This window comes from Algoriphagus sp. TR-M9 (genome assembly GCF_027594545.1).
Lineage (GTDB): Bacteria > Bacteroidota > Bacteroidia > Cytophagales > Cyclobacteriaceae > Algoriphagus > Algoriphagus halophytocola.
This window is the reverse complement of record NZ_CP115160.1, coordinates 230,686-288,356: the sequence shown is the minus strand read 5'-3', so window position 1 is coordinate 288,356 and position 57,671 is coordinate 230,686. Positions and strand designations below refer to the sequence as shown.

General features: G+C 43.9%; 51 protein-coding genes, 3 tRNA genes and 1 pseudogene (2 of these 55 only partly in view). 28 read left to right on the top strand and 27 right to left on the bottom strand.

What is annotated here, in order from left to right:
* The 5 genes from tuf to PBT90_RS01365 form a co-directional block, all read right to left on the bottom strand.
* A protein-coding gene (tuf, locus tag PBT90_RS01385; protein ID WP_264808571.1) for an elongation factor Tu crosses the window boundary here: on the bottom strand, positions 1-1,078 show its 5' portion. Its footprint begins 110 nt before the window's first position; only the first 1,078 of its 1,188 coding nucleotides appear in the window; it begins with the start codon at positions 1,076-1,078; the stop codon falls past the left edge of the window.
* A gap of 64 nt (positions 1,079-1,142) precedes the next feature.
* Positions 1,143-1,214, bottom strand: a tRNA-Thr gene (locus PBT90_RS01380).
* Between the two features lie 34 nt (positions 1,215-1,248).
* Positions 1,249-1,321: transfer RNA gene (locus tag PBT90_RS01375), tRNA-Gly, on the bottom strand.
* A gap of 142 nt (positions 1,322-1,463) precedes the next feature.
* Positions 1,464-1,546: transfer RNA gene (locus PBT90_RS01370), tRNA-Tyr, on the bottom strand.
* Positions 1,547-1,694: 148 nt separating this feature from the next.
* Positions 1,695-4,334: a M1 family metallopeptidase gene (locus tag PBT90_RS01365; protein ID WP_270131167.1), complete on the bottom strand. Its 2,640-nt coding sequence runs from the start codon at positions 4,332-4,334 to the stop codon at positions 1,695-1,697.
* 66 nt (positions 4,335-4,400) lie between these two features.
* Between PBT90_RS01365 and PBT90_RS01360 the strand changes: the two genes are divergently transcribed.
* The 3 genes from PBT90_RS01360 to frr all read left to right on the top strand — a co-directional run bounded on the left by PBT90_RS01360 (position 4,401) and on the right by frr (position 6,358).
* The gene (locus PBT90_RS01360; RefSeq protein WP_264808569.1) at positions 4,401-4,895 is read left to right on the top strand and encodes an acetyl-CoA carboxylase biotin carboxyl carrier protein subunit; all 495 of its coding nucleotides are present in this window, start codon (positions 4,401-4,403) and stop codon (positions 4,893-4,895) included.
* Positions 4,896-5,076: 181 nt separating this feature from the next.
* Positions 5,077-5,787, top strand: a complete 711-nt coding sequence (gene pyrH / locus PBT90_RS01355; protein WP_264808568.1) for a UMP kinase — start codon at positions 5,077-5,079, stop codon at positions 5,785-5,787.
* A 10-nt stretch (positions 5,788-5,797) separates the two neighbouring features.
* The gene (gene frr, locus PBT90_RS01350; RefSeq protein ID WP_264808567.1) at positions 5,798-6,358 is read left to right on the top strand and encodes a ribosome recycling factor; all 561 of its coding nucleotides are present in this window, start codon (positions 5,798-5,800) and stop codon (positions 6,356-6,358) included.
* 40 nt (positions 6,359-6,398) lie between these two features.
* On the opposite strand, the gene PBT90_RS01345 is transcribed toward frr, so the two are convergent.
* The gene (locus PBT90_RS01345; RefSeq protein ID WP_264808566.1) at positions 6,399-9,038 is read right to left on the bottom strand and encodes a DUF5686 and carboxypeptidase regulatory-like domain-containing protein; all 2,640 of its coding nucleotides are present in this window, start codon (positions 9,036-9,038) and stop codon (positions 6,399-6,401) included.
* A gap of 243 nt (positions 9,039-9,281) precedes the next feature.
* Here PBT90_RS01345 and PBT90_RS01340 point away from each other — a divergent pair, with 243 nt between their 5' ends.
* From PBT90_RS01340 to PBT90_RS01310, 7 genes are all read left to right on the top strand, one after another.
* Positions 9,282-12,578: a VCBS repeat-containing protein gene (locus PBT90_RS01340; protein WP_264808565.1), complete on the top strand. Its 3,297-nt coding sequence runs from the start codon at positions 9,282-9,284 to the stop codon at positions 12,576-12,578.
* Positions 12,579-12,794: 216 nt separating this feature from the next.
* Positions 12,795-14,135: a vanadium-dependent haloperoxidase gene (locus PBT90_RS01335; RefSeq protein WP_264808564.1), complete on the top strand. Its 1,341-nt coding sequence runs from the start codon at positions 12,795-12,797 to the stop codon at positions 14,133-14,135.
* Positions 14,136-14,309: 174 nt separating this feature from the next.
* Positions 14,310-16,484: a bifunctional alpha,alpha-trehalose-phosphate synthase (UDP-forming)/trehalose-phosphatase gene (locus PBT90_RS01330; RefSeq protein WP_264808563.1), complete on the top strand. Its 2,175-nt coding sequence runs from the start codon at positions 14,310-14,312 to the stop codon at positions 16,482-16,484.
* Between the two features lie 538 nt (positions 16,485-17,022).
* On the top strand, positions 17,023-17,307 hold the full coding sequence (locus PBT90_RS01325; protein ID WP_264808562.1) for an RNA polymerase alpha subunit C-terminal domain-containing protein: 285 nt from the start codon (positions 17,023-17,025) through the stop codon (positions 17,305-17,307).
* 46 nt (positions 17,308-17,353) lie between these two features.
* Positions 17,354-18,913 carry a hypothetical protein gene (locus PBT90_RS01320; RefSeq protein WP_264808561.1) on the top strand — a complete coding sequence of 520 codons (1,560 nt, stop codon included), beginning with the start codon at positions 17,354-17,356 and terminating at the stop codon, positions 18,911-18,913.
* Positions 18,914-18,963: 50 nt separating this feature from the next.
* On the top strand, positions 18,964-19,191 hold the full coding sequence (locus PBT90_RS01315; protein ID WP_264808560.1) for a UPF0175 family protein: 228 nt from the start codon (positions 18,964-18,966) through the stop codon (positions 19,189-19,191).
* Complete coding sequence (locus PBT90_RS01310) at positions 19,184-19,651, top strand: DUF3368 domain-containing protein (protein ID WP_264808559.1); 468 nt, start codon at positions 19,184-19,186, stop codon at positions 19,649-19,651. The genes PBT90_RS01315 and PBT90_RS01310 overlap by 8 nt, the downstream gene beginning before the upstream one ends.
* An 87-nt stretch (positions 19,652-19,738) precedes the next feature.
* Here PBT90_RS01310 and PBT90_RS01305 read toward each other — a convergent pair whose 3' ends face one another.
* The 6 genes from PBT90_RS01305 to PBT90_RS01280 all read right to left on the bottom strand — a co-directional run bounded on the left by PBT90_RS01305 (position 19,739) and on the right by PBT90_RS01280 (position 24,038).
* On the bottom strand, positions 19,739-21,208 hold the full coding sequence (locus PBT90_RS01305) for an ATP-binding cassette domain-containing protein (RefSeq protein ID WP_264808558.1): 1,470 nt from the start codon (positions 21,206-21,208) through the stop codon (positions 19,739-19,741).
* 70 nt (positions 21,209-21,278) lie between these two features.
* Positions 21,279-21,731 carry a D-aminoacyl-tRNA deacylase gene (dtd, locus tag PBT90_RS01300; RefSeq protein ID WP_264808557.1) on the bottom strand — a complete coding sequence of 151 codons (453 nt, stop codon included), beginning with the start codon at positions 21,729-21,731 and terminating at the stop codon, positions 21,279-21,281.
* Positions 21,728-22,447, bottom strand: coding sequence for an NAD-dependent epimerase/dehydratase family protein (locus PBT90_RS01295; protein WP_264808556.1), 720 nt, complete (start codon positions 22,445-22,447; stop codon positions 21,728-21,730). Before PBT90_RS01295 ends, dtd begins: the two co-directional genes overlap by 4 nt.
* A gap of 3 nt (positions 22,448-22,450) precedes the next feature.
* Positions 22,451-23,071 carry a thioredoxin family protein gene (locus PBT90_RS01290; RefSeq protein ID WP_264808555.1) on the bottom strand — a complete coding sequence of 207 codons (621 nt, stop codon included), beginning with the start codon at positions 23,069-23,071 and terminating at the stop codon, positions 22,451-22,453.
* A 31-nt stretch (positions 23,072-23,102) separates the two neighbouring features.
* Positions 23,103-23,513, bottom strand: coding sequence for a YkvA family protein (locus PBT90_RS01285; protein WP_270131159.1), 411 nt, complete (start codon positions 23,511-23,513; stop codon positions 23,103-23,105).
* A 3-nt stretch (positions 23,514-23,516) separates the two neighbouring features.
* Positions 23,517-24,038: a DUF7935 family protein gene (locus PBT90_RS01280; protein ID WP_264808553.1), complete on the bottom strand. Its 522-nt coding sequence runs from the start codon at positions 24,036-24,038 to the stop codon at positions 23,517-23,519.
* A 110-nt stretch (positions 24,039-24,148) separates the two neighbouring features.
* On the opposite strand from PBT90_RS01280, the gene PBT90_RS01275 reads away from it, so the two are divergent.
* Positions 24,149-24,463, top strand: coding sequence for a HesB/IscA family protein (locus PBT90_RS01275; RefSeq protein ID WP_264808552.1), 315 nt, complete (start codon positions 24,149-24,151; stop codon positions 24,461-24,463).
* Positions 24,464-24,639: 176 nt separating this feature from the next.
* Positions 24,640-25,134 carry a DUF6265 family protein gene (locus tag PBT90_RS01270; RefSeq protein WP_270131156.1) on the top strand — a complete coding sequence of 165 codons (495 nt, stop codon included), beginning with the start codon at positions 24,640-24,642 and terminating at the stop codon, positions 25,132-25,134.
* Positions 25,135-25,168: 34 nt separating this feature from the next.
* On the opposite strand, the gene PBT90_RS01265 is transcribed toward PBT90_RS01270, so the two are convergent.
* The 11 genes and pseudogenes from PBT90_RS01265 to PBT90_RS01215 form a co-directional block, all read right to left on the bottom strand.
* A complete protein-coding gene (locus PBT90_RS01265) occupies positions 25,169-26,065 on the bottom strand; it encodes an N-acetylmuramoyl-L-alanine amidase (RefSeq protein WP_270131154.1) in 897 nt (298 codons plus the stop codon).
* A 294-nt stretch (positions 26,066-26,359) separates the two neighbouring features.
* Complete coding sequence (locus PBT90_RS01260) at positions 26,360-28,141, bottom strand: glycoside hydrolase family 15 protein (protein WP_270131152.1); 1,782 nt, start codon at positions 28,139-28,141, stop codon at positions 26,360-26,362.
* Positions 28,142-28,337: 196 nt separating this feature from the next.
* Entirely contained in the window at positions 28,338-28,598 is a 261-nt protein-coding gene (locus tag PBT90_RS01255) for a hypothetical protein (protein WP_270131150.1), read from the bottom strand.
* A pseudogene (locus PBT90_RS01250) lies at positions 28,595-29,479 on the bottom strand (IS1595 family transposase). The gene PBT90_RS01255 and the pseudogene PBT90_RS01250 overlap by 4 nt, the downstream one beginning before the upstream one ends.
* A 121-nt stretch (positions 29,480-29,600) precedes the next feature.
* Positions 29,601-29,885: a DUF3192 domain-containing protein gene (locus PBT90_RS01245; protein WP_264808547.1), complete on the bottom strand. Its 285-nt coding sequence runs from the start codon at positions 29,883-29,885 to the stop codon at positions 29,601-29,603.
* Between the two features lie 14 nt (positions 29,886-29,899).
* Complete coding sequence (locus tag PBT90_RS01240; protein WP_264808546.1) at positions 29,900-31,255, bottom strand: hypothetical protein; 1,356 nt, start codon at positions 31,253-31,255, stop codon at positions 29,900-29,902.
* Between the two features lie 196 nt (positions 31,256-31,451).
* Entirely contained in the window at positions 31,452-32,540 is a 1,089-nt protein-coding gene (locus tag PBT90_RS01235) for a TolB-like 6-bladed beta-propeller domain-containing protein (protein WP_264808545.1), read from the bottom strand.
* Between the two features lie 454 nt (positions 32,541-32,994).
* A complete protein-coding gene (gene nadD, locus PBT90_RS01230; protein WP_264808544.1) occupies positions 32,995-33,561 on the bottom strand; it encodes a nicotinate (nicotinamide) nucleotide adenylyltransferase in 567 nt (188 codons plus the stop codon).
* A 4-nt stretch (positions 33,562-33,565) separates the two neighbouring features.
* Positions 33,566-34,138 (bottom strand): guanylate kinase, encoded by a 573-nt coding sequence (gene gmk / locus PBT90_RS01225; protein ID WP_264808543.1) that lies wholly within the window; start codon positions 34,136-34,138, stop codon positions 33,566-33,568.
* A 3-nt stretch (positions 34,139-34,141) separates the two neighbouring features.
* Positions 34,142-34,414, bottom strand: a complete 273-nt coding sequence (locus PBT90_RS01220) for an anti-sigma factor (RefSeq protein ID WP_264808542.1) — start codon at positions 34,412-34,414, stop codon at positions 34,142-34,144.
* 15 nt (positions 34,415-34,429) lie between these two features.
* A complete protein-coding gene (locus tag PBT90_RS01215; RefSeq protein ID WP_264808541.1) occupies positions 34,430-35,023 on the bottom strand; it encodes a sigma-70 family RNA polymerase sigma factor in 594 nt (197 codons plus the stop codon).
* A 124-nt stretch (positions 35,024-35,147) separates the two neighbouring features.
* On the opposite strand from PBT90_RS01215, the gene PBT90_RS01210 reads away from it, so the two are divergent.
* The 13 genes from PBT90_RS01210 to PBT90_RS01150 all read left to right on the top strand — a co-directional run bounded on the left by PBT90_RS01210 (position 35,148) and on the right by PBT90_RS01150 (position 51,187).
* Positions 35,148-35,987: a lysophospholipid acyltransferase family protein gene (locus PBT90_RS01210; protein WP_264808540.1), complete on the top strand. Its 840-nt coding sequence runs from the start codon at positions 35,148-35,150 to the stop codon at positions 35,985-35,987.
* Positions 35,988-36,374: 387 nt separating this feature from the next.
* Positions 36,375-38,642: an ATP-dependent helicase gene (locus PBT90_RS01205; RefSeq protein ID WP_264808539.1), complete on the top strand. Its 2,268-nt coding sequence runs from the start codon at positions 36,375-36,377 to the stop codon at positions 38,640-38,642.
* A 67-nt stretch (positions 38,643-38,709) separates the two neighbouring features.
* On the top strand, positions 38,710-39,375 hold the full coding sequence (locus PBT90_RS01200) for a DUF4290 domain-containing protein (protein WP_264808538.1): 666 nt from the start codon (positions 38,710-38,712) through the stop codon (positions 39,373-39,375).
* Positions 39,375-40,679 (top strand): UDP-N-acetylglucosamine 1-carboxyvinyltransferase, encoded by a 1,305-nt coding sequence (gene murA / locus PBT90_RS01195; protein WP_264808537.1) that lies wholly within the window; start codon positions 39,375-39,377, stop codon positions 40,677-40,679. The genes PBT90_RS01200 and murA overlap by 1 nt, the downstream gene beginning before the upstream one ends.
* 68 nt (positions 40,680-40,747) lie before the next feature.
* Complete coding sequence (locus PBT90_RS01190; RefSeq protein ID WP_270131145.1) at positions 40,748-41,725, top strand: glycosyltransferase family 61 protein; 978 nt, start codon at positions 40,748-40,750, stop codon at positions 41,723-41,725.
* Positions 41,726-41,805: 80 nt separating this feature from the next.
* A complete protein-coding gene (locus PBT90_RS01185; protein WP_264808535.1) occupies positions 41,806-43,524 on the top strand; it encodes an IlvD/Edd family dehydratase in 1,719 nt (572 codons plus the stop codon).
* 3 nt (positions 43,525-43,527) lie between these two features.
* On the top strand, positions 43,528-44,289 hold the full coding sequence (locus tag PBT90_RS01180; RefSeq protein ID WP_264808534.1) for an SDR family NAD(P)-dependent oxidoreductase: 762 nt from the start codon (positions 43,528-43,530) through the stop codon (positions 44,287-44,289).
* On the top strand, positions 44,282-44,956 hold the full coding sequence (locus PBT90_RS01175) for an acetoacetate decarboxylase family protein (protein ID WP_264808533.1): 675 nt from the start codon (positions 44,282-44,284) through the stop codon (positions 44,954-44,956). The genes PBT90_RS01180 and PBT90_RS01175 overlap by 8 nt, the downstream gene beginning before the upstream one ends.
* Complete coding sequence (locus tag PBT90_RS01170) at positions 44,946-45,737, top strand: SDR family NAD(P)-dependent oxidoreductase (RefSeq protein WP_264808532.1); 792 nt, start codon at positions 44,946-44,948, stop codon at positions 45,735-45,737. The genes PBT90_RS01175 and PBT90_RS01170 overlap by 11 nt, the downstream gene beginning before the upstream one ends.
* A gap of 29 nt (positions 45,738-45,766) precedes the next feature.
* Positions 45,767-46,414 carry a hypothetical protein gene (locus PBT90_RS01165; protein ID WP_264808531.1) on the top strand — a complete coding sequence of 216 codons (648 nt, stop codon included), beginning with the start codon at positions 45,767-45,769 and terminating at the stop codon, positions 46,412-46,414.
* 116 nt (positions 46,415-46,530) lie between these two features.
* Positions 46,531-46,974: a response regulator gene (locus PBT90_RS01160; RefSeq protein WP_264808530.1), complete on the top strand. Its 444-nt coding sequence runs from the start codon at positions 46,531-46,533 to the stop codon at positions 46,972-46,974.
* A 10-nt stretch (positions 46,975-46,984) separates the two neighbouring features.
* On the top strand, positions 46,985-49,417 hold the full coding sequence (locus PBT90_RS01155; RefSeq protein WP_264808529.1) for a PAS domain S-box protein: 2,433 nt from the start codon (positions 46,985-46,987) through the stop codon (positions 49,415-49,417).
* Positions 49,418-49,672: 255 nt separating this feature from the next.
* Positions 49,673-51,187 carry a sulfatase family protein gene (locus PBT90_RS01150; RefSeq protein WP_264808528.1) on the top strand — a complete coding sequence of 505 codons (1,515 nt, stop codon included), beginning with the start codon at positions 49,673-49,675 and terminating at the stop codon, positions 51,185-51,187.
* Positions 51,188-51,221: 34 nt separating this feature from the next.
* Here the strand turns inward: PBT90_RS01150 and PBT90_RS01145 are convergent, their stop codons facing one another.
* Entirely contained in the window at positions 51,222-52,856 is a 1,635-nt protein-coding gene (locus tag PBT90_RS01145) for a sulfatase family protein (protein WP_270131139.1), read from the bottom strand.
* A 204-nt stretch (positions 52,857-53,060) separates the two neighbouring features.
* On the opposite strand from PBT90_RS01145, the gene PBT90_RS01140 reads away from it, so the two are divergent.
* The 3 genes from PBT90_RS01140 (at position 53,061) to PBT90_RS01130 (ending at position 54,256) form a co-directional block, all read left to right on the top strand.
* Positions 53,061-53,447, top strand: coding sequence for a VOC family protein (locus tag PBT90_RS01140; protein WP_264808526.1), 387 nt, complete (start codon positions 53,061-53,063; stop codon positions 53,445-53,447).
* Positions 53,448-53,486: 39 nt separating this feature from the next.
* Positions 53,487-53,873 carry a VOC family protein gene (locus PBT90_RS01135; protein WP_264808525.1) on the top strand — a complete coding sequence of 129 codons (387 nt, stop codon included), beginning with the start codon at positions 53,487-53,489 and terminating at the stop codon, positions 53,871-53,873.
* A 152-nt stretch (positions 53,874-54,025) separates the two neighbouring features.
* The gene (locus tag PBT90_RS01130) at positions 54,026-54,256 is read left to right on the top strand and encodes a VF530 family protein (protein ID WP_264808524.1); all 231 of its coding nucleotides are present in this window, start codon (positions 54,026-54,028) and stop codon (positions 54,254-54,256) included.
* A gap of 255 nt (positions 54,257-54,511) precedes the next feature.
* Here PBT90_RS01130 and dnaN read toward each other — a convergent pair whose 3' ends face one another.
* The 3 genes from dnaN to gldF form a co-directional block, all read right to left on the bottom strand.
* Entirely contained in the window at positions 54,512-55,636 is a 1,125-nt protein-coding gene (dnaN, locus tag PBT90_RS01125; RefSeq protein ID WP_264808523.1) for a DNA polymerase III subunit beta, read from the bottom strand.
* Positions 55,637-55,756: 120 nt separating this feature from the next.
* Positions 55,757-57,445 (bottom strand): gliding motility-associated ABC transporter substrate-binding protein GldG, encoded by a 1,689-nt coding sequence (gene gldG, locus PBT90_RS01120; protein ID WP_270131135.1) that lies wholly within the window; start codon positions 57,443-57,445, stop codon positions 55,757-55,759.
* A protein-coding gene (gldF, locus tag PBT90_RS01115; protein ID WP_264808521.1) for a gliding motility-associated ABC transporter permease subunit GldF crosses the window boundary here: on the bottom strand, positions 57,442-57,671 show its end. The gene runs 490 nt beyond the window's last position; 230 of the gene's 720 nt are visible here — the last part of the coding sequence; its start codon lies off the right edge, out of view — the gene reads right to left on this strand; it ends in the stop codon at positions 57,442-57,444. The genes gldG and gldF overlap by 4 nt, the downstream gene beginning before the upstream one ends.

Genomic DNA, 57,671 nt, shown 5'->3' with positions numbered 1-57,671 from the left:
TAGTCACGTTATCACCTGGCATTACCATTTCTACAGATTCAGGAAGCTTGATCTCTCCGGTAACGTCTGTAGTTCTCAAGTAGAATTGTGGACGGTACTTGTTGAAGAATGGAGTGTGACGTCCACCTTCTTCTTTAGAAAGAACGTAAACTTCTGCTTTGAAATGAGCGTGAGGAGTCACAGATCCAGGCTTACAGATAATCATACCTCTCTTGATCTGAGCTTTTTCAATACCTCTTAGCAATAAACCTACGTTATCACCAGCTTCACCTCTGTCTAGGATCTTACGGAACATCTCAACACCAGTAACTGTAGACTTAAGTCCTTCAGCACCCATACCGATGATATCCACTGCTTCACCAGAGTTTACAACACCTCTTTCGATTCTACCAGTAGCAACAGTACCACGACCAGTGATCGAGAATACGTCCTCTACAGGCATCAAGAAGTCTTTGTCAACAGCTCTTTCTGGAAGTGGGATGTGCTCATCTACAGCATTCATCAATTCCATAACAGTCTCTACCCACTTCTCTTCACCGTTCAATGCACCAAGTGCAGAACCAGCGATAACTGGGATATTGTCACCGTCGAATTCATAGAAAGAAAGTAGCTCTCTAACTTCCATCTCCACAAGCTCAAGAAGCTCTGGATCGTCCACCATGTCTACTTTGTTCATGAATACTACTAGAGCAGGCACCCCTACCTGGCGAGCCAAAAGAAGGTGCTCTCTAGTTTGAGGCATTGGTCCGTCAGTAGCTGCTACCACTAGGATAGCACCGTCCATCTGGGCAGCACCTGTTACCATGTTTTTAACGTAATCGGCGTGACCTGGACAGTCTACGTGAGCGTAGTGTCTCTTTTCAGTTTGATATTCTACGTGAGAGGTATTGATAGTGATACCTCTTTCTTTTTCTTCCGGAGCGTTGTCGATAGAAGAGAAATCTCTTAATTCAGATAGACCCTTTGATGCCAATACAGTAGTAATAGCTGCTGTCAAAGTAGTCTTTCCATGGTCTACGTGTCCAATCGTACCGATATTAACGTGCGGCTTGGAACGGTCGAATTGTGCTTTTGCCATGCGTGAAAATCCTCAGTTTAAGTTTAAAGATATATTTAAGTTTTTTTTCTTATAAGCCGAAATGAGCCAACGACGGGATTTGAACCCGTGACCCCTTCCTTACCAAGGAAGTACTCTACCCCTGAGCTACGTCGGCTTAGACTCTTGTACTTTGTTTTCAAAAGTAAAAGAGCGGGAGACGAGGCTCGAACCCGCGACCTGCAGCTTGGAAGGCTGCCGCTCTACCAACTGAGCTACTCCCGCTTGTAATCTTTGTGGCCACTCTGCCCCTAGCATTACGATACTTTACAATACTATGGAGAGTTACTTCCATTTGGTCTGAACTGTATCAGACCTGTTTCGCCCAGCAAAATTAGAAAAAAATTTCGCATTCCGGCAATGGTTGTGGGGGAAACAGGATTCGAACCTGTGAAGACATAAGTCAACGGATTTACAGTCCGTCCCAGTTGGCCGCTTTGGTATTCCCCCAACTAGCGTTACTTTTGATTCCTTTTCTCCGGCTTCTCTATCGTAACGGATGGCAAAATTATAGGCTTTTATTAAAGATTCAAAACATGGATTTCAAATTTGATGAGTTTTTGCGAAATAATTCAGCAACAAATTAAAAATCAGGAGATTAATTTTCATCATTCAAGGCTTCTAAAAAATAGTTATAGTAGCTGGCAAGCTCTTCATCACTTTCTTCTCCTGCAATTCTATTTAAACGCGCCAGGTTTTCGGCCGGCTCAGTAAAGCCCAGCAATGCCTGAAATGCTCCCAATCTCACATAACTTCTGCTGTCATATTGAAACTTCTGAAATAAAAATTCAACAGCCTCCTCTTCCCCTTCTTCCGGAAATCTTAAAAAATACTCACTCAAGTAGCCTAAAAAATAATACAGCCCCTCGCCTTTGATGGTCTCCGCCTGACGCAAAAACCAATTGCCTTTACCAGATATGTAATTAGAGATGTAATATTCTGCCACTGGGATAACCATCCTATAATTGGTCTCCCCGGAATACCGTTCAATGGTCGCTTCATCCACAGGCGGTTCCACCGCACTCACCAAGCCCATCAATGCTGACCCTGCCACCAGATAAGAGGAATCCGACGCCAACTCTAAGAAAAGCGCCTGATACTGGTCCGGATCAAAGGCACTTAGCACATCTAAAGCGCCCGACCTCACGGAATTTCTACCAGCCCCTAAAGCTATACTTTGCACCGCTTGCTCTAGCTCAGGAGAAGCTTCCAGCCATTCTGTGTGACTTTGCAGTATTGACAGAGCGTTTTCCTGTACAGCCCAAAACTCATCCATCACGGCCTCTAGCATCATGGACTCCAGTTCCAAATGGGCTTCCCAGGCTGCCAGACTATCTAATGCTTCATATCGGGCAATGCCTAATTCTGAAATCCTAAACTGACTCCGCATTTGCTCAGGACTGGAGCTTTGAATTCTTTTTGCCAAAAGATTTTTCCCTTCATCTATAAACACTAAGTCCACAGGGGTCTTATTTTCCAGCGCAAACTGCTGAAAAGCCTGGTTCATAAACAACTGCTTACTTTTTCTTTCACCGCCTTCATACCAACTCACCACTATGGGCAGCTGATAAAGTGGTGCCTCATTCAAATCCTGCAGTTGAGTCACTGAAATCAAAATGTTTTCGGGAATGGAATAATCTACCTCAAACAAGAGCTCAGGGTGCCCCTTGTCCAAAAACCACTGATTGAAAAACCAGCTCAAATCCTCCCCAGATATTTTCTCAAAGGCCATCCTCAGGTCGTTCACTTCAACATTGCCAAAGGCATGCTTTTCTAAGTAATCCTGAAGTGCCCTATAAAAAACGGTCTCGCCAAGGTAGGTTCTCAACATGTGAATGATCATCCCTCCCTTACTATAGCTATGAGAGTCAAACAAATCTTCCGCATTTGAATATGCATACCTAATCAGGTCCACTTGCTTGTTCTCAGCTTCTGCATAATAGTTTTCAGTCTCAGCTATCAATTTGAGTTTGGCCTCATCAGCTCCATATTTGTACTCATTCCACAGAAATTCACTGTAATTGGCAAAACCTTCATTCAGAGTGAGGTTTGCCCAGGACTCTACAGATACATAGTCCCCAAACCACTGGTGAAAAAGCTCATGGGCAATGATGTAGTCCCATTCTGAATCTATGGCTTCGTGCTCATCTAAGCGCAACTCCTCCATAAAAATCGATGCCGTAGTATTTTCCATCGCACCAGACACAAAATCCCTGACTACAATCTGATCGTACTTTGGCCATGGGTATCTCACTCCCAACTTCCCAGAGAAAAACCCCATCATCTCAGGAGTGTTTTTAAACACCCGCTCAGCTCCTTTTTCAAATCCCTTTTCCACATAATACCCCAAAGGAATGCCATCCCATTCTGCCTCGACTTTTCCAAAGTCTCCAATGGCAAAAGCAGCCAAATATGGGGAATGGGGCAGATTCATCTCCCAGTGATCCTTTCGTAGTCCATTGCCTAGCTCTTCTTGCCGGACCAATTCCCCATTGCCTATGGTCACCAGTGAATCTGCAACTGTCAATTTGATCAGCTGCGTAAACTTCTCATTCGGTGTATCCAAAGTTGGAAACCACTTAGAGTTATGATCCGTCTCACCTTGCGTCCAAATCATCCTAGGTTTACTTGGCACCGTATCCAGAGGGTCGATAAAGTACAAACCTTTGGTATCGGAAATCGCAGCACTTCCCGGTCCGGAATTTCGCTCCGGAAACGCAGTATATTTCATGGAAAGCTTGAAAGTATCTGCTCTGGTAACCTCCTCTGGCAAGTATATCCGAACCTGCTGCCCATCATACCTATACCCTGTGGACTGGGGTTCACCTCCATTTTCATAATATATCCTTCCGAGCTCAAAATCCTGAGCGTCTAACACCAATTCCTGCTGAGGATGAAAAAAAGGCCTAATCGTCAATTCTGCCGTACCAGTCACCGTCTGATTTTGATAATCAAATGCTAAATCTAATTCGGTGTGGAGAATATCAAAAAGCTTGGTAGCCGCAGGCTTATACAAAGCAATGGCTTGTTCCTTTTCCTGTACCAGCCTATCATATCCCGGAGTAGCCGCTTGGCTGAGCGTATCAGAAGGCTCTAATCCTCCATGTGATTCAATCTCCTGGGTAGTGGGAATAGACTGACTCGACTTACAGCCTACTGCAAGCACTGCCAGTATCAAAAACAAGTTAAAAGATCTGGGACCAAAAATTATTCGCAAAACGATTGACAATGAGTTCATAGATTAAAGCTGGCGAAAGTGCCGAGGTTGTGAGGAAATTGTATATTCGGATTCAAATTAGCAGGAATGTTTACAGTTACCATCCAAAATAAGACCTATTCGGTAGAAAAAACCCAAGAAGGCCTACAAGTGAACGGCAAAAGTATCTATTGGGATCTGAAGTGGATATCAGACCGGAAAATCCACCTCATAGCAGGCAGTCGGTCCCTGGAAGCCGAATTGATTGCACTGGACAAAGAAACCAAAACCTTGAAAATCCGCCTGGGCAACAAGGTCTCCGAACTACAAGTAAAAGACCGCTTCGATCTACTACTGGAGCAACTGGGGATGGACACCAAAGCCAGCTCAGCGCTGAAAGAAATCAAAGCACCAATGCCAGGGCTGATTTTGGATCTGAGGGTAAAAGCAGGTGATGAAGTCAAAAAGGGAGATGTGATTTTAGTGCTGGAAGCGATGAAGATGGAGAATATCATCAAATCACCGGGGGATGGACTGGTGAAAAATGTAAAAGTCTCGCTCAACCAAAGCGTGGAAAAAAACCAGATCCTTATCCAATTTTAACCAAGATGCCTAGCATTATGCCCTGAAGAAATTATATTTGTCGGATTATTTTGCACAATCCTGAAGCTCTGTAGACCTCACTTGGTTTCTCACAAGTATTTTAATGGGTCAATGCATGGGGTCATAACCGAAATAATCGCCTAAAAACGATAACTCGATCGCTGAAAACAATCAACATCAAATGAAATACAAGAGAATACTGCTCAAACTAAGTGGCGAAGCGCTAATGGGAGATAAGAGCTACGGAATCGACCCTGTAAGACTTCAGCAATACACCCAGGAAATCAAGAAGGTGAAGGATATGGGAGTTGAAATCGCTATCGTAATCGGCGGAGGCAATATTTTCAGAGGAGTGCAAGCAGAAAAATCCGGTATCGACCGAGTGCAGGGAGACTACATGGGCATGCTCGCCACGCTGATCAATGCCATGGCATTGCAGAGTGCTTTGGAGCAAGGAGGAATGTACACCCGCCTGATGTCAGGAATAAAAATCGAAAGTGTGTGTGAGCCCTTCATCAGAAGGAGAGCCATCAGACACCTGGAAAAAGGACGCATAGTGATTTTCGGTGCAGGTATAGGCAATCCTTATTTTACCACGGATTCCACGGCCAGCCTTCGAGCCATAGAAGTGGAAGCAGATGTAGTACTGAAAGGAACCCGAGTGGACGGCGTGTATACTTCTGACCCGGAAAAAGACACCACAGCTACCAAATACCAAACCATCTCATTTCATGAGGTATATGAGAAAAACCTCAATGTCATGGATATGACTGCATTCACCCTTTGCCAGGAAAACAACCTTCCCATCATCGTATTCGATATGAATAAGGCAGGAAATTTGAGCAAACTGGTGGAAGGCGAAAAAATCGGAACTTTGATCACTTCATTATAAGCATACAATCATGGAAGAAATCGAATTATACCTTGACGAAGCAAAGGAATTGATGCAGAAAGCAGTGGATCACACTGCCTCTGAGCTACTGAAAATCCGTGCAGGCAAGGCCATGCCAAACCTTTTGGACGGCATCTTGGTCTCCTACTATGGAGCCCCTACTCCTATGAACCAGGTAGCCTCAGTATCTACACCTGATGGAAGGACCTTGGCGATCAAGCCTTTTGAGAAATCCCTTATCCCTGAAATAGAAAAAGCCATCATCAACTCAGATCTAGGTCTGGCTCCGCAAAATAATGGAGAGATGATCATTTTGACCATTCCAGCCCTTACCGAGGAAAGAAGAATCGCCTTGGTAAAGCAAGCTAAAAACGAATGCGAAAACGGTAAAATCTCCATCAGAAACGTACGAAAGGACACGAATGATGAGTTGAAAAAGCTTCAAAAAGAAGGTGCATCCGAAGACGAAATCAAACGAGCTGAGGATAAGGTCCAAAAACTAACTGACCAATATTCAGTAAAACTGGACGAGCTTCTGGACAAAAAAGAGGCAGATATCATGAAAGTTTAATCGCATTAAAAAAACCCGGCTAGGCCGGGTTTTTTAATGCCTAGTCATTCACACTCACATTGATAAAAGTGGCTATCCCCAATCGCACTCCTCCCCGCAAATAGTCCTGGTTTTCAAAACCTGCACCGATTTCCAAACGAAAGATCCGAAATAAATTATCCAAGGAATAGCCTACCTCATAGTAATGCGGTGAATGATCAGTTTTCAGGTAATTGAAAAAGATATTTTCCCTCACGCCGGAAAATCTCAGCATGGGCAACTGGGTTAACAAAAATTTTCTGAACTGATAATGTACAATCCCTGAGAAATACTTGGACTGAGTACTGTACTTGTAATAGTCCATAAACCTGTAATTCGATGCGGGGCCAAAATTTGAAAAGATGGTTCGGTTACCTCCGAAATGCTGAAAATCCGGGAAGTAAACCTGATCTTGGTTTAGAAAAGCTCCCGCTGACAGATTAAAATCCAGTTTTCCGCTCACCCCAAAGCTGTAATCATGTTCAATCCCAAGCTCTACCTGATCAAATTTTGCCGAAGGCCCTTCCCCTATTCCACCAAAGGCTTTGTTATAGGCTACTTTTACAAGTGGAGAGCGATCTCTAAGGGCATATTTTCTTCCATTGCGTATGCCATATTTAATCCCTGGCCTCCAGTCCAGCGAAGCGCTCAGCTTTAAAATATCATGATCTACAAAAGAGGCCACTCCGGTTTCTACATTTTCGGGTCGATTGGCACTGTACTCCCGCTCAGGCTTGTTATAGATGCTGTAATTGTTTGTATTGAAAAGCTCCCCACGCTGGGCATACGTCATATTCACTCTATAAGTGAAACCTCCATTGACACGGTGCGCCCAGTAGGCCTGTACAAAATCCTGCTCGTAGAGCTTCATGTAATTTTGCCGTAGAAACAAGGAATAAAATGCATTGACCTGCTCATTGATCGGCTCTCCTCCATTAAACTGGTAGATGTACCTCCCTCCCTTCACACCGAAAGTAGTACCCGAAAGTGTTTGGGTCTGAGACCACCTGAAATCAACTTTTCCGTAAAATCTATTGCTGGAAAAGCCATACCGGAATTCCGGTTCTATGTTAAAGCTTTTGCGAAGCAAACTCACACTATCAGCTGCTAGCCTTGATGATTCTTTGCGGTAGAAAAGCCCTAGACCTAGCTTTGCCCCTTCCACTGTATTAAAAGAAATCTTGGTCCAGTTTTGCCTAAAGCCAATAGAAACCCCACTTCCCATACTGTAACTTGCACCGTTCATAAAGTCCAAAGGTTTAAATTTCCGTTTGGCTTTCTTGGCCACGGAGTCCACATCACTCATCTTGGCAGCTTCCACAGTAGCCAGACTATCGTCCCTTTGATAGCCTTTTATTTCGCTCTCAGTCAGCGGAACCGGACGTATACTATCCCAGTAAGCCTGATCATATTTCTTAGCCATAGAGTCCACTTCATAGTAGCTCTCTTCGATCACATCCGGCTCCTCTCGCTCCTTTAAGGACTCTTTTTCATACTCGTTTAGCAGCTTCCTGTACTCCTTACGGGTAGTAGGCTTTTCTGCTGCCAGCTGCTCCAAGGTGGACACTGACTTGTCAAATTCAGCAGCCACCTCAGGCACTTCCTGTACCTTTTCATCTATGATTTCCGGCACTTGCACCAGGTCCGGGTTCAGCTCTATCTCATATTCCCGTGTGGATGCCAGGTAGTTGAACTCCCCTTCAAAGCCAAATATTTTACCTCCAAAAGCATAAGTATGTGTGAGGGGCATCCAGACATTCTCGGCCACTGGCGCATATTGCTGTTTGGCTTGGATCTCAAAACCTAAAAGGGAAGTTTTCAGATTTAAGCTATGAATCGCCCATAGATCTTCTATGATGTAAATGTAGCCCTCAAAGACCTTCTCACCTCTGGACCTCGGCGTGACCCTGATCTTGCTTACCAGCACATCCTGATCAAAGAAACTACCTTCGTAATGGAATTTATAATAATTAAATGCAGAGCGCGATAGCGGAGATATGATGCCATTGATCTGCTCCTGATAAAAGGTGGTCTGGATATAGGGTGCAGGGGAAGTGGACTGATTGTCTCCATTGGTACGGATGGAAATGACTCTTTCTTCCACTTTATTGGGCTGGGTAAATGTAATCCTGGAAACCGACTCTGAGGTGTATGCCTCATTCAGATTCAGACCTTCTTTTTCCAGCGTTTTTTTCATGAAAAATGGGGCATCGGTCAGCTTCCCAGTCCCTTTTAGATACACAGTCATGCTATACTTCTGAATCTGCAATCTATGGTATTTTGCTTTGGCAATGGCCTTTCGCATGATAGTAAGCGCCGGGTCTTCAGCACCTGCCTTCACCTCCACTTCAGCCAAAGTATAATCCTGAGGCTCCAGTACAAAATCCCTCACTGTCCAGTCTTCGCCTACAATTATGGTTTCCAATTGGGACTTATAGCCCAGGTACTGGATCAGCACGTCATAGATACCCTTGGGCAATTTGTACTCGTATTTTCCCTCTTCATTAGTGGGCACTCCATCTCCTAGATTTCTGACATAGACCGATGCATACGGCAAAGGTTCACCTTCGCTAGTAGTGACTTGTCCGCGTATACCCTGTGCATGAACTGAAGTGGACAAAAAACTAATCCATACGACTAAAAAGATATAAAATTGCTTCATATACAGAATTCTAGCTTCTAAGATACAATAGGTTTTCAGGATAAACGGGGTAGGCTTGGAGCTTTTAAGATGATTTTAGAAAGTAAGTTCATGCAGCGCTTTTTACTTCAACAGAAAAACTCGCATTCCCTTTAACCGGGATTTGCTTTCTTTACTGACCATTCTCAGATAAGTTTGATTTCTCTTTGCTGGAGTAAATTATATATTGGCAGCATCAAAAAGACCGTAGGTAGGACTAAAAGTATGAGGCAAAAACTATTTCAGACATTAGCTATACTAGCTGTATTCTCTTGCCAGAGCCAAGTAGATCCGGTGACTTTGTTTGAAGAAATTCCTCCCAGTGCTTCAGGGATAACTTTCGCAAACAGCCTGACCTTTGATGAAGAGTTTAACATCTTCACTTACAGAAATTTTTATAATGGCGGAGGTGTGGCTTTGGGCGATGTGAATAAGGACGGCCTGCTAGACATCTACCTCACTTCAAATCTGGGTGAAAATAAATTATACCTCAATAAGGGTGACTTTCAGTTTGAAGATGTGACCAGCAAAGCCGGAGTTGCCGGCACCAGAGCCTGGAGTACAGGAGTAGCTATGGCCGATGTAAATGGGGACGGCCTGCTGGATATTTATGTCTGCAACTCTGGGGACATTTCGGGAGACAACAAGCAAAACGAACTTTTTATCAACCAAGGTGACGGCACCTTTTCCGAAGAAGCAGAAATTTACGGACTGGCAGACCAGGGCTTTTCCACCCATGCTGTATTTTTTGATTATGACAAAGACGGAGATTTAGACGTCTACCTGCTCAACAACAGCTACCAAGCGATCGGGAGCTTTAACAAAATGCAGAATGAAAGGCTCAAGCGGGATTCAGTAGGAGGAGACAAACTTTTTAGAAATGATGCTGGCAAATTCACAGATGTAAGTGAAGAAGCTGGAATCTACGGCTCTATCATCGGTTTTGGTCTGGGAATTACAGTGGGAGATTTAAACCAAGATACCTGGCCAGACATTTTCATATCGAACGATTTCTTCGAAAAAGACTACCTCTACATCAACAATCAAGACGGTACATTCACAGAATCACTGGAGCAATCCATGCGCTCCATCTCCACATCCTCAATGGGCGCGGATATCGCAGATATCAATGGAGACGGCTTACTTGATGTATTCGTAACTGACATGCTTCCCGAGCAGCAAGAGAGATTAAAGCAGGTGACCACCTTTGAAAACTGGGACAATTTCCTATTCAACAAGACCCATGGCTATCACTATCAATTCTCTAGAAACATGCTTCACATCAACAATGGAGACGGAACCTTCAGCGAGATGGGCAGACTCGCCAATCTTGAGGCAACAGACTGGAGCTGGGGAGCTTTGATTTTCGACATGGATAATGACGGTAGGCGGGACCTATTCGTAGCCAATGGTATCTATCAGGACATTACAGATTTAGATTACCTGAACTTCATCGATGACGACGAAACCAAAATCAAAATCATCTCCCAACAGGATATAAATTACAAAGCCTTAGTCGATCCCATCCCCAGCACACCTGTCTCTAACTATGCTTATAAAAACCTCGGGGACCTAAAATTTGAAAATCTGGCAGAATCCTGGGGACTCGGGGAGGCCATGCATTCCAATGGCGCAGCATATGGAGACCTGAATAATGACGGCGCTCTTGACCTGGTGGTCAACAATGTAAACAGGCCTGTTTCCATATTCAAAAATCAGAGTAAGACACTCAATCCGGCAAACCATTACATCCAATTAGAATTGATAGGAAAAGGCATGAATACCGAGGCTATAGGAGCGCAGGTAAAAGTAGCCACCAACGATCAACTATTCTATGCCGAGCAAATGCCCAACCGCGGCTTCGAATCCTCTGTGGACCCGAAACTCACCATTGGTCTGGGTAATCAAAAATCCATCACTGAGATCACCGTGCTTTGGCCAGATGGCAAGTACACCAAAACCGGCCCGACTCAAGTGGATCAACTCCTGACCTTATCCTGGGAAAATGCCACGCTAATGGATTCTTCAGTCAACTTTTTTGAGCGGCCTGAAACCTCATTCTTCCAGCCAGCACCCGCAGCACAAATCGACTTTGCCCATGAGGAAAACCCCATGGTGGACTTTGACCGAGATCGATTGACCTTTCATATGTATTCTACAGAGGGCCCAGCTTTTGCCCAAGGGGATGTAAACGGAGATGGCATAGAAGATCTCTTTTTTGGCGGAGCCAGAGGCTTTGAAGGAAAACTATATCTCGGAGATGCCAATGGAAGTTTTCATTTCTCAGCACAGAAAACATTCAGCGCAGATGCTCTTTCTGAAGATACTGATGCCTTGTTTTTTGATGCCAATGCTGATGGTTTTTTGGATTTGATAGTAGCTTCTGGGGGAAACGAATCCAGCTTAGGCGCTCCTGAGCTCATCAACCGACTCTACCTGAATGACGGTGCAGGAAACTTCAGTAAGAGCAAACAGCCCGGGTTTGAAACCAATAGAGGAAGTACAGCCGTGATACGGGTCATAGACCTGAATGCCGATGGAGCTCCGGACTTATTTGTGGGGGGAAGACTGGTACCATTTGATTACGGAGCTGCTGCGAGCAGTGGTATTTTCATGAATGACGGAAATGGGAATTTTATTGAGCAAACCACTGCCCTAGCGCCTGCTCTGTCCGAAATCGGGATGATCACAGACGCTCAACCCGTAGATTGGGATCAGGATGGCTATGTGGATTTAGTTCTGGTCGGAGAGTGGAGCGCTCCTGTTTTTTTCAAAAACACTGGGGAAAAGCTTGAGAAAATAGAAATGCCTGAGCTGGACAAGCTGAAGGGCTGGTATAGAACGCTAGCAGTAGCTGACCTGGACGAAAATGGTTTCCCTGATTTGATTTTGGGAAATAACGGGTTGAACTCGCGCTTCAAAACCTCTCCCGAAAACCCCATCAAGATGTACCTCAATGATTTTGACCAGAACGGTTCTATTGAACACATATTTGTCAGAGAAAACAATGGAGTACAGATACCATATACCCTAAAGCACGAGCTAGAACGGCAGATTCCTTCCATCAAAAAGAAGTACATGCGCTATAGCAACTATAACAATCAGACACTCACGGATATTTTCCCCTCAGAAGTACTGGACAGATCCATCGTGAATGAAATCAACAACCTGGAGTCGGGCGTACTAATGAATGCAGGTAAGGGGGACTTTTCATGGAAACCATTTCCTCGGATGGCTCAGCGCTCGTATGTATTTGCAGTCTCTATAGTTGACCTCAACGAAGACGGGAACCTAGATCTGATTTTGGGTGGAAATTTATTTCAGGCCAAACCTGAATTCGGAAAGTATGATGCAAGCTACGGAGATGTGTTGCTAGGAAACGGAGATGGAACTTTTGAGTACTGGCGAAACGCTGAGCATGGCTTAAAAATCAATGGAGATGTACGCGCCATAGCTCAATTGGGAGATGGAAGAATTCTAATTGTGAAAAATAGCGCAGCAGCGGAAATTTGGGAATACTGAGTCTCTTGCCTTTGGGACTATGCACAACACCAAGCTGAACGCCTGGGACTTCACCCCCTATCCGCATCCGCTTTTTCGGGCTAAACTTGATTGTTTTTTTTTGATACTTACTTAAATTCCAATAGCTTTAACGTCCCAAACAAGAGAACCCGAAATCCCTCAATTGCTTGAGAATTCCCGATTTCGGAAAATTCAAGCCCAATAAAGCCTTTCATTATGCGATTAAAAAAACTTCTGCTTTTCTCAGGAATAATTCTGCTTGCTGTTTCCTGCGCCAAGAAAGTGGATTATACCCATACCATCACAGATGGACATTACCTGAGCGAAGCCCAGGATAAAATCACAGAAGTGATCATTCATGACATCTTCTCTCCCCCAGTAGCTGCTCGTATTTACAGCTATGCCTCCTTGGCAGCTTATGAGGTGGCCGCCGCTACTGACCCTAGTTACGTCTCACTATTGGGGCAACTGAACGGGTCTGAAAAAGTAGAATTCAGCCCTTCAGACAAGGTCTACCCACCTTTGGCTTCTTTGGCAGCATATTATCATGTGGGTACAGGTTTGATCTTTTCGGAAGATTTAATGCATCAGCATAGAGACTCTACGTATGCAGTTTTGCAAGAAAAAGGAATACCAGATGATGTAATGGAAGCCTCCATCGCCTTTGGGCAGGAGGTAGGAGATGTCATCAAGGCCTATTCTTCGAAAGACAACTACCACCAAAGTCGTTCTTTCCCTAAGTTTACCGTGACCGGGGAAGAAGGCACCTGGGAGCCTACCCCTCCAGCTTACATGGAGGCGATAGAGCCCCATTGGAACAAGATCAGAACTTTCGTGCTGGATTCTGCTTCTCAATTTAAACCACTTCCTCCCCCGCCTTTTTCTACAGATCCGGACAGTGAGTTTTTCAAGGTAGCCAAAGAGGTCTATGATATAGACAAAATGGCCACCCAGGAGCAAAAGGACATCGCTTTGTTTTGGGACTGTAACCCTTACAAAATGAATGTGAAAGGCCATGTGATGTTTGCTGAGAAAAAAATCACCCCAGGCGGCCACTGGATGAGTATAGCCGCTATTGCTTCCAAAGCTGCTCAAAAGGACTGGAAAGGAACTGCAGAAGCGTTGGCCATGACCAGTATTTCACTGAATGAAGCATTTATCTCCTGCTGGGATGAAAAATACAGAAGTAACCTTATACGCCCGGAAACCTATATCAATCAACATATAGACGAAACCTGGGTTCCCATCCTCCAAACTCCGCCATTCCCCGAACATACCAGTGGACATAGCGTGGCCTCAGCTGCATCAGCATACACTTTGGCGCAGTTATTTGGTGATGAGTTTCACATTGTGGACAGTTCAGAAGTAGCATACGGGCTACCTATCCGGGAATTCGATTCCTTTTCACAAGCCGCTGAAGAAGCGGCGTTGAGCCGGTTTTATGGAGGGATCCACTACCGACCGGCCATTGAGTATGGAATCACAGAAGGCCGGGATTTAGCCGAATTCATTTGGTCAAAAGTAGACACCAAAGCCAAAAACATAGCCAGCAATTAAGCTAAAGAGCACCTCCACGCAGGTGCTTTTTTTATACCCAAAAACAGAATTTTGTATGAACATTTCATGAATTCGTCCCGTTGGACTTTTAAAACAGAATTTTAATCTGTACCTTCTTTAATCACCTTTTTGGGCAGAAATGTTACTGTCCATTTTAACAAACCACACCTTTTTATGTCTAAAACCATAATTGTTTCAAACCGCCTACCTATCAGTTTACGCCATAGAAATGGCAGATTCGAATTCAAGCCTAGCGCAGGCGGACTAGCCACAGGATTAGGATCCATCTACAAACAGGGCGAAAACATCTGGATAGGCTGGCCAGGAAATACCGTCGACGATCCCGAGCAAAGAGCCGAGATCATTCTTGAACTCCACGACCTCAAAATGGCCCCGGTCTTTCTTTCCAAGGAAGATGTGGAGGAATTTTACGAGGGGTTCAGTAATGAAACACTTTGGCCGGCATTTCACTATTTCACCCAGTACATGGTCTATAACCCTGAGCACTGGGAAGCATACGTGCGGGTGAATCAAAAATTTTGCGAAGCTATCCTGAAGAAAGCAGGGCCTGATGACACCATTTGGGTACATGATTATCAATTGCTCCTGCTACCCCAAATGCTGCGGGATGTACTGCCTAATGCTACCATTGCCTTTTTTCAGCACATCCCATTCCCTTCCTATGAGATCCTGCGAATGATCCCCTGGAGAAAGGAACTGCTGGAGGGCATCTGTGGAGCTGACCTAATCGGCTTCCATACCTATGATGATATGCGTCACTTTCTCAGTGCCGTGGGGAGGATTACGGGACTTTCCAGTGAGAGTGGCTACATCCAAGCGGAAAACCGCATCATCAATGTGGACTCTTTCCCTATGGGAATTGATTACGATAAGTTTGCGAAGCAAGCCAAAAGTAAAAAAACGCTGCGCTATGTGCAGCAGTTTAGTCAGCTCGTAGAAGGGCAAAAAATGCTTCTCACCATAGACAGACTGGATTATTCCAAAGGAATTCCTCAGCGTATCCAGGCTTTCAACCAACTCCTGGAGCAGCACAAGGAACTCCACGGTAAGGTATCCATGATCATGATCGTGGTTCCTAGCCGGGACAAAGTCCAATCCTACAAAGAACTCAAGGAGGAAATTGACCTGTTGGTAGGTAGAATCAATAGTGAATACTCTACCCTGAACTGGGTGCCCGTACATTATTTCTACAGAAGTTTTCCATTTGAAGAGCTCAGTGCCTTTTACAACATGTCGGATATCGCGCTGGTGACGCCGCTGCGAGATGGAATGAATCTAGTCTGCAAGGAATTCGTCGCCAGTAAAACCGATCAAAGTGGAGTCCTGATCCTTTCTGAAATGGCCGGTGCTTCCAAGGAACTGCAAGATGCGATTTTGGTCAATCCCAATGACCGTCAAGGGGTAGTCGACGCCATTTATAGTGCCCTCTCCATGAAACCTGACGAGCAGCAAGCCAGAATGGCAAGCATGCAGGAAAGCCTGAAGAAATATGATGTATTCCAGTGGGTAAAGGTATTCATGGACCGAGTGGAACATGTAAAAGGCAAACAGGCCGAACTTACTTCCAAAGATGTGGATGCTAAGGTCATGAATGAGATAGAAACGAGCTTCAAAAAGGCCAAAAAACCAATCTTATTTTTGGATTACGATGGCACGCTCACAGGCTTCACCTCCGATCCACAAAAAGCAAACCCTGATACTGAACTGAAGGGCATAATCAAATCCCTGAGCAAGAAAGCCCAAGTGGTAATCATCTCAGGAAGGGACAAAGACACCCTTGGAAAATGGTTTGAAGGACAGCATATCGATATGATAGCAGAGCATGGAGTCTGGGTGAAAAAGAAAGAGGACAAAGGTGACTGGGAGCTTTATGCAGAGATTGAGGACAACTGGAAAGATGACATCCGCAAAGTGATGGAATACTACGTACTGCGAACTCCTGGGGCATTTATCGAAGAGAAGCACCATTCTCTGGTCTGGCATTACCGAAAGGTAGAAAGCGGGCTCGGTGACCTCAGGATGAGAGAACTCTTCAGCCATCTCAAATACATGGCAAGAGGCTATAACCTGCAAGTCTTAGAGGGAAATATGGTATTGGAAATCAAGCGACCAGACATCAACAAGGGACGGGCAGCATCGGCGATTATGAAAGGTGAGGAATTTGATTTCATCCTTGCCATAGGAGATGACTGGACTGATGAGGATACGTTCAAAGCCATGCCGAAAAACGCTTACTCCATCCGGGTAGGCTATGCCTATACCCAGGCCAATTATAACATCAAGTCCTTCCGACAGGTGAGGCAATTACTGCATAAGTTGACTCAGTAATGAAACGTAATAATAGGTGGCCTGCAAGTGTGTAGGTCACCATTTTACTTTTGGAATATACTGCAGATCAGCACTGATAAAACCCAACTTTTCAGTCCCCCGCCTCGAAAATCAACCCAGGCTGATCCAAAATCCGTTGTGGGCGATAAAAACCTTGGATCAAACTAAATTCTCTAGGACACTTTGCTCCTTGCACCCACTCATCTTCAATTAATACATTGACTTTCAAGATTTTAAAGATTGTCATCAATAACACGAAAGACTATCCTACACTGTTTATTTTACCATAGATTTTCCTAATTCACCTTATCACCTTTACGAAGTTTTAATGGGATCACTTAGACAGAGAGTTGTTTTTATCTGATTAACCGAAATGATGCCAGTAGTTAAAGAATGTGGCTGGATAGTAGCGGATAATCGTCCACCGACAACAGTCCAATGCCCACAGCACGTAGAAAGAAAGCTTAACCCATAGCTTCCCTCGCTACTGGTAAGAAAGCGGATATCCATATATTTTTGTAAACAAAAACTCATTAATATGCCTCTCAAAACCTGCAAAAAAGGACATCAATTCTTTAAAAGTAGCGATTGTCCAACCTGCCCGATCTGCGAAAACGAGCGAAAACCTACCACAGGATTTATGGCTAAACTTTCCGCTCCGGCACGAAGGGCTCTTGAATCAAAGCAAATTGACAGTGTAGATAAACTATCCACATTTTCCGAAAAGGAGATCCTTGCACTTCACGGTATGGGAAAAAGCTCCATTCCTAAATTGAAAGCTGCATTGGAAGAAAAGGGATTAGCTTTCAAAAACGTGGATTAAATTGCATCTTAGTCACTCATTGCAATTAATTACTCCAGTAAAAAACATGTTCCATTTAATTCTAGCACTACTTTTTATCTCAGCACCTGAAGACTCGCTTCTAAAATTTCAAAATGAGATAACAAACCAAAATCCAGTTAGAAAAGAAGTCAAATACAGTGATTTTGGTGCCAAAGGAGATGGCAAAACCGACGACATAGAGGCTATCGTGGCAGCTCATAAATTTGCCAATGAACATCAATTACCGGTAAAAGCTGAAGATGGTGCTACTTACTACATCAGTGGAAAAGACCTTTCAGCGATTATCCAGACCGATACCGACTTTGGCACTGCAATTTTCATCATCGATGACAGAGCCGTAGAAAACCGAAACTCACCCGTATTTCTAGTCCGATCAGGCTTAGCATCTTACCCGGTAAAAGGTGTAAACTCTCTGAAAAGAAATCAAAAGAAAATCGATCTTCAATTGCCCAGCCCAGCATTAATTAAGGTGACAGACTCCACCACAAAGCGATACATCCGCATGGGATTAAACCAAAACAATGGCGCCTCCCAGACCGATATTTTCTTGGTGGACAAATCCGGAAATGTAGATGAAAATGCACCTATCATCTGGGATTTTGAGCAGATTACAGAAATCACCGCCTTACCTATTGATGAAATTCCACTAAAAATCACTGGTGGCAGATTTACGACCATTGCGAATCAGGAAGACGCCACCTATAAGTACTATCAGCGAAATATCGCCATCAAGCGATCAAATGTAATTGTCGATGGATTGGAACATCGCATTACAGGCGAGGGTGAATTTGGCTCTCCCTACGGAGGGTTTCTGGCCATAAGTACCTGTACCAATGTGACTGTACAGAACACCATACTGACGGGACATAGAATTTATAAAAAGATAGGCAATGCAGGAAAGCCCGTCTCCATGGGCACTTATGACATCATCGTGAATCGCGCCTTGAATGTGTCCTTTATCAATTGCAGCCAAACCAATGACATCAACGATAGCTCCTTTTGGGGAATTATGGGATCGAATTTCAGCAAGAATCTGCTCTTTGATAAGTGCTCTTTTTCCCGATTTGATGCCCACATGGGCGTGGCCAATGCAACCATCCGAAATTCCACACTTGGACACATGGGAATCAATGCGATTGGTACTGGAACATTCATCGTGGAAAATTCAGAAATCAGAGGAAGAAGCCTAATCAACCTTCGCTCAGATTATGGTAGTACCTGGGAAGGAAAACTCATTATCAGAAACTGCACATTTGTTCCCAATGGTGGAAAAACCTACAGCGCCTCCTTGATCAATGGCTTCAATTCCGGTCAGCACGACTTTGGCTACACCTGCTATATGCCTGAACAGATCATTATCGAAAATCTGAAAATCGATGACTCCAATCATCCTGAAGATTATCAAGGACCGGCAATCTTTGGGAATTTCAATCCTGCTAGAACAGATGATTCTTACAAAGAAAAATACCCTTATGTACTGACCAAAGAAGTGACTCTGAAGAATGTAACTACTTCGAGCGGAAAAGAATTGGGAATTAGTGAGAATGAGGTGATGTTTGAGGGGGTGAAGGTGGAAGTAAATTAGGTCTCAAAATCTTCTTGAAACTTTTCAGTACATTTTATGTAAATTCAAACATGAAGACGATAACTCTGAGAGTACCAGACAGCGTTGAACTATCTGAACATGATTACTTAATGGCTTTGGCATCAAAGCTATATGAGGACGGGAAATTTTCTGCTGGACAGGCTGCAGAACTGGCGGGGGTATCCAAGCAAACTTTCATCGAAACGCTGGGCAAATACAATGTCTCTCTTTTTGGTGAATCGATAGACGAATTAAATGAGGATATAGCAAATGCCTAGTAGCATTGTGATATCAGATACAAGCAGTCTAATTGTCCTCACCAAAATTGGTCAAATAGACCTTCTCCCAAAATTATACGCTCAAATAATCACGACGCCCGAAATAATTATTGAATTTGGCAATCCTTTGCCTGATTGGATTCAGGTTATCAATGTCCAAAATCTAGATCTGAAAAAGTCGCTTGAACTTCAGTTAGATCTAGGTGAAGCTAGCGCAATTGCGTCAGCTCATGAAATACCTAATTCAACTTTAATTCTGGATGATTTAAAAGGGAGGAAAGTAGCCAAACTGCTAAAAATGAAATTCACAGGAACTCTTGGAGTACTAGCAAGAGCCAAAAGTGAAGGCCTTATTCCATGGTTAAAACCAGTTATTGATAGATTACTAGAAACAAATTTTAGAATCTCGGATCAACTAATTGAAGAGCTTTTAAAGAAATATGGTGAATTTCACAATTGACAATTAACGACATAATTATAACAATCTTTTTAATTCACTCTTATAGTTTCTCGATTAGTCCACCACACTGGTCCATTTCACAGATCATTACCTCAGCTCAATCACCTTCCCTACCGCCTCAGGCACGTCCTCAGCATAATGACTAACATAAACCAACGTCATGCTGCTTCGCTCACAGATTTGCTGCACGGTATCTTTAAAAAGTCTGCGCTGAAACTCATCCATGCCCTGAGAAGCCTCATCTAGGATCAACAGTTTAGGTTCCTTGATCAGTGCTCGGGTTAGCAAAGTCCAGCGTTGGTTTTCCAGTGAAAGTCGGTTGATGGGAATATTCTCTACAGCCTCTAGATGAAACAATGTCATCCATTTCCAAGCTAAATTCTCTTGTTCCGCACTCACCTTTTTGAATAAGCCCATAGTATCAAAAAGTCCCGAAAGAATCACTTTCCTACAAGTTTGGTTCGCAGGAAAAAATCGGCTAAGCTCAGGAGCTACAAAACCAGTCGGCCGCTTCACATCCCAGATACTTTCCCCAGTTCCCCGCTTTCGTCCAAAGAGCCAAAGATTCTGAGAATAGGCTTGGGGATTTTCCCCAATCAGCAAACTGATCAACGTAGATTTCCCAGACCCATTTGCACCTTTCAGCAGCCAGCGCTCACCCGATCTCACTTCCCAGTTCAGGTTGTTTAGAATTTGCTTTTCCCCATATTTGATTGATAAGTTTTCAAGGCGAATTACCTCTTCATTGGCATTTGGCCTTTTTGGCAAAAGAGAATCTAGTAACTCCCAATCGTAGGAAAGCTTCTGTTCATGCTTGGCAGTCAAATGAAAGTCGGCCACCTCCCAACTCTTCTCGATTCCTTTTCCACTTAACTTGGCAACATGTGTGATTCCTTCCGGAATTTCATTTGCCGAAGTGGTCAATAGGACTTGCACTCCCTTCGAAATTATAACCTTCAAAATCTCCCCAAATTCCGCCCTGCTTTTCACATCCAATCCTGTCATTGGCTGATCCATCAGGTAAATTCTCGGCTGTCTCATCAGCCCCAAGCCCAATGCAAGCCTACGGGTTTCCCCATTCGAAAGCAAAAGAACAGACTTGTCCAGCAAGTACTCCAACCTGAGCAAATGAGCCACCTTTTCCAAGGTCCAAGGACCAGAGACCTTCGCCTCAACTTGACTCAGGTACTCACGCACAGTCAGCGTATCCTCATTTTCCGAAGCATTGAATCGCTGCTGGAAATAAAAGTTTTGTTGGTTGGATTTGTTCCGTATTTCGTAGCGCTGAGAAACATAAGCGATCAGATCACGAAAAGAATTGATCTCGCCGGCTAGTGTTTTCATTTCGGTGTATTCCTTAGCAAAAGGCCGGACCAACTTGCCTTTTGGCAGCACGGCATTGCCACGGATGGTTTCTATAAAAGTAGTGAGCTCTGCCCCTGAGCTACCGATTATTGCCCACTGCTCACCTTCCTGCCAATCGAAGTCCAATGATTCGAAAACCTGTTTTCCTTTAGTGAGAACTTGGGCAGAAGTGATTTTTAATAGTGATTGCACTTTTTTTGATTGAAAGATTTCAAACTTGAAATTACTTGTCCACGACGGCAGATTAAAAATCTATTTGCTATTATACCTTGTTTTTGCTGTCCATGACTATAGTGACTGGCCCGTCGTTCACTAAAGCCACTTTCATATCAGCACCAAATTCACCGGTCCCGATGGGCCTCCCAAGTTCTGATTCTAAAGTATGGATCATCTTTTCATACAAGGGAATCGCAATATCAGGCTTGGCTGCTTTGATGTATGATGGCCGATTTCCCTTCTTTGTACTGGCATGAAGGGTAAACTGCGAGATCAACAAAATCTCTCCTGCTATATCCAACAGGCTCTTGTTCATTACTTGATTTTCGTCGGGAAATATCCTCAGATTGATAATTTTCTTCGAAAGCCAGGTGATGTCCTCTTCCGTGTCAGCCTCTTCTATTCCCAGCAAAATCATCAAGCCGGTTCCAATTTCGGCTTTGACTTGTCCATCAATTTTTACAGAGGCTTCGGATGCCCGTTGGATAACTACTATCATTTGCTTAGGTCTTGCATTTCTCCAGAGGAGATTACTTCTACAGAATTTGATTTTTGCGCCAGCGCAGTTTTTACTAGCGCTTTGGCGACTTGGTAATCATAGATAGGTCGGATGTTTTTAAACAATTTCAACCATACGAGAGGCTTCATGAGGATGGTCGCCACCTGCTCACCCAAGCGGAATTCATGTCTGTTCCCCAATAATAGGGATGGCCTGAATAACCCCAGATAATCAAATCCAACTGATTTCAAGTCACTTTCTGTTTTGCCTTTAGTCTGGCTGTAGAAAATTGAAGAGTTCGCATCTGCACCAGAAGCCGAGACATAAAGAAATTTCGAAGCATTCAGGGATTTAGCCCATTTGGCAAATTCGATGACCAGATCATGGTCAATCGCATAAAACTTCTCCTTAGATCCAGCCTGCTTAATGGTAGTCCCTAGCGCTGAAAAGGCATGAACTTCGGCAGTCTTTTCTGCTAAAGCTTCCAGAAGTGAATTATGCTCACCTCCCAAACTCTGTGCTCGAACCTTTTCCTCCCAATCCCAATTCAACAACTTAGCCATATCGCCCTCTATCTGTACTAGCTTCTGCTGCTTAATGGCCAACTTCCTTCGACCAACGCTCAATACATAATCGTAGTCTTCATTTTTAAAAAGCTGGTGAAGAATAGCCTTGCCTACAAGACCGGAACCTCCGGATATCAGTGCGATTCGCATAATTTATATAGTTGAAGCAATCAAAGGAGTGAGTTCCTCCGCGATCGCCTTATTTTTATCCCTTGCGTACCACAGATGCGTGCCGTCAGCAAACTCCTTTGGGGTAATATTCTGCGGATCGAGTTTATACGCTTTCAATCTATCTTGGAGAAATTTTGGCCTAGGCCCCCATACAAAAAGCTCCTTGCTCAAATCCGCACTTAATGCTATCAAAATGGGTATGGATCTGGCCCCTTCTGTCAAGTAGGCATCCATGAGTTCTGGATTTTCATCCCGCAGTACAAACTTCAGCTCAATCAAGGGATTCATGCCTGCGAGTTTGGCCACAAAGGGCATACTCTGTGCGGCATCTCCACACCAAGCCTCCGTGATCACCAGCCATACCTGCGGAGATGAAATGGAGCTGACTATTTTCTCCAGTTCGGGGGCTACCTTCACTGTTTTGTCCCAACGTTTCATGCGCTGCATGCTCATTTTGGTATAGTTCAGGTAGCTTTCTGACTGATTAGCCCCGGTGGTTTTATTTTCCTCCAAGAGGGCAGCGATCATGTTTTTATACTCGGAATAGTTCATAGCTGAAGCTATCAATTCCGGGGTAATCAGTTGCACTTGTTGGTCTAGCATAATAATGGATTTTGGTGGCTAACAGGTGGTGCTATCCTTGAGTTCTCTCCCAGTCCAAAAAATCGCTGACTTCGTCCTTGAGCTTGGCATAAATAGCCAAAATTACAGAAAGGTCGTCAGCAAATCCAAACACTCCCAGAAAGTCCGGGATCATATCAATAGGCGAAACAAAGTACACCAAACCCAGCAGGAGCAGTCCCAAAGTACTCATTGAAAGCTTATGCGTTCCGTTGAAATGGGCTTTGATCATCCGGATAAAAACCGTGATAGGTTCTACCAGTTTCTTGACCCGGGAGTTATCCCCTGCCTCCACCAGTCTGTTTTTCACACCGGCCACAAGCTCTTTCACCTTTTCTTCCTGTTCGGCTAGATTTTCTGCTTGCTTCCCAAAAAGTACTTTGGCTCGGGCTAGGGTTTCATTTGCTTTATCCTTCAGGCTCATGGCTTAGAAATAAATATTCACTTCGGACTTCACTTGCTTCAACGCATATGCCACGGCATCGTTTTTTTGCTCCAGTGCCTGCGCAAAAATCGCTTTGGCCATATCTATACCGGTAGCCTCTTCATGCAGTCTTTGGCGACTTTGGTTCAAAATGGTATTCACTTCTTCCACAGCCCGCTTGACAGCCTCCCAGGTTTCTTCCGAAAAATAGACCTGCTGGGAAAAGTTATGGTTAAACTCCTCTCGCACCTCTGCCAGTAGGATGGTGTGCAATTCCCCCGCAGAGAGCCCGCCAGGGTTGGAGCGGCGAACCAGATTATTCGGGGTGATCCTTTCCAGAAACAAAGCCAGGCGTTCAGCTGCCTGAAGCCTGATCGGAAGAATTTGCTCCGTGTTTTTGGTTTTCAACTCCACCAGCATTTTTTCTCTTTCCTTAGCAAGAAAAGAAACCACCACCAGATACATGCCATACAATACAATACCTGCAGGCAGTAGAATTTTCAATAAATCGACAACGTAGTCCATATTTGGAGATTAAAGCTTGAATTTGCACAAATAATCCCTGTGACAAAATCAAAGGGCATGTAAATTTGCAGGCAAGCGAACCAATTCCCTGCCAAAATCATTTCCCTGACATGATAATCCCAGTGAAGATCACCGAAAAGGCTGAAGCCGAGATCAAAAACATAATGACCACCAAAAATATTCCGGAGGACTACTTCCTACGGGTAGGTGTGAAAGGTGGGGGATGTGGCGGAATGGCATATGCTCTGGGTTTTGACAAGCCCAAAGAAGATGATCAGCAGGTAGAAATCGCAGGAATACCCGTGCTGATTGAGAAAAAACATTTTATGTTTCTGATGGGAATGGTCATTGACTTTTTTGATGGGGAAGAAGCCAGGGGATTTACTTTTGTAAACCCAGACATCCCAAAGCGTCACGATCAATAAGTATTGGAGGTATTTCGGAAAGACTTTTATTCCGGTTGATCTACTCCCAAAAGAGTTGCAGATTAACAAAAATGGCATTCAAGGGCGAAATTGCTTTCATCCGCGGTTTGGAGGTCAGCTCCCGAATGATTTTCTTTTATTTTTACCTATTATTAGGAAGAAAAAATTCCTCCCTGATGAAAACCACTATACTTGCTACCCTCCTGATTCTTATTAGCTTCACAGCTTTTCCTCAAGTCAAACACCTAGTAGAAGGACAAGCCCCCGGAAAGGGCAATGTTTCCGACTTGGGCTGGATTCAAGGCTACTGGACAGGTCCGGGACTCGGAGGCCAATGTGAGGAAGTCTGGATGCCGGCATTGGACGGGCACATGATCGGAACCTTTAGATTTTGGAATGATGGGAAGCTGGTGTTTTCAGAATTTATGCACCTCATTCAGGAAGGTGAAACCTTATACCTGAAGCTGAAGCACTTTGGAGCAGATCTTAAACCTTGGGAGGAAAAGGAAGAATGGACGGTTTTCCAATTGATTGAAATGGGCGAAAATGTAGTTTACTTTGACGGACTGACCATGATGCGTAGATCCGATGAGCTGGTCATTCAGCTTACGCTCAACGATGAGGAAAATCAGCATGCCGAGGAATTCCGCTATCAAAGAGGCGAACTTTAGGCAATACTCATTACCACAAAAATCCACTTCACGCTTAGAGGTATTTCAAAAAGAGATTTTTCAGTACAGCCAGATCGTATTTATTCAGTTCTGATTCCGTATCATTTTGGATAAAATGAATCTTAAAAGCCCTAATGGCAGCTTTAGGATCACTTACATCATAACCTATGACCCGAAGGGCAATTATAGGGTCAAAGGAATCTTGGGGCAAGGAATCCGAGCTCTCCAAAGCAACTGAAGTAGTACTCCCATCACTCATCAGAGCTTCATTTACTTTATCCTCATCATACCAAAGCCCAAATCCCTCTTCGGCAAGCTTTTTCCAAGGGAAATAGCTACTGGGGTCTACTTTCCTGGTCGGAGCGATATCCGAATGCCCGATAAAGTTTGCGGCCGGTATGTTAAACTTCCACTTGAGCCGCTTGAGAAGCACCAACAAACTCTCTATCTGAGCCGCTGTGAAGGGCTCATTGCCATTGTTGTCCAGCTCAATACCTATGGATGAAGAGTTGAGGTCGGTATCATTCCCCCATTTCCCCCTACCTGCATGCCAGGAGCGCAGGTAATCATTCAACATCTGGACGATCTCCCCGCCTCTGCCCACTACATAGTGCGAACTCACCTGAGTTCTGGGCATAGTAAAAGTGCTAATGGTCTGAGCCAGGGAATCCTGAGCGGTATGGTGGATGATGACAAAATTGGGCTTTCTGATGCTGAAGTTCGTGGTCCCCACCCATTCATCAGTGATGCTGAGCGTATCGTAATCCAGTTCTGCCTTTGTTTTTGGGATTTCTTGGATGAAAGCTGTGGCTTCTTTGACCGCTTTTTTATGGGCTTTGTTGTTGGCTTTGTAAATGTCTTTGGAGCAAGAAACAAAAGCGAGCGAAATACAGAGGGATAGTAAAGCGGAAGTAATTCTAGTAAAACTCATGAGCGGTACAGTTAATGAGAAATCGAAACTACAAGTATTGTACTAAGCCTGAAAACCAGCTATAGAAAAGTTCTGGAAGTGGATAATAACCTTTGAGGTTTTTTTGAACCTCGAAGGTTTTAAAAATGTATTTTGCAAAAAAACCTTCGAGGAGATCCCGAAGTTTGGCGACATTCGGGATTACACCTCAAAGGTTAAAAAAAGTCCTGCTTCCGAAAAAGCAGGACAATATGTGGAGAATCTAAATCCCCGAAAATCTGGGCTATTTATCTGCGGAACTCTGAGGGGAATTTATTACAAGAAATTAGGCCTATCCAGCTTTTTACCTATCCGGAAAGCGGCATTCATCAAGCCCACATGCGAATATGCCTGTGGAAAATTGCCCCATTGAGAACCAGTCTTCTGATCCACATCTTCTGAGAAAAGATTGAGGTGATTACAGTATTTGACCAGGGTCTCAAAACCCTCCACAGCCTCATCCAGTCGTCCCACACAGGCTAGCGCTTCGATGTACCAGAATGCGCAAATGAGAAATGTAGTCTCTGGCACACCAAAATCATCCATGTGCTTATAACGATAGAACAGGAAGTCCTTTGCCAGCAATTCATCCTCCAGGGCTTTCAGGTGATCATTTGCACGTTCCAAGTCGTCACCAAAATACCCCATGGTAATCAATTGAAGTGTGGAAGCATCCATGTAGGTAGAACCCAAAGCCTGACCGTAGGCTTTTCGCTCAGGCAGGTAGCATTGCTCTATTTTATCTACTGCCAAATCCCGGAGCATGATGGCCTTTTGATACATATCATCATCCTTTAGCCGTATACCTATTTTTGCGGCAGCACAGGCTCCTGCCCAGTGAAACAGAAAAGTATAACAGTGCTCCTGAGCGAGGTTTCTAAACTCCCAGAGTCCTGCATCTTTTTCATTCATAGTGGCTTCAATTTTATTGAGCAGGTTCATAATCATGGGTCTGGAGCTACTTCGCTCTTCTTCCGTAAATCGCTGATCTGAATACAAGGGAAGAAGTGAAACCAAGACCTGCCCATATAGATCATTTTGGATGTGGGTATAAGCCTGATTACCAAAGCGAACGGGTTTATTTCCCAGATACCCGTCCAGATCGGAGATTTCCTCAGTGAGCAGGGAGTCACCTGTGATGGAGTACAAGGGCTGGTAGCGTCCATCCTCTCCAGGTCGGAGATTATGGATGAATTCAAAGTATTTCTCCAGCTCCTCGAAGTGCCCCAAACTATTAAAACAGGTCAAAGTGTAATAACTGTCCCTGATCCAGCAGTACCTATAATCCCAGTTTCGGGTGCTATTAGGAGATTCAGGTAGACTAGTGGTCGAAGCGGCTATGATCGCTCCTGTATCCTCATACTGGTGAATCTTCAGGATCAAGGCAGAGCGAAGGACCAGCTTTTGGTGAAAATTTGAAATGCTAGTGGATTTCACCCATTCCTGCCAATAGGTGGTGGTAGCTTGAAGGAAACGCTCACAGGTAGTCTCTATAGGCGCTTCCAAGGGCCTCCCATAGGTCAGTACCAGGTATATGGGCTTATTGAGCGCAAAGGCTTTCCCATCCATAATATAGCTTAGGGGAGCATTGGTAGAGAGTCGAAGCTCCTGATCGGTATCCATAAACCGGATATGGTTACTCCCCATGCTTGACTTCAGCAGCCTGGCTCCGTGCTCTGCTGAAGGTTGGCATTTGATCAGAATTTTGGGAGATCCCTCCAGAGCTTCGATCTTACGGATCAGCATCAGGGGCTTGTAGTAGCGATCAAAATTTTTAAATCTCGGGGCAAAATCCGTGACAGCATACTTATCCTCACCTGATGTTACGGTGGTTTTCAATACATTGGTATTTTCCAGGTATTCCTGAGAAGTATTCAAATCACCTGATTCTGGATGAATGGTGAATTCTCCACCTTTTTCCCGGTCGAGCATTCCCCCAAAAATAAAATCAGAATCGAATCTGGGCAGGCAAAGCCAGCTGATATTGGTGTCCAGTTCCACATGGGCGATGTAGGCACAGTTACCGATCACCCCACTTCCATAGGTATGTTTTTGCATTAAGGTCAGGTTTGAAGTTGAAAAGTCTGGCTTTTGGGTCAGGATTCAAGAAAGCAAAAAAGGGGATAGCATGCAAAAATCCTGTACTCTATTCCGCCTACTACCTCAGTAAATCCATAATTGAAGTAGTACAAATCAAATTCATGAGACCACCATCATGATGCTCTATATGCTGACAGTAAAAAATTATCCCGCTTTAAAAATCAAATTCGACCAAAAAAAGCACTGGGTTTCCCTCTTTTTCCAACTTATTACCAAGATTTCTTAATCTATCAAACTGAGGTGAATTACCTTTATAACTTTCTATACCTGCTAAAATCCTGTCGGGTGTTGCCTTAAAAACAAATTTATCTCCAATAACTCCGACAGGAAATGCTTTTGGGTCGAATGTAATTTCATCTACTAAATTTGACTGGCGGAATAATATAGATTTATAGAGGTGACCAGTTAATATCATATCAAGTCAGCAATGTAGATTTTCTCCTTACTGACCATTCTGGTGATCAAATTGTGGAAGATGGTAGCTTTATTCTGTGCGATTAATCCGGTAGGAAAACTCACTTAGGTAGCGGTTAATGTGTCTTTTGCTTACCCAGGAAAACGTCGTCCTTAACCATGATTTTATCTGATGGATCATGGTGTGAATTGCTTTGAAATTTAAGCCCAATTCACTGGGGGTCTGTTTGATGGTAAAGTCTTTTTTGATAGGACGATACCCTTTCCACTCGTCTGTTTGAACTTGGGCTTACTTGTCGATGTAGCTCTCAAAGATGGGACGTAGTGATTTGGCCGAGAAATCCTTGATCTGTAATGCATACAACCGTTTGCTTTTCCTGCATCAGTAAGTTCTACAGCACATACCACCTTCTCTTTCTTTCCTCCATAGCTCCTTCCAGTATGCCCGGCCTCTTGGCCTCCTACGACGAATTCGTCAACATGAACTTCCCCTTTCATGGGATGATTTCCGCTCGATTTCATGGCCTCACGTACTTTATGCATGAAACTCATGGCTGTTTTACGGTTAATGCCATACCGCTTGGCCATATACATCGCAGAGAGACTTTTGGTACTTGTGCTCATCTCAAAGCAGATATAAAATGCCTTTACAAGACCAAATTTGACTTTATGGAAAAGGGTGCCTGCACCGGCACTTTCAGTATCGCTACATTTGTTGCAGGTACGAGCATAATCTTTCCGGATTTGACTGCCATGGTGGCCACACTTCCGGCACGTAAACCCGGCTTTCCACTTGATTTCTGCCAAGTACTTTTTACAGTCTAGTTCGCTTTGGAACCTTTTACTGAACTCTATAAGCTCTTGCCCTTTGAAAATATCCATTATCTGCTTGTTTGAAAGCATAAATATATGAAATTAAGCGGACACCTCTATACATAAAACATAAATAATTAAGCCCAAGATTTCAATACTTGGGCTTAATTTCAAGATACAATAAATTTTATTATTTTATTTTAGATGCTTGATCATGGGTATTGAAACTTACTTCAAACCCTTCAGACGATAAAGGTGGCGCATCGTAATAATACACAGAATCACTTTTCAAATTTAAATATTTAAAATCTGGCTCACCCATTACATTTAAAACTTGCTGTTTGGACATACCATTTTCAACCAGTTTAAAATTTGATTTGTTTTTCACTTTAGTAAATATGTCTTTCGACAAAAAGAAACAAACAAGAATCAAAAAACTTCCAAATATAATACTAACTTTTTTCCAAAATTTCATATATTTTTAATTTATCAATACCAATCACATTGTTCTGGAGTAGTAATATCATTCCTTTTTGAAGCATCATATATGAATTGCCTTAAAAAATCAGTGGTATACTCAGGAGTAGAATGGATTGCCCCTCCAAACTGCTTGAAGAAAGAATAACCTAATTCATTAGAGAAAAAATCCTGTGAATCAAAAGCACTTTCTTCGGAAGACAACCATTGTAATATTTCAACACTTTCACCTACTGCTCTGCCATATCTTCCAATTACCAACATATGTCGCATATCAATAATAAGATTTGGATTTAAAGGATCTATTACATACCTGTATGATGTTAATGGACCTCCTGGCTGGGAACCAAAACCCGAGATACTCAAATCAGGGTTATCTGTAACAATGTCTTCATAATCAACACCATTATAATAATCCTCAAATTGTTCAAAAGTTACAGCACCTCCATGAATATTCCCCATCTCAGTACAATTTCCAAATTTAACTCCCCAATCAAAACAGGGCATACCTTCAAAACAGTTCTCAGCAATTAAATATCCACAAAGAACCCATAGATTAGGTATTGTCGGATGCAATTCATAGCAATGCTCTTCTTCTTCAGGTGGATTCGGCCCTCCATCACCTGGAAGACTACCTCCTCCTCCAATTGGAGGACCAGTCGGATAATTTTCATCCTCAACATATGTAAATTCACAAGAAATTGTATAATCAGTACCTAAATACAAATCTGGTCCTGCTTGTTCTTGCCACCAAGTAATTGTCTCATACTCACAAGTAAAATAAATTGTCCCATCTACTCTTTTATTCGAAGAATTTCTATCGGACGATTGTCTTATAGTTCGAGATACCTTACCATCTTTATAAGCCCATCCTCCGAGAAATTTATTATCTGAATCGAAAAATATTCTCTCACCATTAAAATCTTCAGATGTTTGAAGATAATTTAATTCATCCAAAGTTTCTTTTGAACTTGAATTTTGATTTTGAATTGTTAACAATGAGTAAATTTCGTAGTCGTCATTGGCAACAGGAAAGAATAAAATTGAATTTTGAATCATTTTAAATTTATCTTCCTTGCTTCCTACTGATCTAAAGATATCTTTATTCTTTGTATTTAAAACTTCAACTACTTCTCTACCATCTTCTAATTTATGAATTTTGAATTCCTTCCAATTGGGATTCATAACTATCATTTCATTAATTCGAGAGTTTGGCTTTGAAAAGACCCTGCTTTCATTAAACCAAGTTCTTACTTTTTCGACTTTACTGTTCTTAATATTATCAAAACCATCACTGTGTTCAATTACATTACACCCTTGAAAAAAGATTAAGATTGATACTAAAAAAAGATAAGATTTACATTTCATTTGATAAAATTTAAATTTAAAATAACTAGAATATTATTTGCAAAGCAGAAATCATAATCCCAAATTCATTTTATTGATTATAAGGATTTTGAATTTTTACAAATACAACTTCTTATCCCGGATGTAATCCCTCAGCTCAGGAAATAATTTTCGTCTTGGCAAAAATCCTGTCCTCTAATGAAGCTTAGAAAAGAAGTTAATAATCAAACCGGACCAGATTCGGCTCACGGTCTACAGTTACGCTATAGATTGCCTTATTCTCCTCATCCACTGCTATGCCATATACTGGATAGTCTAGCTGATATTGGTTTAAAATATTTCCATTATAATCAAATTCAAAAACCCGGTTGAGGCTTTCCGGACTTCCTAACTCACGATAAGGCTTGCCGAAAAAGAGAGCAAAAAAAGATTTTTCCCCAGGGTAAACATCTAAATATCGTTCTGTTGAATTGCTTGCAAGATCAGGTACTTGAAATCCATCCCAATGCCCTATTCTAAAATCCTGAATTTCTTGGCTTGGCCCATATATAGTTAAAATAGAATTGTCATTTAAATCAACAACATCAATATAATCAATGCTTATCCCTGCCATAACCGCTTTCTTTCCATCTTTTGATGTCTTTAGTACCCCTTGAAATAAACTACTTACAAAATTAGCATCCAACTCATCTGGCTTTATCCCTCTAGGTAATTCTCTATTTGCAATCATATCTTGCCAACTGCCAAAGAGAGCCAAAGTATCACCATCAATATTCAAATGAAGGTATTTAGTCCAACCGTCTACAGAATTCCCTAAAATACTTTTGGTTCCTGTCCATGTTGTGCTTGTTAGAAAGTAACTTGTTTCAGGGGACTTTATTTGATCTACGGCCAATAAAGAAGAGTCAGAAAGATCAAATTTGGAAAAAATCCTCATTTCTGGATCATAAGTCCAAACCATGCCTTCTTCTCCGACATCTTCTATTTGGGTAATGACAGTTACTTCACCAGGCCCCATTCCATCTTTGCCTTTGGATCTGAGATATTTCCCAGTTTTTAAGTCTATCACATGAATTTTATTGCTCTCAATACTTTTTCTTTCAAATACAACTGCATACTGATCTTTTAGCATTAAACCGCGCGGGTTAATAATTTCAGGGATATTATATTTTTTACCTTGAAGTTGTATAGGGTTGGGAAGATCTTCTTCAGTAAAATAAACATCTGTTCTAAAGTCTTCATTAGAAGAGCATGCAAAAGATGAAGAGAGTAGGAATAAGGAAAGTAGTGACTTAAAGAAATTCATATAGGTTTTTAAAGGAGAAAAAGTAGGAGAGGTAGTCTCCTACTTTTAAAAATTAAGAGCAAGTCGATACACAGCTGGTCCATGAAGACGCTGCAATTAGTCCAGCATAAGGATGTGGACATGATCTGGATGAGGCACAACAAACCCCTCCATAAGAATTAGTAGGACTGCCAGGTGGACATGGTTCTTCTTCTACTTGTGCCACAACACCTAAACTGCTGAACATCATATCCCCCATAAAGACCATTCCAAATAATAATTTTTTCATAATAGAAAATAGTTAATGATTGTTTAAAAAATCCCGGCCGGAATCAGGTCTCACTTAAGACTTCGGTATAAGTTTATTATTTTTTTTTTAATCGCAAGGATTAGTTTGAAAATAACTTAAAAATAGTTTACACAACGTAAAAGTAGATGTAAAATACAAATAGCTTGAATTCAAATGATTACCGACTTACAAATACAACTTCTTGTCCCGAATATAATCCGATACCCCTTCAGGAAGTAGGTATTTGACAGATTTGCCAGCCAAGATAGACTTGCGAATAAAGGTCGCTGAGATATCCAGAAGTGGAGCGTCGATCAGTTTGATATTCGGATGCTCAAAAGTCTTGGCCTCACCCGGACGCGGATAGACGAAAATCTCATAGTCATCCAAGATAGTTTGATAATTCTTCCAGCGCTTTAGCTGGCTGAGATTGTCAGAACCTAAAAATAAGCAGAATTGGTGCTGTGGGTATTGGTCAGTCAGATAGGCGAGGGTATCGATGGTGTAGCTGGGCTTAGGCATGGCAAACTCCACATCACAGGCCCGGAAATGAAAATTGTCCTCAATCGCCAGCTCCACCATACGCAAACGGTCAAACTCGTGGATTAAAGACTGACGTTTTTTCAGCGGATTTTGCGGACTGACCACAAACCACACCTCATCGAGATCGGTTCGGTCGTGCAGGGTATCGGCGATGATCAGATGGCCGATATGGATGGGATTGAAGGAACCGAAGTATAAGCCTACTTTCACAATCCTATCGTGCTATAAATTCCCGGACCAGGTATTCTGCCTCGGCACTGGACTTCGCAAACTCATCATTCACCACTGTCACATCAAACTGTGGCTCAAACTTGGCCTCAAACTCTGCTTTAAATATTCTACGGGAGAGGGATTCCTCCGTCTCTGTGCCCCGGTCGTTCAGTCGGGTCTTGAGTACTTCTAAGCTCGGTACTTTCACAAATATGGCCAGCGCTTGCTCACCAAAATACTTTTTCAGCGCTAGCCCGCCTTTCACGTCTACATCAAAGATCACTGCTTTGCCGGAATCCCAGATTCTTTGGATCTCCTCTTTCAGTGTGCCGTAGAAGTTGCCCGCATAGACTTCTTCCCATTCGATGAAGTCATCGTTGTCAATGTGTTTTTTGAATTGTTCCTGGGTCAAAAAGTAGTAATCCTTGCCGTGGACTTCGTGCCTGCCCCGCTTATCACGGGTGCATGCAGATATGGAAAATCCCAGATTTGGGATATTTTGGATCAGATGCTTCACCAGTGAAGTCTTCCCTGATCCAGAAGGGGCTGAAAAAATAATGGCTTTACCTTGTGTCATGCTTTACTTTATCTCCTGGATCTGCTGGCGGATTTTATCAGCCAGTTCAGTAGGAACGGCGTGTTTGGTACACTTTGTTTTCAATACATCCCGGATAGCCTGCTCCAGGTGATAATGCTCAAAGCATGGCTGACACTTGGCTAACTTTTCCTTGAGGACTTCCTTGCCGGAATCCTGCAGTTCTCCGTCTAAAATGCTTTCCAGCAACTCAAAACATCTGTTTTCGTCGCTGCACTGCATCTTTCGCTCTCCGGATGGGTTGTCATTCATTTCCATGGGTAATATTTTTAATTATTCCTCTTCGTCCGTGTTATAGCCCATATTCTGGGCATATCCTTGAAGTTTTTCTTTCAAAAGATTCCTCGCTCGGTGCAGTCTGGATCTTACTGTCCCAATAGGGATATCCAGAATCTTCGCCATTTCTTCATAAGTAAAACCTTCCAGGTCGCAAAGGATAATCACTGTCCTAAAATCCACCGCAAGGCTATTGAGCGCATTTGAGATCTCATCTCCTAGCATATCCTTTACGGACTCGGCCCGCAGATCGCTAGTGCTTTGGTAGTGAACATCATCCGAGTTGTAATAAGTTTCAACTTCCTGATAATCCACCTTTGCGGGCTGCTTGGATTTCTTGCGGTACTCATTGATAAAGCTGTTTTTCAGAATCCTGAAAAGCCAAGCTTTGGCATTGGTACCCTGCTCAAATGAGTTGATAAAACGATAGGCCTTCAGGTAAGTATCCTGCACAAGGTCTTTGGCATCATCCTCATCAAAGGTGAGCCTGTAGCCAAAATTGTACATGGAGTCTATGTGAGGCATAAACTCTCCATCGAAGATGGCATTTTTCTCTTCCTGAGAATATTTTCTGCGCTGAACTTCCGACATAAGTTTCAAAAGTAACAATTGGGTCAATTTATAACTAGGAATCGGAAAGAATTCGTTCGATTTCGTTTATTTTGTTCCATGGTTTGGCTGTTCCCGGCCTTAGATTCCACCCTGACATAGGCGTATGTTTTTCTTCAGAATGCTTTCCAGGCTTCCTCTGCCTGTATTATATCTATTTTCGGATCTGCTATATCTGATCGCCAGGTATGTGATCAGCTATCGCAAAAAGGTCATTGATGAGAATCTGAAATTTGCTTTTCCGGAGAAATCTGCGGAAGAGCGAAAAAAAATCCGAAACAAATTCTACCGGAATTTCACCGATGCATTCTTTGCCGAAACCATCAAAATGCTGACCATTTCGGAAGAAGAACTGCGGCGAAGGTTTCAGGTAGTAAACCAGGAAATCGTAGATGCTCCGGTGAAAGCCGGTACAAGTTCCCTGATGATGGCAGGGCATATCTTTAATTGGGAAATGGCCATACTCGGAGTGGCACTTCACACAGAAGTGGATGCGGAGACGGTGTACCTCAAGCTGAACAATGACTTCTTTGACCAGTTGATGTTAAAAATCCGGACACATTTTGGCGGAATCATGACGGAGAAGAAGGCTTTTCGAAGAAGTATGATTACTATGCGCAGCCAACCTAGAATTGTACATTTGGCAGCTGATCAGCGACCTCCGGTTTCGGACAGCAGGTACACCCGTGAGTTCATGAACCGTCCTGCTTTGTTTTTCGAAGGTGGGGAAGTATTGGCAAAGAAGATGAAGCTACCGGTTTTCTTTGGCACCATCACCAAGGTGAAGCGCGGACATTATCGTTTTGAGTTTGAAAAGCTGGCGGAGCCTCCCTACACGGAGCATGCTGCACACAGCATCACCGATGAATTTTGCCGAAGGCTGGAAGAAAACATCAGAAACCAGCCGGATCTATACCTTTGGAGTCACAAGCGCTGGAAAATATAAGTTTAAAATTAAAAGTGTGAATGTTTAAAGTGATAAGCGCCAGACAGCCCCTCTATCTCCCTGTCTCCTGATTCGCGATTCTTGGCTCTTAGATCTACATTGGACTGGATATATAATTTAAATGATGATCCGCAATGATGCCAGTCACCTTAGATCCTTCGCTTATCTGGCCGGAAGACCGAAGACTCTCTCAGGAGCACGACAGGCTGAAGTGGCCTCAATTCTAAAGTTTAACAGTGCTATATTGCTATGGCCTCCTTACTGGCAGAAAAGCGGATATATAATAATTAAAACTGGATATTTGACAATAAAGTCCTGACACCTAAATCTTGATACTAGCTACTTGAATCTTGATTCTTTGATCTTGGTTCTTGAATCAAATAAAAAATGGATTACCTCGAAGGCTTAAACCCTCCTCAGCGAGAAGCTGTAGAACATACAGACGGACCCGTGATGATCATCGCAGGTGCAGGATCTGGCAAAACCAGAGTACTGACCTACAGGATCGCGCATCTGATTTACTCTAAAAATGTAGACCCTTTCAGTATACTGTCACTGACCTTTACCAACAAGGCTGCTGCCGAAATGCGGCACCGGATAGAATCCCTGGTGGGGCTGGATGCACGCAATACCTGGATGGGGACTTTTCACTCTGTCTTTGCCAAAATACTGCGGGTGGAAGCGGAGAAAATCGGCTACCCTTCTAATTTCACGATTTACGATGCAGATGATTCCAAATCCCTGATCCGAACCATTGTGAAAGAAATGCGGCTGGATGATAAAGTCTATAAAGCCAATGCTGTACTCTCCAGAATCTCCGGAGCCAAAAACCGCCTGATCACCTGGAAAGCTTATCAGGATGACCCTTACGTCAAAGCAGACGATGAGGCAGCTATGAAGCCAAAAATGGGTGAAATCTACCAGCGGTACCAGGACCGGCTATTCAAGGCCGGCGCCATGGACTTCGATGATTTGCTGTTCAATACCAACGTGCTGTTTCGTGACCACCTGGACGTATTGAATAAGTATCAGCAACGCTTCCGCTATGTCATGGTGGATGAGTTTCAGGATACGAACCTTTCCCAATACCTGATTACTAAAAAGCTTGCGGCCGTCCATCAAAACATCTGTGTAGTCGGCGACGATGCACAGAGTATTTACGCCTTCCGGGGTGCGGATATTCAGAATATCCTGAATTTCGAGAAGGACTACCCGGATCTGTTTGTGGTCAAGCTGGAGCAAAACTACCGATCCACCAAAAATATAGTGGAAGCGGCTAATTCCATCATTGACAAGAATAAAGCGCAGCTGAAAAAATTAGTCTGGACTTCCAATGATGATGGCGACCTGATCGAACTGGTCAAAGCTTCCTCTGATAATGAAGAAGGGAAAATCGTGGCTCAGACTATTTTCGAAGAGAAAAACACCAAAAAACTGAGCAATAGTGACTTTGCGATTTTATATAGAACCAACTCACAGTCCAGAGCCATAGAGGAAGCCCTACGCAAATTAAACCTGACCTATAAAATCGTAGGTGGGCTTTCCTTTTACCAAAGAAAGGAAATAAAAGACCTCATGGCTTACATGCGCTTCACGGTCAATCCCTCCGATGAGGAAGCCTTTAAGCGAATAGTCAATTATCCCAAGCGGGGTATCGGCAACACCTCGGTAGATAAGCTTTTGATCGCTGCCTTTGATCACGATATGCCGCTCTGGGAGGTGGTACAAAATTCGCACAGTTTTCTGGGAGGGCGAGCTGCCAGCCAGCTGGCGGACTTTGCCACTATGATCCAGGCATTCCAAATCGAAGTGGAACGCAAAGATGCTTTCGAAGCGGCCAATAGTATAGCCAAGCAAAGTGGGCTATTGCGGGAGCTGTATGAAGACAAAACCATAGAAGGCCTCAACCGCTACGAAAACGTACAGGAACTCCTAAATGCCATCAAAGAATACGTGGACAATGAAGAGAATGAAGATAAAAGTTTGGGTGCATTTCTTCAGGAAATCGCCTTATTGACGGATAATGACCGAGACAAAGACACGACTGACGCCATCACGCTGATGACCATTCACTCGTCGAAGGGATTGGAATTTAAGCAGGTCTTTGTGGTGGGAATGGAAGAGGATCTTTTCCCTTCTCAGATGATGATGCAAAGCAGAGAAGATCTGGAGGAAGAGCGCAGGCTGTTTTATGTAGCTACTACGCGTGCCATGGACAAATTATACTTTAGCTATGCCCTGACACGTTATCGATACGGCAGGTTACTCAACTGTGAGCCGAGCAGATTTCTGGAGGAAGTCAATCCGGATTGCATCAAGGTAAACAAAAAAGTGGCTGCTAAAGATATGCCCGGGGCCTTTAGACGGGAAGGTTTGCCAGGCAGCAGCGAATCTACTGGGTTTATAGGCATAAAGAAAAAACCTGCCTCCAGGATGCCGACTCAGATGAAGGTACATACACCTAGCCCGGATTTCAAACCTTCCAATACCAACAATCTGCAGGCGGAGCAATTGGTGGAGCATCCGAAATTTGGCTTTGGAAAAGTACAAAAAATTGAAACAGAAGGACTTAACAGAAAAGCAACGATTCAGTTTGAGCATTTTGGTGAAAAGACATTATTACTTAGCTTTGCGAAGCTCAGAATTATAGACTAGTCACCTGCTCCCCTGCCTTTTGGTAAATTTTTCCTTACCTTATACAGTGCTAACTGTGGGATGCAATATGGAGCAAATTGAATTAGACAAACCAGAACTCATTTTGAAAGAATACGGCAAAAATGTTCAACGACTCGTTGATCACATCACGGGTATTGAAGACCGTGAGAAGCGCACACAAAGTGCCTACACTGCGATAGAAATCATCAAGCAGCTGAATCCTTCCCTCAAGCAGGAAAACGATCAGAAACTTTGGGATGACCTGTTTATCATGTCAGACTTCAAACTTGACGTAGACTCCCCCTTCCCCATGCCGGAAAAAGAACTCCTGGGCAAGAAGCCCTTGCCGATAGGCTATCCTAGCAGCGAGATCAAATTCAAGCATTACGGTAGGAATATAGAAAAACTCATCGAAGGAGCCATTCAGATCGAAGATGATGAAGAGCAGGAAGCTGCGATTATTTTCATCGGGCAATTGATGCGAAGTTTTCATTCGACCTGGAACAGGGACAATTTTGACGACGCCATCATTCTGGATGATATCAAGACACTCTCTAAAGGTAAACTCCACATCGACCTGGAGAAAGTAAAGGAAAACGGGCTATTTGAATCCAACACCCGAAGAGACTTTAAGCTACCTTTACAAAACGATCGCAAAACCACCAAAAACAAGCGGTCAAGCCACAGTAATAAACGCCGGGGAAACGGCCACAACAAAAAACGTAGAAATTAATGGGATCTTTTCGGGTCAATGGGGGAATCAAACTCAAAGGCGAGATCATTCCCCAGGGAGCTAAAAACGAAGCACTTCAGATACTCTGCGCCGTACTCCTCACGCCAGAGAAAGTAACAATCGAAAAAATCCCAAATATCGTAGACGTCAACAAGCTCATCGAGCTGCTGTCAGATATGGGAGTGAAAGTCACCAAAGAAGGCCCTGAAACCTATAGCTTTCAAGCCGATGAGGTAAATCTAGCGTACATGGAGACCGAAGATTACCTGAAAAAGGCTTCATCGCTCCGCGGCTCGGTCATGTTACTTGGGCCGTTGTTGGCCAGATTTGGCAAAGGCAAACTTTCCAAACCCGGAGGCGATAAAATAGGCAGGAGAAGAATGGACACCCATTTTACAGGCTTCCAAAAACTCGGTGCCAAATTCCACTACGATTCCAAAAACGAGATTTTTCATATAGATGGACAGGACCTAAAAGGTAGCTACATGCTGCTGGACGAAGCCTCTGTCACCGGCACCGCCAATATCGTAATGGCTGCCAGCATGGCCGAAGGAGAAACCACTATCTACAATGCAGCCTGCGAACCTTACCTGCAGCAGCTCTGTGATATGCTTAACCGCATGGGGGCAAAAATCACTGGAGTAGGCTCAAACCTGCTGAAAATCCAAGGTGTAAAAAAGCTTGGGGGCACTACACATAAGATGCTTCCAGACATGATTGAGATCGGTTCATTCATAGGGTTGGCGGCCATGACCCAATCTGAAATCACCATCAAAGATTGCCAAATACCTCGTCTGGGCATAATCCCGGACACCTTCAGACGAATGGGGATCAAGCTGGAGTTCAGGGGAGATGACATCTTTGTACCTGCGCAGAAGCATTACGAAATCGAAACTTTCATTGACGGGTCCATCCTTACGGTGGCTGATGCCATCTGGCCAGGATTTACACCGGACCTCTTGAGTATAGTCTTGGTGACAGCTACCCAAGCCAAAGGAACTGTTTTGGTACATCAGAAGATGTTTGAGTCCAGGTTATTCTTCGTGGATAAACTGATCGATATGGGAGCGCAGATCATCCTCTGTGATCCGCACCGAGCTACGGTAATCGGTTTGGACCGGAAAACTGAGCTTAGAGGAATACGAATGACTTCCCCTGACATACGAGCTGGAGTAGCATTGCTGATCGCAGCGCTTTCTGCCAGTGGCACTTCTATCATAGACAATGTGGAGCAAATCGATAGAGGTTACCAAAATATAGACGAGCGATTGAAAGCCCTGGGTGCCGATATCGAGCGATTGTAACATTTCTAATTTCCCCGAGGCATAACAGATGTCTCAGGGGCACCTTTTTAAAATAAATCAACTTACTCTTGGCACAGGAGATTAGCGTAAAAAGGGATTTACCTGAAAACCTCAGTTCGCAGGACAGGGAGTTGTTTGAAGACTCACTACAGACCAATTTTTTGGTTCTGCCCCTGCTCCATCTGAAAAAAGTAGCCATCCTGCAGGATACGGTTTTTTGTCCTAAAAAACTGAAATTCTATGCCACACACACCCATGTGAACTCTCTGGGATTTCTGCCGCTGGCAAAGCGAGTGGTCCATTGCTTTCCAAAGAAATGGAGAAAAATAGACCATGGAATCTGGATAAAAGATGAATGGAGTGCCAATTACTTCCATTGGATGACTGATTGCTTGCCGAGACTTTGGATGGGACTGGAACAAGGGATCTCTGACCGCGTGATCCTCCACGATTCCTTCCAGCATATCCCCTACGTTACTCAGAGCCTAAAACTCCTACAGATCAACCCACTTTATTATCATTCCAAAGAAAACCTTTGGGTGGAAAACCTGATTTTAACGCCACGCACAGCCACCTTCCCTAATTTTAACATCAAGTACACCCGTAAAACCAGAGCCGTATTTTCCCCCAAAGCAAGTAAGCCCCCGCATAAAAAAATATATGTGAGCCGTAAACTTGCCCCCAAGCGCAAAGCTCATAATGAACTGGATGTTGAGCTTCTGGTGAGGAAAAAAGGGTATGAAATAATCTATGCCGAAAAACTCAGTGTAAAGCAGCAAATAGATCTAATGGCTGAAACCAAGACCTTGGTGGCCTTACATGGCGCTGCACTCACCAACATGTTATTTATGCAGGAAGGCCAAAATGTAATAGAACTGCGAAACATAGGTGACAGTGAAACACAATGCTACTTCAATCTCGCTAATGCCCTGAAGCTGAATTATTTCTACACACTGAACCAAGGAGACTTCCACGACACGATCATGACTGACTTTACCATAGACCTTCAGGCATTGGAAGAAGTTCTAGACCTCTTAGAAAAATAATACCCCAACCTTTCTTCTTTGACTCCGCTCCTTTTCGTATTTTTTGGTAAATTCTAGCTCAAATTGCCAAAATAACCTATATGTCTAAGAAGAAATTACGAAGTCAAGATTGGTACGGACGTACCGGAAAAGACGGATTTATCTATCGCTCCTGGATGAAAAACCAGGGATTCCCACACCATTTATTTGAAGGAGACAAGCCTGTGATCGGTATCTGTAATACCTGGTCGGAGCTCACTCCCTGCAATGCACATTTTAGAGACCTGGCCGAAGCACTCAAGCGAGGCATCTGGGAAGCTGGTGGATTCCCGCTGGAGTTTCCCGTAATGTCTCTGGGAGAATGTTCGGTAAAACCTACCGCCATGCTCTTCCGAAACCTGGCCAGCATGGATGTGGAAGAAAGCATACGTGCCAATCCTATGGACGGCGTGGTTCTGATGTGCGGATGCGACAAAACCACCCCTTCCCTGGTGATGGGAGCAGCATCTGTAGATATTCCTACCATGGTACTCTCCGGAGGACCTATGCTAGTGGGTAGATTTAAGGGAAAAAAAATTGGAACCTCAGATGTCTGGAGATTTGCAGAGGACTTCAAGCTGGGCAAAATCTCCCAAGAAGAGTTTATAGAAGCAGAAGCAGCCATGTCTCGCTCTGCAGGCCACTGTGCCCCTATGGGCACGGCCTCCACGATGGCAGCCATGGTAGAATCCCTGGGCCTATCACTTCCCGACAATGCCACCATTCCGGCAGCAGATTCTAGGAGAAAAGTACTGGCACATATGACAGGAATGCGCATAGTGGAAATGGTCAACGAAGACCTGAAAATGAGCAAAATACTGACCCGTAAAGCCTTTGAAAACTCCATCATGGTCAATGCCGCTCTGGGTGGCTCTACCAACTTTATCCTTCACTTGACGGCTATTGCCAAGCGGATAGGAGTGGACTTAGATCTCACGGATTTTGACAAGTTCTCCTCTTTAATCCCGCTGATCGCCAATGTACAGCCCTCTGGGGAACACTGGGTGGAGGATCTTTTTTACGCAGGAGGACTCCCAGCCGTAATGAATGAAATCAAAGACCACCTACACCGGGACGCCATCACAGCAAACGGTAAAACCATTTTAGAAAATATTGAGAAGGCTGAGTGCTATGACAGAAATCTAATCGGAACCTTTGAAAAACCCATCAAACCTGACTCAGGAATAGCAGTACTGAAAGGCAATCTCTGCCCCAATGGGGCTGTAATCAAGCCATCAGCTGCATCCCCTCATTTGTTGACGCACACAGGACCGGCTGTGGTTTTTGAAGACATAGATGATTATAAAGCCAGAATTGATTCCCCGGATTTAGAAATAAATGAGAATTCAGTGATGGTCATGAAAAATGTGGGACCAAAGGGCTACCCAGGAATGCCGGAAGTAGGAAATATGGGCTTGCCGCAAAAGCTGCTGGCCAAAGGCATCAAAGACATGGTTCGGATTTCTGACGGGAGAATGAGTGGAACTGGCTATGGTACGGTAATCCTTCACGTATCCCCGGAATCTGCCATTGGAGGGCCTTTAGCTTTGGTACAAAACGGAGATATGGTAGCGTTGAATGTACCTGAAAGAAGCCTTAATCTGTTGATTTCCGAGGAGGAGTTTGAGAAAAGAAGAGCAGCTTTTAAGCCCTTGAATCTACCTTACGAGCGGGGGTATGTCAATCTGTTCCTAGATAAAGTTAATCAAGCCCATGAAGGTGTGGATTTTGATTTTCTGAAGGGAAGTTCTGGATCTGAAGTTAAAAGAGACTCTCATTAATCTATGAAGCCCCAAAGAACAGCAATTATTACCGGCGCGGGTCAGGGAATAGGCCTGGCCATCGCCGAGAAACTTGCCGCACAAAGTGTCAATTTGATTTTAAATGACTTGGAAGAGGCTTTGATCACAGATGCTTGTCAGAGAATTTCGCATTTACATGGAGTCGCCACCGTCCCAGTGGCTGGCGACTCCAGTTCTGAATCAGTTATTGAAAGCCTCTGCCGGGCAGCCACCTCCAATTTTGGAAGTTTGGATATACTCGTAGCCAATTCCGGGATTACACTTTTTGGGAACTTTCTGGACTATACCCGAGAGGACTTCAGGGCCGTTACCCGGGTCAATCAGGAGGGTAGTTTTTTTCTTTGTCAGGCGGCTGCCAAAATCATGAAAGACCAGCCGGAAGGCGGTGCGGTTCTTTTTACCTCCTCTGTCACAGGGCATCAAAGTCATAAAAACCTAGCTGCCTATGCCATGAGCAAAGCTGCGCTGGAGATGCTGGCCAAAAACCTGGTTTTAGAACTTGCCCCCTTTAAAATCCGAGTCAACACGGTAGCTCCTGGGGCCACTTTGACCAATCGAACAGCCATGGATCCAGCCTATGAAAATACCTGGTCTAGAATTACTCCGCTGGGCCGACCTGCTTCAGCTCAGGACATTGCCAATGCCGCTGCCTTTCTAGTCTCTGAAGAGGCCAAACACATCACCGGACAAACCTTAATCATCGATGGTGGCTGGACCAGCGTCAGCCCTTCCCCATATGCCTGAGAACCACCAAATCGCCAAAAAAAACCTCAAGGTTTACCGAAGATCCCCAGCTCCGTGGAAATTGATGGGTGAGGGGATCATTTTGATTTACAGGTTCAAAAAGGACTGGATTGAGGAAAATGGACAACTCCCGCTCCATCTGAAAGGTCAATTCAGAGGTGGGCTAGGTTATGTGATGTTAGTGAATTATGCATTTTCACCCGTAGGGCCTTACAATGAATTGCTGTTCATCCCCGGCAAGTTTGGTAAAAACAAAAAGCAAGCAATCACCAAAATCTATGTAGACAAGGATGTCAGCACATATAACGGGCGTGCCAACTGGGGAATCCCCAAGGAAACCTTACCCATAGCCTGGGAAAAAGCTGTGGGAAAGGACATTATCAACATCTCAGATCAGGACAAGCAGGTCTTTTCTTGTGAAGTGAAATCCGGAGGAATACCTTTCCCTGCCAGCACCAGTTTTCTGCCCATAGATCTGCATCAGGTATGGAACAAAGTAGACTATTACACCAAACCTTCCGGTTTTGGAACCGGCAGACTGGCCAAAATCCAGAACCTCAGTGTGGATCCCGCCTATTTCCCAGACATCAGTAGCCAAAAACCACTTTTGGTCATAAAGATCTCCCCATTTAGAATCAAATTTCCACTAGCCAAATATGCACTATAAGCCTTTCACAGAAGCGACAGTCATCATCACGGGAGCAGCTTCTGGGATAGGTAGAGAATTAGTAGTGCAGCTACTTCCCTCCTGCCCCAAAATACTGGCAGTAGATCTAGACCTTCTGGGCCTGAAACAGCTGAAAACCCAATACCCAGAAATACATATACTACAGGCAGATCTAAGCGAAAAGTCAGGTAATGAGAAGATTTTAGATTGGGTACAAACAAATTGGGAACGAGTAGATTTTTGCTTTGCAAATGCCGGGAAAGCTGAATTTGGTCCAGCTGAATCCCAAAATTGGAAAGAAATGGACAGGCTTTTTCAACTGAATGTCCATAGCCCCATCCAGGTAGGATATGCCCTAAGGGAAGCCTTTCCGGGAAAGAAATTCAGGCTTGTCATCACTGCTTCAGCCATGAGCTTTTGGACCATTCCGGGGTATAGCCTATATGCATCCACCAAATCGGCCCTGCTACAGTGGGCTCGTACGGTTTGGCTGGAGAAATCAGGTAACTGGCTTACCTTAGTTTTTCCTATTGCGACTGCGACTCAGTTTTTTCACCGAGCCGGAAAGAAAATCCCGAAAGCATTTCCGGTTCAGTCTGCTTCCCTTGTCGCCTCTACTATTTTGCATGGAGTGGCTCAAGGCAGAAAGAAAATCTTTCCTTCTCCACTGTTTTTGAGTATGTTAGTACTCAATCGCTTCTTTAGATTTATCAGAAGACTCTACCAGACCATAGAATACCAGAAATATAAAAAATGGCAAAGAGAGCAAGCTGACACCTAAGTACTTCCACTCCACCAAACTACAAAACCATGAAAAGCTTATCACTAATCATTCTTCTGGCCTCCTTACTCATCGCCTGCCAACCCAAAGAAAGCACCCCTGACACCCTGCCGATGAAAGTCGCCATGGCATATGGTTTTGATCAATTTGACAAAGTCAATTCCATCGCATATACCTGGAACGTACAGGTAGATTCGGCTAGAGTGGTCACCAGAGATTGGAAATGGAACATCAAAGACCGAACCGTATATTACGCCACTCCAGATACCAGCTACACCTACAGCCTGGATACCCCAAAGGAAGAAATGCCAGATGCGGACAAGGGATTTATCAATGATAAATACTGGCTCATGTACCCATTTCAACTGGCATGGGACAGCGGGTATGAATACGAAACTGAGGAAAATGTGCCTTCCCCTATCTCCGGTGAACCATCCACTAAGCTGACCATAGTCTATAATAGTGAAGATGGATATACCCCTGGAGATGCCTATGATTTGTATTTAGATGAAAACAACATGATTCTTGAATGGGTTTTTCGCCGAGGCAATGGAGCTGAAGGCAGACCTTTCACCTGGGATAATGTAGAACAGTTTGGCCCCATAAAAATGGCTACAACACATGAAAATGCATCGGGTCAAAAATTCATTTGGTTCACCAATATATCCGTAAACTAAAAACAAAGTATAAAACACCTCCGGTATGCTAGTGAAATGGGAGAAAATCCAGCGCTAACCACAATTGGGCTGAATAGTGGTATATTTAACCAAATTGAAACTGGGCACCTCTAAATATGAATGTAGAACCTATCAAATTATTTTTAGCTGATGACGACGTGGACGATAGATTTTTCTTTCAGGATTCCTTGAGGAAACTTCCTTTGAAAACCTGTCTGACTATGGTAAATAATGGAGTAGAACTCATGACTTTGCTGAACCAGGACAACCAGGAATTGCCCGATGTGATCTTCTTGGATTTGAATATGCCACTGAAATCCGGATTTGAATGCCTGGCAGAAATCATGGAGCACGAGCAATTCAAAAAACTACCCATTATCATCTATTCTACCTCTATGGATGAACCCTTAGTCAGCGCGCTTTATGAAAAAGGTGCCTTTCATTTTATCCGAAAACCATCCGAATACTCCAAGCTAAAGGATGTGATTTTTAAAGGGCTGAGTAGTCTGGATAATACTCCAAAAAAGCCCTCTAAAGAAAATTTTGTGATACAATCGTAGTAAAACTTATATGACAGAGCAGCAGTCAACCTCTACCACTTTTCCCTCTGGAGGGGGAGAGATGGGAAAATTGATTCGAAATAAAAACTGGGCAGAAACCTCCCTCGGTCACCAGGACACCTGGCCGCAAAGTCTGAGAACCACCCTAGACATTCTACTCAGCTCCAAGTTCCCAAAGTTCTTATGGTGGGGACCAGAGTTGATTTGTTTTTACAATGATGCCTATCGTCCCAGCTTAGGCTCAGAAGGCAAGCATCCCCACATCCTGGGCATGAATGGCAGAGAGGCCTGGCCAGAAATCTGGGACACCATAGGTCCGCTGATAGAGCAAGTCATGCAAAGTGGTGAGTCCGTTTGGTTTGAAGACTCACTGATACCAATTTTCCGAAATGGAAAAATAGAAGACGTGTACTGGACATTCAGTTATAGCCCCGCAAAAAATGATGAAGGCATTATTTCCGGCGTTTTAGTCACTTGCACAGAGACCACACAGAAAGTTTTGCTCAACCAAAAACTGGAGCGAAAGGAAAGAAAGCTAAGTCTGATCATTAAGCAAGCGCCAGCAGCTATTGCTACCTTCAGGGGGAAAGAATTTGTCACTGAGATCGTCAATGAAAAAGCACTGGAGCTCTGGGGAAGAACTGAACATGAGGTAGCTGGTAGACCCATCCTTGAAGCGATGCCTGAGTTAGTAAACCAGGGATTTCGGACGCTTTTGGAAGATGTATACCTGACAGGAAATCGCTTCTCCGCTTCAGAACTTCCCGTACAGATCTTCCGGGATGGCGAGCTGGACACCCTTTATATCAATTTCAGTTTTGAAGCACTCTATAATGCTGATGGCGAAATCGACGGCATCATTACCATAGGTCACGATGTAACCCAACAAGTGCTTTCCCATAAGGAAATAAAAGCCAGTGAGGAAAAGTTAAATCTAGCCCTGGATGCGAGTGAACTGGGGACTTTTGAATTTTACATTGAAGAAAAGAAACTGGTAGCCTCCCGCAGATTGCACGAAATCTATGAACTCCCCTTTGATGAGCAAATCACGCATCAGGATTTCTTGGCCGCCATTCATCCAGACGACCTCCCTCTACGCAACAAAGCTCACGAAATTGCACTGAAAACCGGAAAATTATCCTACCGAGCACGCCTGATCATGCCAGACAACCGGATTAAATGGAAGGAACTGCAGGGGAAGATATTTTACAACGACCAAGGCATCCCTGAAAAAATCCTAGGTACAGTACGGGACATCACTGAGGAAAAGACCAATCAACAAAAACTGGAAGCCAGTGAGCAAAAGTTCAGGTTACTGGCTAATACGCTGCCTCAACATATCTGGACTGCGGATAGTGAAGGAAAATTGAACTATTTCAATCAATCTGTCTATGAGTATACAGGCTATTCACCTGCCGAACTAGACTCCAAAGGATGGCTGGATGTGGTACACCCCGATGATAGAGCCGAAAACCTGGAGGCATGGATTCACTCGGTCACCACGGGCAAAGACTTTCTGTTTGAGCATAGGTTCAGAAAGCATGATGGAAGCTATCGATGGCAACTCAGCAGAGCCATTCCTCAGCATGATGAAGATGGGAATATCCAAATGTGGGTCGGATCTAGCACAGATATCCATGACCAAAAGAAGTTCACAGACGAACTAGAAAGACTGGTTATCGAGCGAACCAATGAACTTGCAGCCAATGTAAAAGAACTGGCTTATATGAACAAGGAGCTTCAGAGCTTCGCTTATATTTCTAGCCATGACCTGCAGGAGCCGCTACGCAAAATCCAGGCATTTTCCAGCTTATTGGTCGAGACCGAATATGAAAACCTCAGCGATCATGGCAAGCAACTATTTGACCGGATGAACAATGCCGCCAAAAGGATGAAAACACTCATAGATGACCTTTTGGCCTATTCCAGATCAACGATTTCTGAACGCAAGTATGAAGCTACAGACTTAAATCAATTGATAGAAGAAGTGCAGTCCGAGCTCAAAGAAGAATTGACTCAGGCTAAAGCTGAAATTATTTCCGACAAGCTCTGTACCCTGCCGGTCATCCCATTTCAGTTTCGCCAGCTTTTGCAAAACCTCTTCAGTAACTCCCTCAAGTTTTCTGCTGAGGGTAGGCCTACCCAAATCATAATTTCTTCAGAAAAGAAAATGGGAGATGAGTTTAACCTCACCAGACTGTCACCCCGTAAGCAATATTGCCACATCCAGATTAAGGACAACGGCATAGGTTTTGAAAATGAATACAGCGAACGGATATTTGAACTTTTCCAGCGTCTTCATGGCAAGGAAAAATTTAAAGGCACAGGAATAGGCTTAGCCATTGTCAAAAAGATAGTGGACAATCACAATGGCTATATCACAGCCAAAGGGGAACCAGGTGAAGGAGCTACCTTTGACATATATTTACCGGAAAACAAATAAAGCACACCACAACTATTTATTCCCTAAGCACTTGCCTCCTCACCAGAAGAGTTTTAACTTATTATGCCTATCCGCTTTTCTGCCAGTAAGGAGACTAAAGCAATATAGCACATGTTTAACTTAAGAATTGAGGCCACTTCAGCCTGTATCTCTACTGTGGGAGTCATCGGGCTGCTGTCCAGGTGGGCAAAGAGCTATAGGCTCCTAACTTCACTCCGTATATCCAGGTAACTTATTTTGATAAACCCTATACCCATGCTTGCATCACCTTTTCTAGTTGTATTGCTTTCACTTTTTCATATCCTTCATGGACCAGCTCCTAAAGCTGACCAACCCAATGTGCTCTTTTTAATTGCCGATGATTGGTCCTTTCCTCATGCCGGGGTATATGGGGATCCCGTAGTTCGTACGCCTACATTTGATCGTTTGGCAGCCGAAGGAGCTTTGTTTACCAATGCCTACACCGCCTCCCCCTCCTGCTCGCCTTCTAGGGCAGCCGTTTTATTGGGAAGGTACCCGCATCAAAATAAAGATGGAGGCAATCTCTGGTCGGAATTCCCAGCTCAGTACCCCACCTATGTGAGTTTACTGGAAAAAGCAGGTTACTTCACAGGTTCTACCCGCAAAGGCTGGGGACCTGGAGATTTCAAAATAAGCGGAATGGAACATAATCCAGCTGGCAAAAGCTATGAGGATTTCAAGACTTTCCTTGCAGAAAAACCCGCCGAGCAAGCCTTCACATTCTGGTTTGGCAGCACAGATCCTCATAGGGTTTATGTGCCAAATACCGGAATTCAGGCTGGAATGCCGCTAACCGGGGTGCGTGTTCCTGGTTTTTTCCCAGACAATGACTGCGTCAGAAATGACATCCTGGATTACTATTTCGAAGTAGAACGCTTCGACAGAGAATGCGGACAGCTGATCAAAATGCTGGAAGAAGCCGGCGAGCTGGATAATACGATCATCGTAATGACCAGTGACAATGGAATGCCCTTTCCACGGGCAAAAGCAAACTTGTACGATTACGGCACACGCATGCCCTTAGTCATCCGCTGGCCTGAAAAGGTGAAAGCTGGAACCGTAATCGATGATTTTGTGAATTTCGTGGATTTCGCACCTAGCTTTTTGGAGGCTGCTGGCTTATCACCGGAAAATATGAGTGGACAGTCGCTATGGCCATTGCTAGCTGGGGAAAAGCAGGACAGAGATCAGGTTTACCTAGAACGAGAACGCCATGCCAATGTGCGCAAAGGTGACCTCTCCTACCCTATGCGAGCAGTCAGAGATCATCAATTCCTATACATCAGAAATATGATGCCTGAGCGAAACCCAGCCGGAGATCCCAGTGTGCACCAGTCGGTAGGTCAATTTGGTGACGTGGATAATTCCATTACCAAATTTCTGATCATGAACCTGCAAGGTAAAGCTGAAGCAGGAGGTACGGATTACTTTGAGTTGGCATTTGGGTCAAGGCCTGCCGAGGAGCTTTACGATGTAGTAGCTGATCCCTACCAATTGAATAATCTGGCTGAGGATAAATCCTACGCCAGCGTAAAAGCAGAAATGAAAGAAAAGCTTCAGAAGTGGATGGAAGAGACCCATGACCTCAGAGCAACTGATCCGAGATCTACATATTGGGACGAGGTACGATATACCCCTGAGTACCAATTGAAGAATTTTGACTTTCAAAAAGGGATAGAAGAATATACTATCAAACCTCCTTTTGGGAAATATGCCAAAGCCGGAATTCCCTGCCTAGATGCAGAGTAAGCCGGCTGCTGGCACTAGATCAACCACTTTATTTTTAATCCTCTAATACCATTCCTGCCTCGCTAGGTTGGTATCCAATTCTATGTGCAAGTATGTAGAGTGAATCACCTGCATCCATCTCAAAGGCAAACTGATATACTGACCAGGCATCTGATGCTCTTTTCTTAAAACCAATAGATGCACCTTCTGTCGCAGAGCTGAGTGATACCTTTCCTTCCTCGTACCTTACCTCCGCAGGATCGGTCATTGGTGCTTGTTCTTGATTCCCCCACCATTCATAGACCATTTCCATTTCAGGCACTGCCCCCAGATCTCCGTATTCTTCCAGCCATTTCTGATGGGCATTCCGAAGCTCAGTCAGCTTTTCTGTGTATTCAGGATTTTCGGCAAGATTATTAAACTCAAATGGATCGGATTGGGTATCGTAGAGTTCCTCATCAGGCTTGCTCTCGTCAAACCAACGCTCTTGATTTGCATCCAAATCGCCCTGCTCATGCAGCTCCAGCAGGTGTACCATCAATGGATTACTCAGCCTATAGCGGATATTCTGATAATTTGGCTTCTCTGGCATGTAGTTTTTGATGTATTTATATCTTCCATCACTTACTGCTCTCACCCGATCCACCTCGGAATCCATCCGGTCTCGAGCTGCATAGATGTATTTTCTTGGCTCGGTTTTTTGGTTGCCCAAAAATGCCCTCCCCTGCATGTTGTTGGGGATTTTCACTCCTGCCAAAGAAAGAACTGTAGGTCCAAAATCCACAAAACTCACCAGCTGCTCATTGACAGTTCCTGGCTCAAGAAATGGGGCTTTCACAAAAAGAGGCACTCTAAGCCCTCTATCATATAGCTCCCGCTTGTAATAGGGCATGCCGTCCCCATGATCTGAATAGTAGAAAATAATGGTGTTTTCATAAAGCCCATCATCTTTCAATTGCTGAAGCAACTCTCCCACTTGCTGGTCAAAGCGCATCACATTGGTAATAAAGCGTGCTAAAGTCCTCCGTGTAATAGAATCATCTGGATACACCGGCGGCACTGTCACGTCAGCGGGATCTACTAGCAGCTCTTCATTTTCCCTAGCCCAAACTTGGGATTCATGAGTAGTTGTATAATTGAAAATAGAGAAGAACGGCTGATCCAGATCCTCTCTATTTCTCCAATGAGCAGTACGGCTGCTTTCGTCCCACAGGGTACCCGGAGCTTCAAACTGATAATCTTGCTTGACATTGTTGCTGGTATAATATCCCGCCATCCGAAGATATTCCGGAAATCCTTTCATACCTGCAGGGATCACTGCGGAGTAGGACTTATGGTCCGAAGGATAATTCTCAGATGCAGCCGCAGAAAAAGAAAGTGTCCTCATATGCATCGCTCCTATAGAAGTTTGATAGGCCCCGGTAATCAAGGCCGCCCGACTTGGCGCGCATACCCCTGCCGTGGAAAATGCATTGGTAAAAACCATCCCTGCTTTTGCCAGTGAATCTAGAACCGGTGTCTTACCTCCAGTCCCACCATAAGCTCCCAGGTGCTCAGGAGACATGTCTTCATTTACGATCCAAACTATATTTGGACGCTCAGGGTAATTGATTTCTATGGCCTTTTGACCGCCCTCTTGGCATGACAGCAAACTAATTAGAAGAAATACAAAGAGCAGGGAATATTTCATGGATACGATATTATCAGTCAGAATTATAAGTTATTCCTTTTCTCACAAAAACTAAAACTATCTGCTGATTACCGCGACAAAATCAAAATAATCACTATCCTTTATAACAATGATTAGCTTTGCTATTTGGAAAATCCCAGGGCTTTGGTAAATTATTCTTTATCCTTTAGAGCTATTTCATACATCCACCTTAACCAAAAGATTTTGAAAACAACATTCATTGGCGCTGTGCCTGTATTGCCTTCCCAGGATATCTCCAGAGATCTAAAGTGGTATGAGGATAAGTTTGGGTTTGTCAGGACATTTGGTGACCACATGTATGCTGGCATGAGGCTTGAAGAAGTGGAAGTCCACCTTCAGTGGCATGCAGACACTCCGGATGATCCCTTATTGGGCGGATCAGTAGTGCGTATTTTTGTAAAAAACATTGAACCCTACTTTGAATCTCTGGTGATCAAGGGAATCTTAAAACCCGAAAAACTCAGAAAAAACACGCCTTGGGGCACTCATGAATTTGGACTGTATGATCTGAACAACAACTCCATTTTTATTGTAGAAGACATTGATTCCTCCGCTGAAAAAACTTCCTAATCAAGAGCATTAGAAGTACAGGAAGTCTTATTTTCGCCTATGAACCAACAGCTCGGACAAATTGCCCTGCTCGTCCCGGATTATGACGAGGCAATCGAATATTACACCAACACCTTAGGATTCCACCTGATTGAGGATACGGTACTCAGCGATGTCAAGCGATGGGTGAGGGTAGCACCTCCCGGCTCCACCTGCCATTTACTTCTGGCCAAAGCTGCCGATGAATTGCAGCGAAACCAAATCGGCTTTCAAGCTGGTGGGAGAGTTTTCCTGTTTTTATACACTGATAATTTCTACCGGGATTACCATAACTATAGGGCAAAGGGAGTAGAGTTTATCAGAGAACCTTCTGAAGAGGCCTTTGGTACAGTTTCTGTCTTTAAGGATTTGTATGGCAATCTTTGGGATTTTATCGAAAGGAAATAAAAAAATGCTAGATGACCCATGCTAGAAGACCGATGTAGCTTTTCCTTAAATTTTAAGCAACTTCTAAGAAGTTCATCCTTCACTTTCATACCTCCTGACCGAGTTATTCAAAACAATTCATAATTTTAAATTCACCCATTTTAAATTACCCATTGGAAACCCAACCCAACAACCCCCTTCACGGAGTAAAGCTTGCCGACATGGTCGAGCATCTCGTCACGTTCTACGGATGGGAAGAACTGGGTGAGCGCATTACCATACGCTGCTTCACGCACGATCCTTCCGTGAAGTCAAGTTTAAAATTCCTCCGAAAAACCCCTTGGGCCAGGGAAAGGGTGGAAGGCTTGTATCTGAAGTCGTTGAGGGATGCGAAGAAAAAGTGATTTTTATTATCGGAGCGGCGACGCAGCAAAAAAAGTTGTTCATGACTTTACAGGTCTGAAGAAATTCTCAAGATCCGTCTTAATTGATCGTTAAATTGCATTTTTACTCTCGGCGAAAACCTCCGTATTCTGCGGTTGAAACAATCAAGACCTTCGAGGAGATTCCTCTTACTTTGTAGTCAGAATGACACCTCAAAGGTCACAAAAAAAGCCCGAAGTAAACTCCGGGCTTTTCGTTTTATGGTTCGTGGTTGTTTATACGTAGTTATTCAGCATCACTGGCATCACTAGCATCAGGATGTCTTCATTTTCGTCTTGCTCGGCAGGTAAAATCAATCCCGCTCGGTTTGGTGCAGAAAACTTCAGGCTCACCTCCTTGCAAGCGAGGTTATTCAGCATTTCTACCAAAAACTTAGCATTGAATCCGATTTCAATATCCTCCCCATCGTGATCACAGGAAAGTCTCTCATTGGCTTCATTGGAGAAGTCTAAGTCCTCTGCAGAAATCATCAACTCACTTCCGGTCAGCTTCAGCCTCACCTGATGGGTAGTTTTATTGGCATAAATCGCGATACGGCGTAGAGAGCTAAGCAACTCAGCTCTATCAATAGTCATCTTATTGGGATTCTCTGCTGGAATCACATTCTCATAATCAGGGAATCGCTCGTCAATCAGACGGCAGATCATTTTGATATTATTGAACTTGAAATAGGCATTGGACTGATTGAACTCTACAGTCACAGGTAGATTTTCAGAAGGCAAAGTTGACTTCAGAAGATTCAAAGCCTTGCGGGGAATGATCAAGCTGGCGGCATCCTGAGAAGCGATATCCACCCTTCTATATCTCACCAATCTATGACCATCTGTAGCTACAAAGGTAGTATTGGTGGAGCTCAGGTTGATGTACACCCCGGTCATTGCAGGGCGAAGTTCATCTGAACTGGTAGCAAAAATGGTATTGGAAACCGCAGAAGAAAGCACTTCTGTGGACATATCTACCGAGGTCGCATTACTTACCGTCGGGATTTTCGGAAAATCAGTAGCATTTTCTCCAGCCAGTCTATATCGGCCATTATCGGAGCTGATTTCCACCGCGTAGGTATCGTGATCTATACTGAAGGTCACTGGTTGCTCAGGGAGATTCTTCAGTGTATCGATCAAAATTTTAGCCGGCACTGCGATATTTCCATCTTCCTTGGCTTCCACGCTTATTTCTGTGATCATGGAGGTCTGCAAATCAGACGCCGTGATGGTCAGCGTACTTTCTTTGATCTCAAAAAGAAAGTTTTCCAAAATTGGCACCACTGGATTGGTAGTCACCACACCGTTGATTGCCGAAAGCTGCTTTAACAAAGCAGAAGAGGAAACAATAAATTTCATATCGAAGGGCTTATTTAATTTTTACTTTTGAATGGGGGTAAATTTATAAATAAAATCTAATTCGAACCCCCGGATAATTGAATCTTCGCAAAATTCTTCAAGACTTCAGCGAATTCTACCCTAGTTTGCTTTCCCAGTATATTTTTTCCTGCGAATCCACCAGCTAATTCCACCCAGAATCATAAGCAGCCCTACAGGAGCCAGTACATTGAGCACCTGCCAGTATACGCGCTGCTGAGCCACTTTTACCTTGTCAAGTGGGCGGATTTTGAAAGTCCGGGTTCTGGAAGCTATGATACCTTCAGGATCTGCCAAATACTGAGTCAGGTTTTTTAGGAAAAGTTTATTTGCAAAGGTAGTCTGACTGAAAGGATCCTCTCCCAACACCAATGGCGACCCATCCTGCAGATTTCTCTCCACTTGAAAAACATCACCATCACCTATCACTACTACCTTGCCTTTACCACTTTCTTTAAACTCTTCCTGGGCAAAATCTTCCGGCAAAAACCTGTTTTTGTAAAGCGAAGTAAACTCCCCTTCCAATAAATAAACCAGAGGTAAATTCTTAGTGCCAAACAAATCCACATCCGGCTCCTGCTCCATATCACTGAATGCCACGCGCACCGGTGCTGCCAATATCCTGCTATAATCTGAAGTAAAGATGAGAGGGGTTTTACGAACCCCATCTGCTTTCACCGTGTCCAGGCTACTAGCAAACCTGAAATTCACCACATCCAATCCTTTGGTGATGGGGTGCGCTTGCATCCTGCCTGCGTGGATGAAGAAAGGCCAAGGCAAAGGCACCATCTGTTCTTGGTTTCCAAAATTACCCGCCATTACCGGGAAATAGCCAAAATTCAAGTCTTGAATCAAATCCTTGTTGACTCGGATGCCATAGCGGAAAAGCAGGTTATCCAAACCCAACTCTAGGGGCATTGCCAATGTACCCTCCCCGCCTGCCTGCGTAATGTCCACAGCCACTCCATCCAAAAGCACCACCAGATTTCCTCCGTTCATTACATATTGATCCAGCAAGTATATCTCCCGCTCGGTATAACTCTCTCTGGGTCCTTGGATAAAAACTATGTTAAAATGAGCCAGATCTGCCGGAGTTTTCGCTTGTTCTAAAGGCACTTTGAACAGTTCAAAATCACCGTCTAGCGCTTCTACCAAGCCAAATCCCTCATCGTCACTCATCTCGCCATGTCCCATGATCATGGCTATGGCATTAGACTCTGGTGCAATAAGTTTCCGGATGGCATTACTCAGCTCAAACTCCAGGTTTTCTATGGATTGATTCAAAATCTGATCTGGACTCATCCCCCGCTCCCCTTTGAGCACCAGGGCTCCTGTTTCATAGGTTGCATTACTCACCAAAATTCCCGGAAAAATCAACTTGGTCTGAAGCCCGGTCTGCTGATTGACGGACAAGTTGGTAGGATTGATTCCGTAATCAGCCAGAGAAAGGATGAACTCTTCACGCTCACTTTCCTCCACTGTCAGCGGGTCAAAATAGGAAAAGGTGATTTTTTCGGAGCTGTAAGCATTAAAAGTCCTCACAGTTTCTTCTATAGCCTTTTGTAGCCGCCGAAATCCTCCAGGAAGATTATCATTTACCAATAGTATATCCACATGCAGCGGCTCCTTTAATTCAGACAAAATGTCCTCTGTCGCAGGATGCAGGGAAAAACGCTTTTCCTCAGTGAGATCAATCCGGAAATGCAGAAACTGCCCCAACAGCACAAATAGCAACCCCCCTCCCAAAAGAACTAACCAAGGCCTGACGGTATGTAAACTGGATTTTATCATTTATTCTTCAACACCAATACTGACCCGCCTAAAAACAGCCAAATCATACCCAACATGAAAAATACATCTCCAGAGTTCACCACTCCTCTACTCAAACTAATGTAATGATAGCTCAAACTCAGCTCCTCTACCCAGTAGCTAAATGCCCCGCTTTGCATATCTGCCAAAGCTGAAAACCCAAAGTATAGCACAAAACATAAAAACACCCCTAGCACAAATGCTACCA

Bases quoted from the DNA above. Each gene is read 5' to 3' on its own strand.
- PBT90_RS01240 (WP_264808546.1), bottom strand. From the start codon at position 31,255: ATGAAATGTAAATCTTATCTTTTTTTAGTATCAATCTTAATCTTTTTT.
- PBT90_RS01175 (WP_264808533.1), top strand. From the start codon at position 44,282: ATGCCTGAGAACCACCAAATCGCCAAAAAAAACCTCAAGGTTTACCGA.
- PBT90_RS01205 (WP_264808539.1), top strand. From the start codon at position 36,375: ATGGATTACCTCGAAGGCTTAAACCCTCCTCAGCGAGAAGCTGTAGAA.
- PBT90_RS01360 (WP_264808569.1), top strand. From the start codon at position 4,401: ATGTTTACAGTTACCATCCAAAATAAGACCTATTCGGTAGAAAAAACC.
- PBT90_RS01365 (WP_270131167.1), bottom strand. From the start codon at position 4,334: ATGAACTCATTGTCAATCGTTTTGCGAATAATTTTTGGTCCCAGATCT.
- PBT90_RS01290 (WP_264808555.1), bottom strand. From the start codon at position 23,071: ATGCTAGACCAACAAGTGCAACTGATTACCCCGGAATTGATAGCTTCA.
- PBT90_RS01265 (WP_270131154.1), bottom strand. From the start codon at position 26,065: ATGAGTTTTACTAGAATTACTTCCGCTTTACTATCCCTCTGTATTTCG.
- PBT90_RS01320 (WP_264808561.1), top strand. From the start codon at position 17,354: ATGTTCCATTTAATTCTAGCACTACTTTTTATCTCAGCACCTGAAGAC.
- PBT90_RS01340 (WP_264808565.1), top strand. From the start codon at position 9,282: ATGAGGCAAAAACTATTTCAGACATTAGCTATACTAGCTGTATTCTCT.
- PBT90_RS01220 (WP_264808542.1), bottom strand. From the start codon at position 34,414: ATGGAAATGAATGACAACCCATCCGGAGAGCGAAAGATGCAGTGCAGC.
- PBT90_RS01335 (WP_264808564.1), top strand. From the start codon at position 12,795: ATGCGATTAAAAAAACTTCTGCTTTTCTCAGGAATAATTCTGCTTGCT.
- PBT90_RS01155 (WP_264808529.1), top strand. From the start codon at position 46,985: ATGACAGAGCAGCAGTCAACCTCTACCACTTTTCCCTCTGGAGGGGGA.
- PBT90_RS01275 (WP_264808552.1), top strand. From the start codon at position 24,149: ATGATAATCCCAGTGAAGATCACCGAAAAGGCTGAAGCCGAGATCAAA.
- PBT90_RS01260 (WP_270131152.1), bottom strand. From the start codon at position 28,141: ATGCAAAAACATACCTATGGAAGTGGGGTGATCGGTAACTGTGCCTAC.
- PBT90_RS01235 (WP_264808545.1), bottom strand. From the start codon at position 32,540: ATGAATTTCTTTAAGTCACTACTTTCCTTATTCCTACTCTCTTCATCT.
- frr (WP_264808567.1), top strand. From the start codon at position 5,798: ATGGAAGAAATCGAATTATACCTTGACGAAGCAAAGGAATTGATGCAG.
- PBT90_RS01215 (WP_264808541.1), bottom strand. From the start codon at position 35,023: ATGTCGGAAGTTCAGCGCAGAAAATATTCTCAGGAAGAGAAAAATGCC.
- PBT90_RS01150 (WP_264808528.1), top strand. From the start codon at position 49,673: ATGCTTGCATCACCTTTTCTAGTTGTATTGCTTTCACTTTTTCATATC.
- gmk (WP_264808543.1), bottom strand. From the start codon at position 34,138: ATGACACAAGGTAAAGCCATTATTTTTTCAGCCCCTTCTGGATCAGGG.
- dtd (WP_264808557.1), bottom strand. From the start codon at position 21,731: ATGATAGTAGTTATCCAACGGGCATCCGAAGCCTCTGTAAAAATTGAT.
- PBT90_RS01180 (WP_264808534.1), top strand. From the start codon at position 43,528: ATGAAGCCCCAAAGAACAGCAATTATTACCGGCGCGGGTCAGGGAATA.
- PBT90_RS01330 (WP_264808563.1), top strand. From the start codon at position 14,310: ATGTCTAAAACCATAATTGTTTCAAACCGCCTACCTATCAGTTTACGC.
- murA (WP_264808537.1), top strand. From the start codon at position 39,375: ATGGGATCTTTTCGGGTCAATGGGGGAATCAAACTCAAAGGCGAGATC.
- PBT90_RS01165 (WP_264808531.1), top strand. From the start codon at position 45,767: ATGAAAAGCTTATCACTAATCATTCTTCTGGCCTCCTTACTCATCGCC.
- PBT90_RS01135 (WP_264808525.1), top strand. From the start codon at position 53,487: ATGAACCAACAGCTCGGACAAATTGCCCTGCTCGTCCCGGATTATGAC.
- PBT90_RS01295 (WP_264808556.1), bottom strand. From the start codon at position 22,447: ATGCGAATCGCACTGATATCCGGAGGTTCCGGTCTTGTAGGCAAGGCT.
- pyrH (WP_264808568.1), top strand. From the start codon at position 5,077: ATGAAATACAAGAGAATACTGCTCAAACTAAGTGGCGAAGCGCTAATG.
- PBT90_RS01285 (WP_270131159.1), bottom strand. From the start codon at position 23,513: ATGAGCCTGAAGGATAAAGCAAATGAAACCCTAGCCCGAGCCAAAGTA.
- PBT90_RS01200 (WP_264808538.1), top strand. From the start codon at position 38,710: ATGGAGCAAATTGAATTAGACAAACCAGAACTCATTTTGAAAGAATAC.
- PBT90_RS01170 (WP_264808532.1), top strand. From the start codon at position 44,946: ATGCACTATAAGCCTTTCACAGAAGCGACAGTCATCATCACGGGAGCA.
- gldG (WP_270131135.1), bottom strand. From the start codon at position 57,445: ATGATAAAATCCAGTTTACATACCGTCAGGCCTTGGTTAGTTCTTTTG.
- PBT90_RS01315 (WP_264808560.1), top strand. From the start codon at position 18,964: ATGAAGACGATAACTCTGAGAGTACCAGACAGCGTTGAACTATCTGAA.
- PBT90_RS01310 (WP_264808559.1), top strand. From the start codon at position 19,184: ATGCCTAGTAGCATTGTGATATCAGATACAAGCAGTCTAATTGTCCTC.
- PBT90_RS01245 (WP_264808547.1), bottom strand. From the start codon at position 29,885: ATGAAATTTTGGAAAAAAGTTAGTATTATATTTGGAAGTTTTTTGATT.
- dnaN (WP_264808523.1), bottom strand. From the start codon at position 55,636: ATGAAATTTATTGTTTCCTCTTCTGCTTTGTTAAAGCAGCTTTCGGCA.
- PBT90_RS01270 (WP_270131156.1), top strand. From the start codon at position 24,640: ATGAAAACCACTATACTTGCTACCCTCCTGATTCTTATTAGCTTCACA.
- PBT90_RS01210 (WP_264808540.1), top strand. From the start codon at position 35,148: ATGTTTTTCTTCAGAATGCTTTCCAGGCTTCCTCTGCCTGTATTATAT.
- PBT90_RS01145 (WP_270131139.1), bottom strand. From the start codon at position 52,856: ATGAAATATTCCCTGCTCTTTGTATTTCTTCTAATTAGTTTGCTGTCA.
- PBT90_RS01160 (WP_264808530.1), top strand. From the start codon at position 46,531: ATGAATGTAGAACCTATCAAATTATTTTTAGCTGATGACGACGTGGAC.
- PBT90_RS01255 (WP_270131150.1), bottom strand. From the start codon at position 28,598: ATGATATTAACTGGTCACCTCTATAAATCTATATTATTCCGCCAGTCA.
- PBT90_RS01345 (WP_264808566.1), bottom strand. From the start codon at position 9,038: ATGAAGCAATTTTATATCTTTTTAGTCGTATGGATTAGTTTTTTGTCC.
- PBT90_RS01325 (WP_264808562.1), top strand. From the start codon at position 17,023: ATGCCTCTCAAAACCTGCAAAAAAGGACATCAATTCTTTAAAAGTAGC.
- PBT90_RS01280 (WP_264808553.1), bottom strand. From the start codon at position 24,038: ATGGACTACGTTGTCGATTTATTGAAAATTCTACTGCCTGCAGGTATT.
- PBT90_RS01185 (WP_264808535.1), top strand. From the start codon at position 41,806: ATGTCTAAGAAGAAATTACGAAGTCAAGATTGGTACGGACGTACCGGA.